Origin of the sequence: Acetobacter fabarum, assembly GCF_011516925.1 — a bacterium.
Classification (GTDB): Bacteria; Pseudomonadota; Alphaproteobacteria; order Acetobacterales; family Acetobacteraceae; genus Acetobacter; species Acetobacter fabarum.
This window is the reverse complement of record NZ_WOTG01000010.1, coordinates 1-56,605: the sequence shown is the minus strand read 5'-3', so window position 1 is coordinate 56,605 and position 56,605 is coordinate 1. Positions and strand designations below refer to the sequence as shown.

The following is a 56,605-nucleotide window of genomic DNA, read 5'->3' as shown; positions in this document are numbered from 1 at the left end:
TTTGAGCGCGCTCATCTGGGCCTTGAACTTTTCAATAAACGCAGCGGCAATGTCCTTGTGCAGCAAAAAGCGGGTGGGGGCGATGCACACCTGCCCGGCATTGCGGAACTTGGCAGCAGCCACACGCTCGGCCGCCTGATCCAGATCCGCATCCCGGCAGACAATCACCGGACCATGGCCACCCAGTTCCATGGTCACCGGCTTCATCTGCCCACCAGCCAGTGCGGCCAGATGCTTGCCCACGGGGGTAGAACCGGTAAAGGAAATCTTGCGCACCACCGGATGGGCGATCAGATACTCCGAAATTTCCGCTGGCGTGCCATAAACCAGAGACACAGCCCCTGCGGGAATACCCGCATCACAAAAACAGCGGATCAGCTCGGCCGGAGAGGCGGGGGTATCCTCCGGAGCTTTAACAATAACACCACACCCGGCCCCAAGTGCTGCCCCCAGCTTGCGGGCAATCTGGTTGATGGGGAAGTTCCACGGCGTAAAGGCAGCGACCACACCAATGGGGCGGTGCAGCACACGCTGTTCAACATCTGGCACGCGCGCGGGCACCAGCTCGTCGTTCAGGCGGCGGCCTTCTTCACCAAAATATTCGATCACACCGGCGGCGGCATTAATTTCGATCACGGCCTGAGCCAGAGGCTTGCCCTGTTCGCGGCTCATGATCCGGCCAATGGCATCCGCACGCTCACGCAGCAGGTCGGCAGCCTTGCGCATGATCGCATAGCGGTCCCATGCGCTCAGGTTGCGCCATGCGTCATAACCCACAGCGGCACCGGCCACCGTTTTATCCAGATCGGCAACAGAGGCATGGGCAACCTTGCCAATAAGCTCGCCACTGGCAGGGTCCAGAATGGGGAGTGTACGGCCATCGGCCGCATCCTGCCACTGTCCTGCGATCAGAAGCTGGGTGTTGATTGGTGTCTCTGACATATGCATCTCTCAGCCAAAATGAACGGGTATGGTGATAACCCGGTTATGCCCACACAAGCGTCAGCCACTCACCATCTTCCGCCCGAGTGCGCAAGAGGTCTGGCTGCATTTTACGCCCTGTGGTGGCGTGCCCGCAAAAAAGCCAGCGCCATAATGGCAGACCACGCGCCACCGGGCAAAGGGCGTTTTACCCTCCGCCTGCCACCGGCCCCTTACCGTAACTTAGGCAGAAGCACCTTCGTTCTTGAGCACCATGGGCAGCCCTGCCGCCACAAACACCACCTTGCCCACACAGGCTGCCAGACGCTGGTGCAAAAGCCCAGCCTCATCCCGGAAGCGCCGCCCCAGCGGGCTTTGGGGCACAATACCCAACCCAACCTCGTTCCCCACCATAACCGTCGGAGCGGTGCGTGCGTGCAAACTGGCAAGCAGGGCGGTGGTGGGGCCTTCCACCTCCCGCCCGTCGAGCAAAAGATTGGTCAGCCACAAGGTCAGGCAGTCCAGCAAAACCGGGGTGCTGGCGTGCTGGTGGAGCACATCGGCCACATTCAGGGCTTCTTCCACCGTCTGCCAGCCTGCACTGGCGCGCTCGCGCTTATGCCGGGCAATACGGTCATGCATTTCATCATCAAATGCGCGGCCCGTGGCCAGGTATATTCTTGGGCCGGGCAGAGCTGTTATGGCATTTTCGGCAAAGCGGCTTTTGCCTGATCTTGCGCCACCCAGCACAAGCAGGCTACCTGCGGCACCTCCCTTGTGGAGATCGAGCCTTACACTGTGCATACGCGCGTCTGCCCCTGTTTCCATTTGCGTGAACCTCCATAACAGCACACAATTACCACCATGCCCTCTTCTTCCATCCCTCCCCAGCCCGGCCCGTTTTCCTCCATGCTTGCACTGGAGGCCTTTTGCGCGGATCTGCCTCCCCCCAGCCTGCAGGCACAGCAGACCATAGCACAAAGGGAGGCGGAGCTGACCAAACCACCCGGCAGCCTTGGCCATCTGGAGGAGATGACACGCTGGCTAGGCGGATGGCAACACAACGCGTCCCCCCGGCTGGAACATGTGCAGGTGCTCATTTTTGCAGGTAATCATGGTGTTATGGCACACCATGTCTCGCCCTGGCCTGTGGAGGTCACGGCCCAGATGGTGCAGAACTTTGAGCAGGGAGGGGCCGCCATTAACCAGCTTGCCCGCGTAGCACAGGCGGAACTGGCGGTAGTCGCACTTAACAACTTGGTTCCCACCGCGGATTTTACCACCAGCCCGGCCATGACGGAGCAGGATTTTCTGGCTGCCGTGCAGGTCGGTTTTAACGCTGTGCCCCGGACATGCGACCTGCTCTGTCTGGGCGAAATGGGCATAGGCAACACAACCGCCGCCTCTGCCCTGTGCGCAGCCCTGACCCGCCAGAGCGGTGCAGACTGGGCCGGTCAGGGCACCGGGCTGGACGCCGCAGGCACGGCACATAAAGCCGGGGTTATAGACACAGCACTCCAGCACCACGCCGCTCATCTGGCACACCCGCTGGAAGTGGCACGCCGTCTGGGCGGGTACGAACTGGCCGCAACACTGGGGGCTACCCTTGCTGCCCGGCTGATGCGTATTCCCGTCATACTCGATGGGTTTGTCTGCACCGCAGCGGTTGCGCCTCTGGCACACCTGCGCCCCAATGCGCTGGAGCATACCGCCCTCTCCCACTGCCCGACCGAAACAGGCCATACCGCCCGACTGGCCCGGCACCTGCATATGCGGCCCATTTTGAGCGGGCTTGGCCTGCGCCTTGGCGAGGGCTCTGGTGCCGCACTGGCTATTCCCATCCTGCGGGCGGCGGTTGCGTGCCATACGGGCATGGCAACCTTTGCCCAAGCTGCTGTTTCTGAAAAAGCATGACATCCGCCCAGCCCGGCCACTGGCTGGACAGGCGCAGGCTGGACCTTGCATGCGGCCTGAGCCTGCTGACACGCCTGCCCTCCATCTGGCTGGCCCCACCTGCGGACAGAGACAGCACCCAACCCTGGCCACTGGCCAGATCAATCTGGTGCTGGCCGGTTATTGCTACCCTGATCGGGGCATTAACCGGCAGTGTGCTCGCTGCACTTCGTATGGCACATGTGCCCCCCCTTGCCGCTGCCGGTCTGGCCCTTGTCTGCCAGAGCATCCTGACAGGCGGCCTGCATGAAGATGGACTGGCAGATATGGCCGATGGTTGTGGTGGCAGCACACCAGAGCGCAGGCTGGCCATCATGAGGGACAGCCATGTGGGCAGTTACGGCGTTATGGCCCTTGGGCTAAGCCTGCTTGTACGTGCGGCCGCTCTGGCGGCACTCCCCATATGGGCGAGCATTGGGGTATGCGCCACAACCGCCTGCCTTGCCAGAATGGCCATGCTGCTGGTGCCTGCCCTTGTGCCCCCAGCCCGTGCCAACGGGCTGGCGCGCATGCTCTCCCCCCTCCCCTTTCCTTCCCTGTGGGGAGCGGTTTTTGTGGCGGTGGGGGTCATGGCCTGTATGAGCATTCTGGCATATGGCCACGCAGGGCTGAGCCTGTGGGCCTTTCTGGCACTTATGGCGGCCCCTGCGGGCATCGGCTGCGCCACGGCAGCACTTGTTGCTTTATGCGCCAGACGTCTGCTTGGTGGTTTTACGGGGGATGTGCTGGGGTGCTGCGCAGTGGTGGCGGAATGCCTGCTGCTGAGTTTTTACGCGGCATTAACCTAAGCCCTGCCGCATACAAGCACCCGCATTTGCGTGCCGCCCTGTTAAAGCGGCACGCAAGGAGCCTTATCAGGCTTTGGGGGCGTCTTCTTCTTCGTCTTCGTCCCAGTCTTCGTCGTCTGCTTCAAAGACCAGTTCTACCGTAATGGTCGCGTCGTCCCCTTCCTGCAGGGCCTTGGCGTCTGCTTCGGCTTCTTCCACCTTTTCGTAGAGCTTGCCTTCGTTGGGGTCTTCCTGCCACTCGTTCCGTGGCTCCCAGAAGGACAGTTCGCCCTCTGCATCTTCACGCTGGATGAGGTAGCCTACGATCACTTCGTCTTGGTCTTGCATGGCGGTATCCTTTTCTGCCTGTTTCCTTCTATGAACCATGCCGCAAAAAAGGGAAGAGGAAAGCGTGACAAACAGTTTGATGAAAATATGACAAGGCAGGATTTCGCAGCCATAAGGCCCTAAAATCCGCCACTCCACGCCCTATTCATCTCTTTTCTACGCCTCCTGCCGGCCCACCTGCCATGCCTTGAGCGCACATGCCAGCCGGGTCCATTCTGCCTCGTTGGCGGGCAGGCCAATCCGCAAGCTATGGGAGCACCCGGCAAAGCGGCGGGTTACAATGCCGTGGCGGCACAGATGCACCCACAACCCATAGGCATGGGGGGTATCAACCAGCGTGAACAGCGTAGCCTGCCCCCGCCATGCAAGGCCTGCGCCATGCAGCATCTCTACCAGCCTTGCATGGGCCAGACGGGCTTTTTGCGCCGCCTGCTGCACCCAGTGCGTATCGGCCAGTGCCTGCGTGCCCGCGGCAAGGGCGACTGCCCCAACCGGCCATGACCCCAGCAGGGACCGCGCCTTTTGTGCCAGTGCCGGAGCCGCCAGCAAAAAGCCCAGCCGCACACCCGGCAGGCCGTAGCTCTTGCCAAACGAACGCAGCACCACAAGTGCCGGGTGCGGCAGCAGGGAAGCCACGCTATGGGTGGCAAAATCCCCGAAGGCCTCATCCACCACAAGCCAGCCCCCCGCCTTTGCGCACTGTTCCGCCAGAGCCGCAAGGTCCTGCATGTTCAGCAGGCGGCCATCGGGGTTATTGGGGTTACAGATCACACAGGCCGTTCCCGCCTGTTGTGCGGCCTGGCGGACCTGCTGCACGTGCTCCACGCCGCTCCATGGCACACCATTGTGCTCCCACGCCTGCCCGTGGCCAGAATAGGTTGGCCCCAGCACACAGGCCCTCCGCGCCCCCAGCAACCGGGGCAGCAGGGCTATAAGGCTCTGGCTGCCAGCCCCGGTTACCACCATGTCGGGCGATGGCACGCCATAGGCACGGGCGGCAACCTCTTGCAAAGCCTGCTCCTCCCCTTCTTCGGGCAGGCGTTGCAGGGTTTTCGGGTCTGGCCAGACCAGCGGGTATGCAACGGGGTTAATCCCTGTGGAGAGGTCTATAAAAGGCTCCGGCGCACCCACAAAATGCCGCATGACAGCCTGCACCTGCCCGCCATGGCTGGGCACCGGCAGTTCTGCAGCACCTGTTGTGGAGGACAAACCGTTAGGCGGTGCTGCATGGTGCATGGTAGCGTCCGTGATCTTTTGTGCCAGCCTAGTGTTCATACCCGCCCCCATGCTGTTCTTCCCCCTCTCCATCACCCTGCCAGTGGCAGCCCTTGCCGCTGGCATGGAAGCCGCCTGGGGTTACCCCGCCCCCCTGCTAAACATGATCGGCCACCCCGTTATGTGGATTGGCGCGCTGATCGACCGGCTCGAACATGTGCTGAACAGGATGGACACATCCGAGCGCACACGGCGGTTACTGGGGTTTGTGGCACTGGCCCTGATTATTGCCATACCCGTTACCTTTACAGCCGGCCTGCTTGGGGTGGGTTATACTCTTTTGCCTGCCCCTGTCATGTTGCTTGTGCAGGCAGGGCTGGCCAGCACGCTTGTGGCACAGCGCTCGCTATGGGTGCATGTGCAGGCTGTGGGCACAGCCCTGCGCCACAATGGCCTGTCTGCTGGCCGCAAAGCCGTAAGCATGATTGTAGGGCGTGACACCAGCGCACTGGATGAAGCCGCAGTTGTGCGCGCGGCATTGGAAAGTCTGGCCGAAAACTTTTCAGACGGGATTGTGGCGCCATTGTTCTGGACCGCCCTGTTTGGCCTGCCGGGGGCGGTTTTTTACAAATGTGTCAACACAGCCGATAGCATGATCGGCCATCTTAACCCCCGTTACAGAGCCTTTGGCATGGCTGCGGCCAAACTGGATGACCTGATCAACCTGCCAGCGTCCCGTCTGGCTGCGCTGTGCCTGATGCTGGCCGCTCCACGGCAGCAATGGCCTCATATCTGGCGGACCATAAAGCGCGATGCGCCCCACCACCGCTCCCCCAATGCAGGCTGGCCGGAAGCCGCCATGGCCGCAGCCCTGAACACCCTGCTGGCAGGCCCGCGCTCCTATGGCGGCAAAATGACCAAAGACCCATGGATTGGCAGCGGCACGTCCGGAGCCGGTGTGGCTGATCTGGAGCGTGGGCTGCGCCTGTACCGGCGTGCATGCGGCGTGCTTATTGCCGGGTTGCTGTGCGCTGCACTTGGCGGCATGATAGGGGCATGAATGCACCCTCCTTTTCCCCCGCTTTTGCAGCCGAACTTGAGCAGCTTTTTACATGGCGGAGGGATGTGCGCCATTTCCGGACAGACCCGCTCCCCGACCGTACTCTGGCACACCTGCTGGAAACCGCCTGCCTGGCCCCCTCCGTGGGGCTGAGCGAGCCGTGGCGCTTTGTAAAAGTGGATAGCCCGACCCGCCGCCATGCGATCCGTGAGAACTTTGCTCACAGCAATGCGCGTGAACTGGCCGGACGAGGCGGGGACGACGCCCAGCGTTACGCATCGCTCAAACTGGCCGGGCTGGACGATGCCCCCCACCATATTGCCGTTTTTTGCGAAACCAACCCCGCGCAAGGCCGCGGGCTAGGCCGGGGCACCATGCCCCAGACCACCACATGGTCCGCCGTTATGGCCATCCATACCTTTTGGCTTGCAGCAACAGCACAGGGCATTGGTGTTGGCTGGGTTTCCATTCTGGACCCAAAAGAGGCCAACAGGGTGCTGGGCATTAACCCGGAATGGCAGTTTCTGGCCTATCTGTGCGTTGGCTATCCGCTGGAACCTGCCAGCTCACCCGAGCTGGAACGCCGTGGCTGGGAACAGCGCAACCCCGCACGCCGCAAATGGATTGCCCGCTAGCCCGTACCGTGCGGGGCATACACCCCTTTGCCATCACGCAGCGTAAACCGGCAGACTGGCCAGGGCCAGAAGAGCGTCTATATCCATATGCCGCTCCAGATGGTCAGCCAGATGGTCCAGTGCGGCATCCACTACACCATCATGCGTGTCCGGCAGGGTCTGCCCGGCCTGCGCCCATATTCCCTCTGGTGCAAACGCAGCACCTGCAGCACGTTCAAGCAAGGCCAGCCGGGCCGCACGATGCGTAAACACGCCATGCAGGTATGTGCCCCAGACCCGGCCATTCCCCGACACGCACCCTTCGGCCTGCCCGTTCAACCACAGGAGAGGGGTAAAGCCCTCCGGCCTGTGGGTGTGCCCCAGATGCATTTCGTACCCCGCAACGGGCTGACCGCCCTGAGCCAGAAAACCCTTGCCGTATTCAAGTTTTTTATCATCCCCCAGAACGGTGTGGATGGGCAGTAGCCCAAGCCCCTGCGCCGTGCAGGGCGGGCCTTCCGTGCCGTGCGGGTCGGCAACGCTATGGCCCAGCATCTGGTAGCCACCGCAAATACCCATAACCACACCGCCTTTTTGTGCATGTTCTACAATACACCCGGCCCAGCCACGCGCGCGCAGGCACGCCAGATCCGCCAGAGTAGCTTTGGAGCCGGGCAGCAGAATAACATCGGCCTGCGGCAGGGCCTCCCCTTCCATAACAGGAATAACCTCGACCCCCGGTTCGGCACAGAGTGGGTCCAGGTCATCAAAATTTGCAATCATGGGTAATATGGGCACAACCACGCGCAAGCGGGGTTCTGGTTGCGTATCCCCCACTCGGCCCTGCAACCGCCTTGCCCGCAGGGTATCCATAAGGTCGGCGGCATCCTCGGCGGGCAGGTCGTGTACATCAGCCAGGTAAGGCACCAACCCAAGCGCCTGCCAGCCGGTTTTTTGGGCAACAAACTGCATACCATCGGCAAACAGGGTCGGGTCCCCACGCATGCGGTTGACCACAAACCCCTTGATCCGCTCTGCATCTTCTGGCTGCAACACAACCTGTGTGCCCACAAGGCTGGCAATCACGCCACCTCGGTCAATATCCCCTACCAGCACAACAGGTGCCTGTACGGCGCGGGCAAAGCCCATATTGGCAATATCATGCCGCCGCAGATTAACTTCAGAGGCAGATCCCGCCCCCTCCACCAGAACAATATCTGCACTGGCCGCCAGATTTTTAAAACTTTGCAGAACCTGCGGCATAAGCTGCTCTTTGCGGCTCTGGTAATGCCGGGCCTCCACCGTATCCACCCGCTGGCCACGCACAACAAGCTGCGACCCGGTCTCGCCCTGTGGTTTTAGCAAAACCGGGTTCATGTCCGCCATGGGCGGCACACCACAGGCTCGGGCCTGTAAGGCCTGTGCCCGCCCGATTTCTGCACCATCCAGTGTAACGGCGGCATTGTTGGACATGTTCTGTGGCTTAAAGGGCAATACCCGCAGCCCCCGCCGCACCAGAGCCCGCGCCAGCCCTGCAACCAGTGTGGATTTGCCAACGCTTGAGCCTGTGCCCTGCACCATAAGAACGCGAGCGCTCAAAACTCCACGCCTTCCTGCGCCTTGATCCCGGCCTTGAAGTGGTGCTTGACCAATGTCATTTCCGTGACCAGATCAGCCGCGTCCAGCATGGGCTGTCTGGCGTTACGGCCTGTTACCACAACATGCTGGCTTTGTGTCCGGGCGTTAATATCCGCCAGAACCCGCTCTATATTCAGATACTCGTAGCGCAGGGCCACATTCAGTTCATCCAGCACCACAAGGGCAACATCCGGCCGGGCCAGTGCCTGCACCGCCACGGCCCATGCACGTTCGCACGCCGCCACATCCCGCGCGCGGTCCTGTGTTTCCCACGTAAACCCTTCGCCCATGCTGTGCCATTCCACCAGATCACCAAAGCGTTCGAGCGCCCGGCGCTCACCCGTATGCCATGCCCCTTTGATAAACTGCACCACCACCACGCGCCGGTCATAGCCCAGCATGCGCAGTGCAAGCCCAAAGGCTGCCGTGGACTTGCCTTTGCCCGGCCCGGTATTAACCAACAGCAGACCTTTTTCCCCGGTTTTGCTGGCGACCTCCTTATCCTGCACTGCCTTGCGTTTGCGCATTTTTTCCTTGTGGCGTTCGGCGTCGTGCTCTGGCGTATTGTGCTGCTCGTTACTCATGGTTTTGGTATTCTCTGTCTATCCAATGCGTGTGTACGGTCGGCTCACCCAACAGGATGCAGGGCCGGGCGGGTCGCGGCCTGCTCCACCATAAACAGCCGGGCAAAACCCTGCGGCATGGAAGGGGCCAGCAGTTCCGGCTGCTCCCCCGCCGCCAGTGCGCTGAGAATACGCAACGGCCCGCCGTGTGAAAGCACACACGCGGCCTCCCCCTTACGGTGCATATCCTGCCAGAAGTCGGTAATACGGTGGCAGAGCGCCAGACCGCTCTCCCCCTCCGGCGGGGCAAAGCTGGATGGATCCCTGGCCCATTCATCCAGTTGCCTGCGCTCGATATCCTGCCAACGCAGCCCTTCCCACCGGCCAAAGTCCAGTTCGGCCAGCCTTGGGTCCACCCGCAGTTCCATACCGGTTGCCAATGCCAGACGTTGCGCCATGTCCCGGCAGCGTTGTGCTGGCGAGCTATACAGCACACGGCAGACCGCCCCCTTGGCCAGAACAGAAAGCCCGGACACGATTTTTTCCCATCCCGGACGCAACGCCACATCCTGCCTGCCGTAACAGACACCTTCGGGCAGCAGCACGGGAGCATGCCTTACCAGCAATACAGGAAAAGACTGCATGGCCTGTCTCCTCTTTTCATCTCTGTCCGTTGTTCACACCGACCAGACGGGCCAGACAAACCGGCCCCGACCTGCCCCAGACACTTTGCCGACAAGCCGGGCACACCACCACCCCCTTAATTCAGGCGCAAGACATGGTGATCGGCTCTGGCACACTGGCCAGCACATGGAAAAAGGAGCCAGACACAAACCCACGCTGGCCACCACACACCCCCAGTTCCTCACCTATGCCAGAGCGCAGGCTGGCCAGTGGGGCATCCTGCCCCCCCTCCAGCACGGTGGCATAATGGAACTCATGCCCGCGCAAACGCGCCCCACGCGCACCCAGAACACCATCGGCTACAAGAGTGGCCTCACGGTAGCCCAGATTCAACTTGCGTCGCGCAAAAGACGTGCTGTGGCCAAGCAAACCTGCCATGCCATGCCGCACGCCCTGTGCATCTTCCAGCCCCTGCCCCAGCACCATAAACCCCCCACATTCACCGTGCACAGGCCGTGTGCGGGCAAAATCCGCCAACCCGGTACGGAAGATGGCAGCCCCTGCCAGCACGCCTGCATGGAGTTCGGGGTAACCACCGGGGAGCCAGCAGGCTGTGCAGGATGGGTCCGGGGCTTCATCCGCCAGAGGGGAAAAAGGCACCAGCTCCGCACCAGCCTGCCGCCAGAACAGGGCCAGATGCCCATACAGGAAGGAAAAAGCCGCATCATCCGCCACGGCAATCCGCTGCCCCGGTGGCGGTAACACGCCGGTCTGGGGTAGTTCTTCCCCCACTCCGCCCTGCAAAGGCCGGGCAGCAGCCAGAATACCATCCAGATCCAGCTCACGCTCGGCCTTGTCTGCCAGATCAGCCAGCCAGCCAGCGAGGTTCCCGTGCTCACGCGCCTGCACAAGCCCCAGATGCCGCTCTGGCAGGGTTTGCCCCATCTGCCGCATCAATGCTCCATACACGGGTAGCTGCGCGGCCTGCACGGCCTCGCGCCCCAGCCGCTCATGCCGGGGGGAGGCCACACGGTTGAGCACAACCCCGCTCACCTGCACATGGGGGGACCACTGCGCAAACCCCCTGGCGATTGGCCCCACAGACTGCCCCTGCCCCGACATGTCGAGCACAAGCAGAACCGGAATACCAAAATGCGCAGCAATATCGGACGGCGCTCCCCGCTGCCCGTCGGGCAGGGATAAGCCATCAAACAGTCCCATGGCCGATTCCACGACCAGAATATCCACATCCTGACAGGCCGCCTGCATAACACGGCCCAGCAGGGCATCGGGCATGCACCAGCTATCCAGATTAAGGCCCGGACGGCCCGTAATGGCGGCATGAAAAGCCGGGTCTATGTAATCCGGCCCGGTTTTGACCGCGCCAACCCGCAAACCCCGCCTGCCAAACGCTGCCAGCAGGGCCAGTGTAAGCGTTGTCTTGCCCCCGCCAGACCGTGGAGCAGCGACCATAATGGCCCGTGTTGTCATGCGTTATTCACCCTCATCCAGCACACAGGCCACGCTGTTACCGCGTGGGTGCCACAGACCACGCTGCATGGCCTCCTTAAAGCGCTGGCGCATGGCCTCCCTTGCCGCAGGGTTGGCCTGGCGCAAAAAATCATCACATTCCGCATTCCCCAGTGTTGCGGCAAACACCAGATCAAACTGCGGGTCAAAGCGCTGGGGCATGGTGGCGGCAAAACCGTGCAGCGCGTCCAGCCCGCGTGCCAGTTCGGCAGCACCGGCATATCCGTGCTGCTGCATGCCTTTTATCCATTGCGGGTTGGCCAGACGGCCCCGCACAATGCGGGCGACCTCATCTGCTGTGCCGCGCAGGCGGGGGGATTGTGGGCGGGAGGTATCTCCGTGCAGAACCGCAGGAGCACCCCCCGCCATGTGACTGGCGGCGGCCAGCCCCCCTTCATGCGCAGCAATATCGGGGCTTTCCAGCAAGTCGGTTTCGGCATTGTCCTGCACATGCAGGACAGTTTCTGCCCGCCCCAGCAGGGTGGACAGGGCAGCCTGATCGCGCGTGCCATCCCGCCCGCCACCATACATCCACGAGGAACCTTCCAGCCATGCGGCCCCCAGTTCTTCACGGTTATGCCATGTGCCGTGGAGCAGATGGTCCTCCACTCCGGTACCGTAACTTCCTGTGGCGGCACCAAAAATACGTGCGGTAGCCCGTTTGCGGGCCTCCCCTTCCAGCCCACGGGCCTGTGCTGCGAGGGGGTTCCAGTCATCAGGTTCACGCCGGGCAGCAACTGCGCTGACCGCCTGATCGAACAGGGCAATCTGCTCGCCAAAGGCGTCCCGGAACAGGCCAGAAATACGGAGCGTGACATCCACCCTAGGCCGGTCCAGCACGGGGAGGGGAATAACCTCAAACCCACATACATGGCCCGTGCTGGCAGTGCGCTGCACCTCCACTCCCATAAGACGCAAGGCCAGAGCCAGATCCTCCCCCCCCGTGCGCAGACTGGCTGAACCCCACATATCCATAACGAGTCTGGTCAGGGGTTCACCGTGTTCCTGCAGGTGGCGGGTCAGCAGGACCTGCTCCATCCGGGTCGCCAGCACCACGGCAGACGGCGTTGGCAGGGCGCACGGGTCCACGGTAAAAAGGTTGCGCCCGGTTGGCAGCACGTCAATACGCCCACGCGTGGGAGCACCGGCTGGCCCGGCCGCTACCGGCTGCCCTGCCAGAGCTGCCAGCAGGGCGTGCATTTCCGCCGTGCCGCACTGCTTTATGCGTTGCGTAACATCGGCCACAAATGTCTGGTCCCCCTGCCGGGCACAGGCCTGAGCAATGGTTTGCACAAGAGCCGTGCAGCGCGGTGCTGTTTTGCCAAAAACATGCAACCCGTCACGGATTTGCAGGTCCTTGACATCGCACAGATACGCATCCAGCCGTGCCAGTGCTTCTGTCTCATCCAGCTCTCCGGGCCTGACACCACTTTCGGCCAGAACACCCGTGCGGGTTGCACGCTCCAGAATATCCGCCCGCAGCAGGGCACCACGGCGGGGGTCCAGCCCATCGGCCTCTGCATATTCATCAATCAGGCGTTCGAGTTCCTGCATTTCACCCGACAGGCTGGCCTGCATGACCGGGGGCGTCATATGCCCGATGGTTACAGCACCCAGACGCCTGCGGGCAGCAGCGGCCTCCCCCGGATTATTGACAATAAAGGGGTAAATAACCGGCATATCCCCCGTAAGCACCGCAGGCGCACAGAGCGGGGAAAGAGCCGTTGCCTTGCCCGGCAGCCATTCCAGCGTGCCGTGTGTGCCCAGATGCACAAGTGCATCCAGTTTTTGGCTGTGGCGGAGCCAGAGGTAAAACGCCACATAGGCATGGCACGGCGGCTGGTCCGGGTCGTGATAAGTGGCTTTACGCTCTGCAGTTTTCCCTCGGTCGGGCTGCACGGCAAGGGTTATGGCACCCCAAGCCACGTAACGCAGGTGGAATGCGCCATCCCTTACCGCTGCATCCTGCTCTGGCGGGCCCCATGCGTCCGCAATGGTGGCCATGAAGTCCGGCGGCAGTTCCGCGCTTAAAGCTTTATAATCTGCCAGAGATAAAACGGCCTGCGGGGGGGATTGAGCCATAAGGCGGGCCAGTTCCTGCGCGACTGGCACCGGCGGCTCCCCCAGTTGGTACCCCTGCTGCTGCATATGCTCCATAATGTTGTGCAGGCTGGCAAAACCGTCCAGACCAACAGCATGGGCCACATGCGCGCTGCCCTGCTCCAACCCTGCGCCGGGGTAGTCGGAGAGTACAATACCAACCCGTTTTTGCTCTACAGGCATATGCCGCAACCGCGCCCATGCCATAGCCCGTGCCGCCACCATGGCAATGCCAGCATCATACGCCACGCGCTGGGCAGGCAGGCCCGGAGCTGCCTCCTGACGGAAGGAAATGGGAAATGTGGCGATTGTTCCATCAAGTTCTGGCAGAACAACCTGCATGGCAAGGTCCGAGCGCCCCAGCCCGCGTGCGCTTTTAGCCCACAAGGCCTGCGTACAGCCCGGCTGGAGCACCTGCAAAACAGGCGCACACGCCGCATCCAGCGGGGAACTCCCCAGCCCCCCACGAGCGGAAAAACAGGTGGCATTCAACACCACATCGGGCTTTGTGCGGCGCAAATACTCAGCAACACCCTGCGCAACGCCATGGTCCTTGAGGGATGTCACAAACAGCACCGCTACGGTGCAGCCCTGCCCGGCCAGCACCGCGGCCAGCCGTTCCACCCCCGCCATGTCCGATGCCTGAAGGTGCGCTCGGTAAAAAACCAGCACGGCCGAACAGACCGCCTGCTCACCGGCTGCCGGATACGTACGATAAACACCCCATGTGAGCAGAGGCTCGGGCTGTGTGCCGTCATCCTCCCCATATCCGGCAAGGGCTGACATAAGCCGCAGGGCTGCGGCCATGTTATCCGGCCCACCTTGGGCAAAAAAGCCATTCAGGCGTTGCCATTGAGCGGCCTGCACACCGTAGGACAGTTCGGCCAGACGGGTATCTTCCACCGTACCGCCTGCTGGCTGCCCAGCCCCACCGCCCCCGGTATGACCGGGCAGAAACACAACGGGCACAGCCTGCTCGCGCGCCCACGCGGCCAGCTCCTCCACCCCATAACGCCAGTAATCCAGCCCACCCAGCAGACGCACCACCACGCATCTGGCACCCTGCAGGGTATTTTCCACATACAGGTCGATCGACATGGGGTGCCGCAGGCGGGCCAGGCTTGTCACCTGAACGGATGGTAAGCGGGCCTGCACCTGCGCGCGCATCTGCTGTGCCGCGTGGCGCAGCCCCAGCAGATCGCTCTCTGTAAAGGATAGAACAACAATATCCGCACCGGGCAGTCCCAGGTCTTCGGCTGTATCCTGTTCATCCAGTGTCCGGTTTTCGCGGACCAGAAGGTGCATGGCCGTAAACTCCCTTACGCGGCCAGATGGCCCGCAAGAGCGGTGGCAATGGCCGTGGCGTCCAGCCCTTTCTGGCCAATGACCACAATACGGCCCGTGCGCTCCTCTCCGGCACCGAGGGGACGGTCGAATTCATGCCGGAAGCGGCTGCCCACCCCCTGCACGGCCAGACGCATAGGCTTGCCTGCAACGCTTGCAAAGCCTTTCATGCGCAGCACGTCAAAGCTGCGGGCCGTGTTTTGCAAGGTGGTCAGGAACTCATCCACACTGTGCTGTTCTGGCACGGCTACCACAAAGCTTTCAAAATCATCATGTTCGTGCTCACCATCTTCCGCATCGTGGTGGGATGGGCGGGCGGCAAGGTCGCTCTCGGCCGCAGCGCCAATACCCAGCAGCACGGCGGGGTCTACCTTGCCTTCCGTTGCCCGCACAATCTGCACAGGGCGGGGGGCGTGGTCCCGAATATGCTGCTCCACTGCTGCCAGTTGGGCTGCATCCAGCAGGTCGGTCTTGTTCAGCACTACCAGATCGGCAGCGTTGATCTGGTCTTCAAACACCTCGGCCAGCGGGTTGTCATGATCCAGCGAGGGGTCTTCGGCCCGCTGTGCTTCCACAGCCTGCGGATCATCCGCAAAGCGTCCGGCGGCTACAGCAGGGGCATCCACTACGGCCACAACGCCATCTACCGTCATGCGGTTACGCACCGTGGGCCAGCCAAACGCCTTGAGCAGGGGCTTGGGCAGGGCCAGCCCTGATGTTTCGATCACCACATGTTCAGGTGGGTCGGCCCGGTCCAGCAGGGCTTCCATGGTGGGCAGGAAGTCATCCGCGACAGTGCAGCACAGGCAGCCATTGGTCAGTTCGACAATGTCTTCCTCGCGGCAGCCTTCCACCCCGCACCCACGCAGGATTTCGCCATCAATACCGAGCGAGCCGAATTCGTTCACCACCACGGCAATACGGTGCCCCTGCGCCCGGCTGAGCAGGTGCCGCAGCAAGGTGGTTTTACCAGCGCCCAGAAAACCGGTGATAATGGTTACGGGCACGCGTGTCTTGGCAGCAGTCATGGTTCTTCCTGTTCGTTATAAAGCGTTGCGGGCACACGCCCCAGCACCATATCGGCCAGCGTTGCAGGGCGGCGCGATGGCATGACAGTCCCTTTGGCGGATGCCGCATACAGGCGGGCATAAGCCAGAATATCCTCAGCCTTTTCTGGCCCAAGGTGGCCCAGCAGCCATGTCCAGCGCTCGGGCATGGCTATGGCCGCCGTACACCCCCGGTCACACGCTGCCAGACAGGCCACCGGGCGCAGCGTGGCGGAAGGGGCTACCCCAGCCAGATGCTCCGCATCCAGCAGAGCCTGCAGCCGCTCGAGCAGTTGTTCACCCGGAGGGCAATCCATGGCAGGCCCGCCCCGCCTGCACGTAACGCAGACATGCAGCACGGGTGGCCCCGCCTGTGCTGAATGAGCAGAAGAGGAAGGCAAAGAGTGTTCGGCGGTCATGCGTCTTTCCAACAGGCCGTTTTTCCACAACGTGGGGTTGTGGCAGGCATGGGGCAGTAACAACCAGCCCTCTGCCACGCATATGGCAAAGAAAACGCACCACCGGGTGCATCCGTGCCTGCCGGGCACCCCGCCAGCAAACAACGCCAGAACGCAACCATTCCCACAGGAACGGCCTTACAGACTTGTGATGGCAGGTCTCCTGGCTTGTACCCTGCCTGCACCAGCCATGAGCTGGCGCAAAGCTCTGTTCCGCTGCCTTCCCGAGTCCTGAAAGAACCAGTGGCAACCCCGAACACGGCCGGGGCGGAACATGATGGGTACTTACAGTTGCGGGGGCAGCGACGGCCTTGCACCGGTCTTCCCTTTTCACCCCCGGTCAGGGGCACCATCAAGTGCGGGCATGATGTGCACAAAAACCCTGCCGATTCAAGGCATGTCGCGCTGTGGCCAAGCATAGCTGCACGGCACGAACAGGCCGTTAAGGACCACCCAGTGCCGTAGAGTGCTGAACATGATTGACCCACAAGGTAGGCTGGCCTAGTTTGCCCATATACTTTTTATCTCAACTATAATGACACTAAGTTAATGAACCGCATGACTGAGCAGCGCCACATGCCAGCACTGGACGAAACGTATTTTCCCGGCATGGCGCTGACCTTCCGGGTCATGCGGCTGGCAACGCTCTGGCGCACGCAACTGGACCGGGCCTTGCGCCCGCATGGCATGTCCCTTGCTGTCATGCGGCCCATGGCCTACCTGCGCATGTTGCCTGAAGGGGCGACCCAGCGTGATCTGGCCCAGACCATGAACATAGACTGCTCCGCACTGGTGCGTGTGCTTGACCTGCTGGAAAAACAAAAGCTGGTCACCCGTAAACCCGATGCGCAGGACCGCCGCGCAAAACGCCTGTTTTTGACAGATGCCGGGCGGGAACAATGCAGGCTGTTCCATACGATTGCCGCTGAACTCGAGCAGACCATACGGCACTCGCTCCCTCCGGCTCAGGCCGATAGCCTGACGCAGACCCTCTCCTCCTTGCTCGAAGCGCATCATGCCCACACGCTCTGACCTGCTCACACTGCCCGGTTCGCTCATGCACTGGGCCAACCAGCGTTTTGCCCCCGCAGTTTTTGCTGATGATGCCCGCTGGAATGGCTTTACCGCCACGGCGGGCTATACCATGCGTGTGTTCCTTTCCATTGGCATTGCGCTTTTTCTGGCCTTTGTTTTTCAGCTCCAGTCCCCGCTCAGTGCGGCCACAACGGTGCTGATTGTCTCCAACCCCACGGTTGGGGCCATGGTTTCCAAAAGTGTGTGGCGTCTTATTGGTACCCTGATCGGGGCCGCGATCAGCGTGGGGGTTATGGCTGTTTTTGTGCAGTCCCCCGTTCTCTACTTTGCGGTCCTGTCCGTTTTTGTCGGCCTTGCCTGTATGGTCGCCACGTTTTTGCGGTTTTTTCGTGCGTATGCGGCGGTGCTGACCGGCTATACGATTGTAATTATTGCAGCCCCTGCCTTTGCCAACCCCGATGGCATTTTTCTGTCCGCCATGAGCCGCCTTTCTGTTGTGGCAACGGGCATTGTGGTTACGGCCTGCGTGTTCATGGTCACATCCGTGCGCAAACCCAGCACCGTGCTGCACAAGCTTGGTCAGGCGTTCCGGGAAACTGTTCTGCACGCCAGAACATTTCATAAAGCTGAAAGTGAACGCACACCCCCCGAAGCGCTTGATGCCACTGTAACCAGCACGCTGGAAAAACAGGAACAGAAAACCCAGAGCACCAACGCGGCTTTTCGTGGGTTCAGCCAGCCGATCTATGACAGCCGCAGCAAACTGCTGGCCAACATGACCGGCCTGACCCCCGCCATAGAATTTGCCGCAGCCGACGACCCGGATATGCAAAACCGCGTGCGCAACCTGCGCCTGTGCTTAAGCCGCCTGACGGGGTTGATTGTCAGCTACCACCCATACTGGCTGACCTTTTCTGCCGGGGTGGAAGAAACCCGCGCCGTACACCTGCTGGTTGCCCAGACACTGGGCCGGATTCTGGAACTGACGGAAAACCCCGACTGGCTGACAAACCCCGCCCCGCTCTCCACCTGCCTGCATGACGCCCTGAAAACACTGGAACAGCTTGCCCGCCAGACCACCAGCACCACCACCCTGGCCGCACTGGACAACACGCGAGACGCACTGGTGCAGATGGACCTTGCCCTGCATGACCTGACCAGCCTGCGCCCCGACCGCACACAGGCCAACATCCAGCCTTATCTGGAATGGCCAACAGCCCTGCGCAACGGCGTGCGCGGGAGTTTTATTGCCCTGCTAGCGGGCATGTTGTGGTATGTTCTGCACTGGAGTTCTGGCCCGCTGCTGATCATATACACCGTTGCGGCATCCAGCCTTTTGTCCACCACGCCCTCAGCGGCCAAGGCCAGCCCCATGATGGCGGCAGGCACTTTTTTGGCCATACCCATGGGGTTTTTATGCCACACGCTGGCCCTGCCACGCATAGATGGTTACCCCCTGCTCTGGCTTAGTCTCTGCCTGTTCCTGCTGCCGGGCGTGTGGTTGCAGTTCCACCCGCGTTACAGCATTGGCGCGTTTGGATATGCCGTGTTTTTTACCATGATGCTCTCGGTCAATAACCCGATTGTGTATGACGACCTGACCCTGACCAACAACTGGATGAGCATGGTGGCAGCATGCGCCCTGCTGGCCATTGTTTTCAGGGTTATTCTGCCTGCCGACCACAGGCTGGATGCCGCACGGCTGGTAACGTCCCTGACGCGCAGTATTCAAAAACTGGCGCGTACCCCTTATGGCCGCACTGAACCATGGGTGGCGTGGGAAGGGCTGCAACTGCAAAAAATCTCACGCCTGATGATGCGCCTTTCCTTTATTACCACCAATCTGGACCGGCAGGGTTATACGGATGCGGCCTTTGCTTCGCTCTCCCTTGGCAGACTGATTGTGCGGCTCAAATGGAACGCGGCCCACGCAACGCTGGACCCGCAGGCACAAACCGCTCTGACAAACGCGTTTAACGCCTTTGCCCAACTGCGCCATAACCCGGCAGAAACAGCCAGTGCACTCAAACAGGCGGCTATGGCCATTCGCACCATTCCAACGCAGGAAGCCGGACTATCCCTAACCCGTGACCGAACCCTGTCCTGCCTGGAGCAGGCAGCCAATATCATTCTCTCCGTGCCCGGTTTTTTCCATGACCACGGCCCCATCCAGCAGGCAGAAGACCTGACGCGACCTGCCATTCCCGTTTCTGTCCACCCGGCTGCGCGCTAGCTTTTTACTACGGACCTGCTGGGGGAATATCCCCAATACTGTAAAAAACAAATTTTAGAGAGCAACGAACTTTATAGTTTGTTTTAATAAATTAGTTTTTACGCTGTTAATATATTTTTTATGGGAACTTAACCTGACAACACCTCTTATAACCGAGCCATTACATTAATCTCCATAAGAAGAAACACCATGGCTCAAACTGATCTTGCACTCCACACCCCCCTGCGGGCCAACCCGGCCCCGCTTGGCCTGATGGGGTTTGGCATGACCACCATTCTGCTCAACCTGCACAATGCAGGGTTTGTACCCATGGGCTCCGCCATTCTGGCCATGGGCCTGCTTTTTGGCGGCATTGCACAAATTATTGCGGGTATTCTGGAATACGGCGCGGGCAACACTTTTGGCATGACAGCCTTTATCTCCTACGGGGCATTCTGGCTGACCCTGGTGGCCCTTATTGCCATGCCACACACGGGCATTGTGCCTGCAAGCTCCCCCGCTCTGGTAGGCAGCTACCTGCTCCTCTGGGGATTGTTCACCTTTGTCCTGTTTTTGGGCACACTGCGGGCTACACGTGCGCATCAGGTTATTTTTGGCACGCTGGTTATTCTGTTTGTATTGCTGGGGCTGGGTGATCTGCTGGCCCAGCCGGGGCTTACGGTTATCGCGGGTTACGAAGGACTGATATGTGGCCTGTCCGCCGTGTATCTGGCTGCGGCCGAAATTCTGGAAGCCCAGTTCAAATGCCCGGTCCTGCCTGTTGGGCCTTATAACCCTACCGCAGCCTGAGGCTGCCACAGCCCCATATTTTCCAAAACAGCACGCTTTTTTAAATAATGTCAGCAACGGCCCTTACCCTACGCCATGACCGGGTAAGGGCTGCTGTGCTTCCTGCCTAACTGGTTAACGCGGCTTCCAGTGCCGCCACATCCACCGCAGCCAGCATTGAAGGCTGCCAGAGCGGGGCGTTATCGCGGTCGATCAGGCGCGCACGCACACCTTCCACAAAATCCGGACGGCCCAGCATGTAACGGACCAGCCGCCCTTCAATCGCAAAAGCCTCCTGTAACGAGGACGCCTTGCGGGCATGTTGCCAGCCATACCATGCCGCAAAAATGGACGTTGGGCAGGCGCGTGAAATGTCCTGCAAATCCGTTTGGGCTACATTCTGGTCCGAACATTCCAGCCCACGCACAATGTGCTCCAGACTGGCCGAGGGGTCGTATTCTTCCAGCGTGCAGGCCTGTGCGGGCAAGGCCAGCGGGCGAATAAGCCCAAACACATCCTCCACCGGGCGCAGGGCCAGTAACCCGCGCAGATTATCCAGACTATCCGATGGCACCATATGGTCCGCAAAGCCCATGGCCACGGCCTCTACCCCATTCATGCGCCCACCGGTCAGGGCAAGCCGCAACCCCGCACCACCGGGAGCGCGTGACAACAGCCACGACCCGCCTGCATCGGGCACAAGCCCTATGGATGTTTCAGGCATGGCAACAATGGAGCGTTCGGTCACAACCCGGTAACGGGCATGGCCACCCAGCCCCACACCGCCACCCATGGCAATACCATCCATGAACGACACAACAGGCTTGGCATACTGCGCTATGTGCAACATGGTCTGGTAAACACGGTCCATCAGCTCAAACGCATGGTCCGGGCCATCCGCCAGCAGCACATCCCGTATGGCCTTGAGGTCTCCGCCTGCGCAGAACGCGCGCGGGGCACTGCTTTGCAGCAACACGACCTGCACGGATGGATCATCCCGCCATGCGGCCAGAGCGCGTTCAATACCGGTTGCCATCTCCAGATCAACGGCATTCAGCCGTTTCGGCTTGTCCAGTATGATACATCCCAGATGCCCCCGCCGGGCCGTTCGCACGCATGCCGTGCCGGAAAGGACGTCCTCGATCATTGCTTTCCTCTTTGTTTCATGCACAAACACGTAGCCATCAACCGTTGTGATGAGGACAGCAGATGTTGGCTCCGGAGACCAGTGCCTATCGTGAAGCCATGGCCAGACTGGGTGCGGCCGTGAATATTGTAACTACAGGAACGCTGGATAACCCGGTCGGATTTACTGCATCTGCCGTTTGCTCCGTGACCGACACGCCCCCCACATTGCTGGTATGCCTGAACCGCAACAGTCGTGCGCGCTCTGCCTTTTATGAGGGAGGGGCCATGTGCGTCAATGTTCTCACGTCCAGCCAGCAGGACCTGTCCAACCATTTTGCAAGCCCGAACACCATGGCAGAGCGCTTTGCCGCCGGCCACTGGCAGACACTGGCCACCGGTGCCCCGGTCCTGCACGAAGCCGCCGCGACCTTTGACTGCGAGATCAGCCAGATTGTGGAAGTGGGCACCCATAGTGTTCTTTTTGGCGTTGTGCAGGGTATTTTATGCCATGCGGGTGCAGAAGGGCTTGTTTATTTTAACCGCAGATACCACTCTCTACCTTATCAGCAGGGTTAACGGCGGCCCAAAGGGCGCTGCACCCCTGTTTACATAAGGAGCATAACTGATGGTCCGTAAACATTCCCAAAGCCGCGCTCTGGCCCTTCCCGCCACACGGAACCAGATGGTACTGGCCCTGTACGCGGCCCTGACCGCTGCCGTTGTTCTGGGCACGGGCCTGAACTGGCTGCTCACCTAAAAATTACCGCACAGCAGGCACCATCTGCCCGGCTTTAACGCCCGCGCAGATGGGCCACCAGATTGGCAGCGGCAAACACAGCACTCCCCAGCAACGCAATCCAGAAGGATGCGGGGCAGTCGCTCAGCCATGACAGGCACAACCCGCCCCATGCTTCAAACAGGGCAAGGGCGAATGCTACAGCCATACCCAGCATTGGGCCAAAACCCAGACGCAGGCTGGCCGCAGCCGGAGCGACCATAAGGGTAAAAACCAGCAGCACGCCGGTAATCTGTGAGCACATGGCCGTGGCAATACCCACCAGCGCCAGAAACAGCACATCCAGCAGGCGCAGGTTAACGCCTTTGGCCTCAGCCACATCAGGCTGGAGAGAGGCGAACAGTAAAGGCCTGCTCATAACGCCAAGGCACACAACACAGCCAATGGCCAGTGCACCCAGCCAGTAAAGGCTGGACGGGGAAATACCCAGAATATCACCAAACAGCAAAGCTGTGGCGGCCCCTGCCGAGCGCGTGAGAAAATGCAGACACAAAGCTCCGGTGCCCATGGCGAGCGACAGTACCAGCCCGATCATGACATCCCGACCGATCACCCGGTCGCTTGCCATGCCCATGCCCATACCGCTGACAACCGCACTCAACCCAAACCCCAGCAGCGCGGGTTGCCCCCACAGCAAAGCAGCACCCGCCCCCGCAAAACCAACATGCGAGAGCGCATGGCTGGCAAAGCTCTGCCCCCGCAGCACCAGAAACCACCCTACGGGACCGCAGACAAAAGCCGCCAGAAAAGCAGCCACAAATGCGGTGCGCATAAACTCGTAGGCAAACATCAGCGCGTATGCTCCGCACAGTCACAACAATGCAGGGTGTCTGCCCCGCCATCGGCCACCACAAACAGGCGATCATCTGCGCGCACCACCTCGACCGGCGCACCGTAGAGCGCACTCAGGGCCGGGGTTGTCATAACCTCATCCACACTCCCCAACAACGCCTTGCCATGCGCCAGATAAAGAACGTGGTCCATAAACCCCATAAGCGGGTTAATATCATGCGTGGAAAACAGAACCGTTAACCCCCGCTCACGCGCCAGATCATAAATCCGGCGCGTAGTCTCACGCATGCGGGCGGGGTCCAGACTGGCCAAGGGTTCATCCAGCAGCAGAATACGCGGGTGGTCCAGCAGGGCCTGCGCCAGCAAAAGCCGCTGCCGCTCCCCACCGGAAAGAGACATGACCGGCCGCATGGCCAGATCCTGCGCGTCCACCGCATCCAATGCGGCGTTCACTTCCGCCCGGGCGCTGGCCGAACACCATGGCAGGCCCCAGGCACGCCCCTGCAAAGCGGCGGCCACCATGTGCCACCCATTAAGCTGCCCGGCAACCATACGCCGCATTTGCGGCATATAGCCCACAGGCATGCGGCCCTTGCCAAAACTCTGCCCTTCCACGCGCACATAGCCCTGCTCTGGCGTGGTAAGCCCCAGAATGGCGCGAAAGAGTGAGGTTTTGCCAGCGCCATTGCCCCCCAGCACAGCCACAAAGCTGCCCGGTGGAATGGCAAAACTGACCTGATCAAGCACACGCCGCCCGCCATACGACACACTGAGCTGCCCGGCTTCGATAGCCGGAGTGCTCACTGCTGCACTCCCAGAAGCTGGCCTGTGCGTGCAAGAATATCATGCACCCAGACCTGCCAGTGCTTGCGCGGTGGCAGCATTTCAGACAGCGGCATGGTGGGCACATTGGACTGCTGCGCCAGTTCCAGCAGATGCCGGACGGATGGCTCTTCCACCTGCTGGTTATAAACCAGCATTTTCAGGCGCTTGTCCTTCAGGTCGCTCTCAAATGTTGCAACGGTGGAAGGGGCTGGCTCCACATCGTTCATGATTGCAAGCTGGTAGGCCTGTTCGTCCATCTGCAAACCCAACAGATCTGCCAGAGGGGTGAACAGCGGTTCGGTTGCAGCCACGTGCATGCCCGCGACATGCTGCTTCAGCAAACCCGCGTAAGCCTGAATGGACTGGATGGCCAACTGCATCTTTTGCGCCCGGCCTGCATACCCATCCGCATGGTCGGGGTCTATGTGGGCGCAGGCTTCGGCAAAATGCTGCACAAAAGCGCTGACCGCATCCATATTGAACCACAGATGCGGGTTGCCCCCTTCCTGCCAGCCTGACCACGAATCGGCCTTAACATACCGCACGGGCAACAGGCCGGAGGCAGCAACCAGCTTGTCTGCCCATGCATCGTACCCTGCGCCGTTGGCCACAACCAGTTCCGCTGCCGCAATCATGCGCGCATCGGTCGGGGTGGCCTGATATTCGTGCGGGTCCACCGTGGGGGAGGACAAAATGGCCACAACCCGCATGTCTGGTGCGGCAATCTGTGCGGCAATATCACCCCACGTATTTTCCGCTGCCACAACAAGCGGCATTTTGGCTGCCTGCGCGCTCCCGGCCACAAACCCGAGCGTGCTGACCACGCCCAACGCGCAAAGAGCTGTTTTTAACCAGAAACTCTGTTTTTTCTTACCCGGAAGAACCATGACGCCGACACCTCAATCAATGATATGTAATAATATTACATTAGTTCTGATCATCCGTCACCTCATCACGCATGTCTGGCCTTCCTCTTCTGGCTCGTTTAGGCTAGAAACAAGAGAGAACGGATGATGAACATGCAGACCAGAACACCAGCCTCCTCCCCCGCAGATAACGGCTACGGTTTTTCGGACCGTATTCAGCGCCAGCTTGAACACGCTGCTCACCTCTGCGCCGGGCAGGGAGGACGCATGACCCCGCAACGGCGTGATGTTCTGGGCCTGATCCTGACTGCCACAACGCCGGTTGGAGCCTACGACCTGCTTGAACAGCTCAAAACATCGGGCCGCAAACCTGCCCCCCCTACCGTTTACCGCGCGCTCGATTTTTTGCTCGAACATGGTCTTATTCACCGCATTGAACGCCTGTCCGCCTTTGTGCCATGCACCCACCTCCAGCATGACCATCCCCACGACCACTCTCATGGACCGGCGGAAACCTGCCTGCATAGCGCGCAATTCCTGATCTGCCGGAGCTGTGGCGGTGTGACCGAAATTGCCGACGCCCCGCGTGTTCTGGACGTATTGAAAAGCATTTGTGGCAAAAAAAACTTTACCATGCAAAGCGCATCGGTCGAAGTGGAAGGTGTGTGTGAGGATTGCGCCCCCGCCACACGCGGCCAGAAGGGGCCTGCCCCAGCCCCCAACTGATGGAACACCCCGCCCCAACCGGCCCTGTTCAGCCAGACCTGCCAACCCTGCCTGCTGGCAAGGTGCGCAAACCCATTCGGGCGGGTAAAAAAACAGCCAGACCCAAAACAGTTTCCACAACACCGGACCTGCAACAGACAGACCTGTTTGCCTTACCCCTGCCCCCACTCCCCCGCTCGCACTTCCTGCCTGACGAAATCCGCCTGAGCCTTGTGCCTGCGCCGGAAAAGCTTCCGCCTGCTGGTGAAGACTGTTTTTTATACATGGTTGTTTCGCAAAACCATGCGCAACACCTTATGGCCGCCGGCCTCCCCTTAAACCGACGCGCGCCTCTTATGCTGACCGAGCGGGCCGGGATTGCCGCATGGCTGGCAAAAACGGCAGAAACCACGGCGTGTGATGCCCATAGCATGCCTGTTGTGCTCAAGCTCAAACGCTCCCTTGTTGCGCAAGCTCTGGAGCTGGAGCCAGACCATACGGCAGAATTTGCCACACCATGCTACCTTCTCAGCGGCAATTAAACATTCTTGATCAACAGGCCCAGTTTTATGACAGATGATGCCCTTCTTGCTCAGACAACCCGCAACGGCATTGTGGAATCCAGCCATTATGGCGCTGCTATTGTGGTGGATGCCCACGGCAAAACCGTTTTTTCCGCCGGGGACTGCACAACACCTGTTTTTCCACGCTCCACGGTCAAGGCGTTACAATCACTCCCCCTGCTGACCGAAGGTGCAGCAGACCGCTTTGCCCTACCGGACAAAGCGTTGGCACTGGCCTGTGCCTCCCATCAGGGGGAGCCTGAACATATTGCTGTTGCCACAGACATGCTTGCCCGCACGGGTCTGGATTACGGTGTGCTCGAATGTGGTACCCACTGGCCGCTGGATACAGCCGCCGCCCGCGGGCTGGCAGCGACGGGCGAGGCACCCTGCGCACTCCATAACTGCTGTTCGGGCAAACATGCGGGCTTTATCTGCCTCTCCTGCGCAACCGGGCAGGACGTGGCACACTACACACGCCCGGAACACCCCGTAATGCAAACAGTTGCCCAAACACTGCAGGAGGTGACCGGAGCCCCCCACACCACGGCCAACAGGGCTGTGGATGGATGCGCCATTCCCACATGGGCTATCCCCCTGTCTGCGCTGGCGCTGGGTTATGCCCGCTTTGCCAGCGGCATTGGCCTTTCCCCCGACCGGGCATTGGCCGCACAACGCCTGCGCAGCGCCATAGCCCAGAACCCGTTCATGATCGCAGGCAGCGGGCAGTTTGACACGCGGATCATGACCGAACTGGCCCCGAAGGTCCTGACAAAAATGGGGGCTGAGGGCGTGATGATTGTCGCCCTACCAGAACAGGGGCTGGGTATGGCCATAAAATGCCGTGATGGCGGCGTGCGCGCGGCAGAAACTGCGGCAGCAGCCCTGATTGCCCGTTTTGCTCGCATAGAGAACGCACCTGTTTTAACACATTTCATGCGCCGCCCGCTTAAAAACTGGAATGGTCAGCTCGTCGGGGAGTTGCGTGCATCCAGCTTGCTGGCGCAGGCTTATCTGCCGCCTGCTCCATAGGCTCAGAACCAGGCATAAAAAAACCGGATAACCCAAACGGTTATCCGGAATAATGGGTCTTTGCACAGTTTACCGGGCAATCCAGTGCGGTAAAGGGAGCAAAAACCCGGCCAAACAATGCAAGCCTGACCAACCTGTATGGTCAGGCTCACACCGTAAAGCTGCTTAACCCTTATGCCTTTGTGGCACGGGGACGCCGCGTTGTGGCTGCTTTGCGCTTGCGTGCAGGTGCGGCTTTTTCTGCTTCTGCCACGGCTTCAGCTGCCAGACGCTCATAGCGCTTGCGGCGGCGGCGTTCCTGCACAATGCGCAGTTTTTCAACTGCGGACAGGTTCTTTGCGCTCTCTGCGGCTTCGGCCTTTTCTGCCCGTTTCCGCGTTGCTTTGGCAGCTGGTTTGGCGGGAGCCGGTGCTTCCACCACAGTCTTGCGGACAGGCTTGCGCGCGCGGGTTGGTGCAGGCTGTGCGACTTCTGCCACAGCCGCAACCTTGGCACGCGTTGCACGGGGCGCTGCCTTGGCAGTTTTTGCCTTGCGGGTTGCCTTGGCCGGAGCCTCGGCCACAACGGCGGCGGCGGCAGTTTTTGTACGGCGGGCAGGCTTGGCCGGGGCTTCCGCCAGAGCGGCGGCTGCAGTGGACTTGCTGGTTTTTCTGGCTGCTGCGGGCTTGGCCACTTTTTCTACTTTGGCCGTTTTACGTGGTGCGGCGCTCTGGCGGGTCTTGCGCGTGGTGGGAGCGGGAGCTTCCACTTCAAAAATTTCTTCTACCACTTCCACTTTTGCACGCGGCGCGCGCTTTTTGGGGGTGGTTACAGCAGCGGCGCGGGCGGGGGCACGTTTACCGGCAACTGCCTTGCGACCTTTTTTGGTTTCACTCATTCCAGCATTCCCTTTTCATCTTCTTTAAAAATATCAAGAAGAGAAAACATTCTTTTCAAAAAACAAAAACAAACCTGTTCGTGGCACATTCCGCAGTATCAGCAAAGCGCGCCCATTTCCCCCTCTACATAACAAAAATGACCGGAAATGCAAAAAAATACTCTCGTCTTTTCAAGAATAGGCTGTTTGGATTCAACCATTACACACTATATGTTCTACACTTGTTCGCAAAACTGTCATGACATGAGGATATTGCCCACATACTCAAACAAACCCTATGATCAGCGAGCGATTTTTATCTTCCGCCATCAGGAACCTTGGCCATGAAAATTAACGGCACACCTTACCGCAGCGTTTGGGTTAATGAAAAAGACGGCTGGTCCGTGCATATTTTTGACCAAACCCGCCTGCCTTTTGCGCTGGATATTCTTCAGCTGACTACACCCGAGCAGGTTGCCCACGCCATTAAAACCATGCAGGTCCGCGGCGCGCCACTTATTGGCGCAGTTGCGGCCTATGGTCTGGCCCTGGCCCTGCGCACGGACAGCTCCGATACCGCACTGGAACAGCAGGCCGCCATGCTGGCCGCCACCCGCCCCACGGCCATAAATCTGGCCTGGGCGATTGAAAGAATGCTGAACCACCTCCGCCCCCTGCCCCCAGCACAACGGGCCGATGCAGCTTATGCCGAAGCAGGCCGGATCTGTGATGAAGATACAGCCCAGAATGAGGCCATTGGCCTGCATGGTCTGGAACTGCTGCGCACACTGGCAGCGCAACGTGGCAAGAATGACAGAATTAACATTCTGACACATTGCAATGCCGGCTGGATTGCCACAGTGGACTGGGGCACGGCACTCGCCCCCATTTACATGGCACACGACGAGGGACTGAACGTGCATGTCTGGGTGGATGAAACACGCCCCCGCAACCAAGGCGCTGCGTTAACGGCGTGGGAACTTGGCAGCCACGGCGTGCCCCACACCGTTATTGCAGACAATGCCGGTGGCCACCTGATGCAGCACGGGCTGGTTGATATGGTTATTGTTGGCACCGACCGCGTCACCCGCAATGCCGATGTTGCCAACAAGATTGGCACCTACCTGAAAGCTCTAGCCGCACGGGACAACAATGTGCCGTTCTGGGTTGCCCTGCCCTCCACCACCATAGACTGGCGCGTGGCCGATGGCATGCGTGAAATCCCCATTGAAGAACGCTCGGAAGCCGAAATTACCCATATCCACGGGCGGGATGACAGCGGGCAGATCAACCGGGTGCAGATTACTCCAGACGGCAGCAAGGCCGCCAACCCCGCGTTTGACGTCACTCCGGCCCGCCTTGTTACCGGCCTGATCACAGAAAAAGGCTGCTGCGCGGCCACACCCGACGGCCTGCTCTCCCTTTTTCCCGAACGAGGCTGAAACCCCGGATCACATTGGAAAAAACGCCTGTTATGCCAAACTCTGATCAAACACCGACAACACTGTTCCTGACCGCCCATGCCGTGCCCTACACCATGCATGATTATGATTACGTGTCCGATCCAGGCAAGATCGGCCTGCATGCTGCGGCTGGCATAGGCATTGACCAGCAAAAGGTTTTTAAAACCCTGATGGTGGAAATCGACAAAAAACAGGTTGTCTGCACTGCCATTCCTGTTCACCTGAAAATGGACCTGAAAAAAGTGGCCGCTCTTTTTGGCGGTCGCAACGCCCGTATGCTTGGCGCTGAAAAAGCTGAAGCACTCACGGGTTTTCAGGTTGGGGGAATCAGCCCCTTTGGCGCACGCACAACCGTACCTGTTGTGTTTGACGAGAGCATTCTCAAGCTGGACAGGCTCTACATCAACGGTGGTGGTCGTGGCCTTGTTGTGGAACTGGCCCCGGCAGACGCCATACGCTGCGTGCAGGCCCAGACTGCCAGCATTACCGTGGATACACCCCCGGCCTGAGCAGACAAAAAAGCACATGGGGGGAGCAAAAGGAGCATAAACCCCCTTCCACCCTCCATAAAGGACGCCTATTCCTTACAACAGGGCTTTGTTCTGCAAGGCGGTGGAACCACTCCGTCCGGCCCCGAACACGGCCCTGTTCTGGTATGGAGACAAGATGCCACGCAAGCTGACTGTGGCCCTTCTGGCACCTTTGTGTCTGGCGGCCTGCACCTCCCAGCCCTCTTCGGGGGGCGGTACGTCCTCCCGTGGCGGCAGTGTATCGGGCGGCTATGGTTTAAACAGCCATGTGCCGGACTTTGCCACGCGCAATTTTGAGCCTTTTAATCCGCAGGATGTCGTAGCCATTGCCATGCGCGAATGGCGCCTGTTTGGCAGCCCGGTTAATGACGATGACCCCGAACAGCGCCCCGAACCACAGGTCGCCGCCATCAAGCCCGAGCGAGCGCCCGGCCTGTGGCAGCGCGTGGGCGAATACTGGTGGATTGGCATGGACCCGAACATGACCGAAGCCTCCTGGAGCGGCAAACACAATGCCGATGGCCAGTTGACGGACTTTGTGCATGACGGCTCTTTTGCATGGTCGGCTGCATTTATCTCCTACGTTATGCGTATTGCCGGGGCGAATGACCGCTTCCCCTACTCGCCCAACCATTCCACCTATATCAACGCCGCGGCATCGGGGTTGTCCCCCATCCTGCGTGCGCATGACCCCGCCGCCTATACCCCCAAGGCAGGCGACCTGATCTGTGTGGCCCGTGGGCGTGGCAGGCAGAGCATCCGTTTTGCAAGCCTGCCGACGTCCTACGGCTTTCCCGCGCATTGCGGCTATGTGGTCGCCACAGGCCAGAATGGCCCGCCTTTTGGCCGCCAGATCAGCATTATTGGCGGTAATATTGATGATGCCGTAGCCCTGACCCACGTTCCCACGGATGAGCAGGGTCGTCTGGCAAGCCCAACCGGGCAGAGCTACGACCCACGCTATCCTTGGTGTGCGGTTTTGGAAGTGCTATATGATGCACAAGAAGAACCGGACGCAGGCCGGTAGGCCGCAGGGGGTACTCCCCAACGCAGACCAGCCCCGATCGCCCAACCTGATCATAGCAAGCAGGGTATACAGATGACCGAAAGCGCAGCGCCCTCCACCACCCGTCCAGGCTGGACCTCACTCTCGCCCGACATGCCCGGTGCGGTAGGTGGAACCCCTCTTATCCTTCTGCGCAAGGCATCTGAAGCAACGGGTTGTCAGATTTACGGCAAGGCGGAGTTCATGAACCCCGGCGGCTCCGTAAAGGACCGCGCGGCCCTTGCCATTATTGATGATGCGGAACGCCGTGGCGTGCTCAAGCCCGGTGGCACTCTGGTGGAAGGCACAGCGGGCAATACCGGCATTGGCCTGACACTGGTCGCCAACGCCCGCGGCTATAAATGCGTTATTGTCATGCCTGAAACACAAAGCCGCGAAAAAATCGGCTTTTTGCGCATGATTGGCGCGGACCTACGCCTTGTGCCCGCCAAACCCTACCGCGACCCGGGCAATTACGTGCATGTCTCCCGCCGTCTGGCGGAAGAAAACGGCTGGGTCTGGGCCAACCAGTTTGACAACACCGCCAACCGCGAAGGCCACCGCGCCACCACGGCGCAGGAAATCTGGCAGCAGATGGATGGCAAGGTGGATGCCTTTACCTGCGCATGCGGCACGGGCGGCACGCTGGCAGGTATAGCCCTTGGCCTGCACGATGCAGCCCGGCGCGACGGTGTAAAGGCCCCGCAGATTGTACTGGCAGACCCCGAAGGCTCCGGCCTGTACGGCTGGGTCAAGAATAACGACCTGTCCGTAGCCGGGTCTTCCATTACCGAGGGCATTGGCCAGTCCCGCGTGACCGGCAACCTTGAAGGCGCTCCCATTGACGATGCAGAGCGTATTCCCGACCCCGAAGCACTGGACGTGATTTACAGCCTGCTGGGGGAAGAAGGCCTGTCTGTTGGGGGGTCATCGGGCATTAATGTCGCGGCCGCCATACGCACCGCACGCAGGCTTGGGCCGGGCCATAGAATTGTGACCATTCTGGCAGATGGTGGCGCACGATATGAATCCAAACTGTTCAACCCGACCTTCCTGCGGGAGAAAAACCTGCCGGTTGCTCCCTGGCTTGATCAGTAAGATTATGCCCCTGCCCCGAGAGAGGCCGCTCAGGCCCGCTCTTGAGGCAGATTTTGCCAGCACTCGGGGTTACGCCTGTTTTCTGGCCCTTATCAAGGAGCACGCCCCCGTTTTTGGCGTGAGGTGTTGATGACAAAACTTGGTCTTCCCGAAAGCTGGCCTGTTGCGGTGTTCTGCTGCCTTGTTAACCTGAGCATTTCCATTGCCGCGTTTTGTATCGGCATTGTTGTCATTCTGGATTTTAATATCTTCCCCGGCCTTCTCTGGCTTTTTGTTTCAGCACTTACCTTGTGGCTGTCAGATGTCTGCATAGATTGGCACAACCGCCCGCCATCGCATGACAGCTAGATTTTTATGGTACAGCCCACTTCATCCACACCACCCGGCAATGAGGGCCTGACCTGTTATGAAAAAAAACAGGCTTTCAACCCGCTGGTTTCTTACCTGCATACTACCCGATACAAGCATTTAATCCGCCTGTTTACCAAGCTGGCCGCCCAAGCTCCATCTCGCACCTTACGGGTGGTGGACATAGGCTGTGCACATGCCAAAGCGTTCCAGGTCCTCAATAGCCGCTTCAACATCACATATATCGGCATAGATCAGGATGAGGCATTAAGCGGCATTGCACGGGCAAGGTATTCGGCCCATCCGAACTTTAAAATCATCACAGGTTCCATTGCCGACCACTATGGCGAGTTCCAGAATACCGATGTTATTCTTGCTCTGGAAACCCTAGAGCATATTCCAGAAAATCTTGTTGTCCGCATTATAGAGCAGGTCGCTCTTGCTCGGCCGGTCGCCTTTATGTGCTCGGTCCCTAACGAGGTCGGGCCGGTTATTCTGGTCAAAAACATTGGCTCCCTGCTCACCGGCTACATGCGGCACAAGGAATACACATGGGCCGAAACCCTGCATGCCGCACTGTTCAATCTGGATAAGGTGGAAACACACGGCACGGGGCACAAAGGCTTTGACTGGCGCTGGCTGGCACAAACCATCCGCCACAACATGCGGATCAGCCAGATTCATACAAATCCGTTTGACTGGCTCCCCAAAACATTCTCGCTTTCCATCATCTTCATTTGCCTGCGCAAACCCTGAAGAATTGAGCAGTTACTCACGCCCGGCATTTTCAACCTTACGCAAAGCTCGCCACCGGCACCTCGTTTTTGGGCAAAAATAGGGCATATCCTTATGGAATGTCAGCTTTTTATCTAACCCCACACCCCAGAACAGATAGACAGTTTAGGGGGGGAGCGGACATGCAATACGGCTCAAAGACCGGGGCTATCGTCATCGAAAGGTAGAGTTCGCGCTACCGATATGGACTGGTTAACCGAAAGAACTTGATGTAACGGTGAGACATGACTCCACGTGCTCACAGTTCAGCTTACCTGCTGGCCTTCTGGCCTCTCGTTTTGCTTGCACTGATTGCACGCCTGACATTTGGCGGAATTGCTTCCCCAACAGCACTGATCGACGATCCCCTCAAAACTTTTACGAAGCTGAGCATTCTTTGCGACGCTCAGAACACATCGTCTGATCCAGACGGACAGAACCATCACTCGACCACCCCCGATGATGACGGCTTTCTTCTGTCCGAAGCATTGGACCTGCTTATTGTAAGCATCGTTTTCTGTCTTTTTGCGGACTTGCGTATTGCTGTCATTCGTCAGTCATGGATGTTCACATCCATCCGGGGGCCGCCAACACCAAAACGGACTTCTCTCTGCCCGCAGGGACCTCCTGCCTGATCTGAATTGAAAGAGCCGCTCACCTACCATGCAGGTGAGCATTTTGTGCTGTCTATTCAGGTTCCTTCACATGTTTCGTACGTCTTGTTTTTCACTCCCGTTTTACGGGACACTTACGGCTGCCGCCATTTTCTCGGCCGCCACTCCGCTCGCTGCCATCGGTGCAGAGAAGCCCCGCTCGCCTTTGAGTCAACATGCTCCTTCTGTGCCCAAAACCCACAAAAACCCCGTCAAAACCGAACAGATTCTTGTAACGGGATTAAGCCGGTCGTCAGCCCTTACGCGTCCGGCAGGCCAGACAACTTATAGTTCTGACAGAAGTAATTTCGCGAACCAGGTTGGCCAGAGCGTTGCCGATATGGTGGTGACCATTCCCGGCGTCAGCTTTACGCAGGGAAATGGCCCCCGCGATACGAATATTTCCATTCGTGGGTCGGGAGATCGTCAATCATGGGGACTTAAAAATATTCAGGTTCTGGAAGATGGGTTCCCCATGACTCAACCAGATGGGACAGCCCGGGCCGATCTGATCGACCCCCATGCTTATCAGGGTGTCGATGTTTTTGAGGGACCTGCCTCAACCCTGTATGGTAATTATGCCATCAACGGCGCCATCAATTTCCGCACCCGGAAGGGAGCAGATATTCCCGGGCTGGAACTGGGCTCCGATTTCGGCAGTTTCGGGATGTTCAACAATTATGCCACCCTCGGCTTTGGCAACAGACACTACGATCTGATGATCTTTGGCAGCGATGTGCGTGGAAACGGCTTCATTGCCAATAGCCGTTATAATACCTCGACAGAAAATATGCGGCTTCGTGTCAATCTGACGTCATCGGATCGTCTTATCCTGAAATTCGTCAACAACGTCACCGATGCTTTTCTGCCAGCAAGATTGTCACTCAACCAGTACCGGACCAATCCTTACCAGCAGGGGTGCACCAATGCGTCCAGTGCTGTGGCCGGTTGTGCGTCTGTCAATCTGCTGGTCAATGGCCGCTATGGCACGAAGGTTGCCATGAGCCCTGAAGAGGCAGGGCTGGGGCGCTTTGACCGGCGCACGGTGGTTGGCCTGCGCTGGGAGCATGATTTCAACAGCCACACAATCTGGCGAAACCAGTTTACATACGATCAGCGCCATATCGACCAACCAACGTCACCTATGGCGTATGTCGGTCCTTATAATTCCTATAATGTAAGCAGCGACATAACCAACCATGCGCAACTGGCTGGCAGAGCGTTGGAAACATTTGCTGGCGTGAATTTTGATTATCTCGATTTTGGTTCACAGACTTACAACATCATGCCCCTAGGCGGTGCAACACGAGGGGCCATGAATTCGGAAAGTTATGGGCGCCAATGGAATCTTGGTGCGCGCTTTCAGGAAGACTGGCATTTTGCGCCTGACTGGCACATCGTCGCCGGTCTTGGCGGCACATATTCCGACATTGGTGCAACCGAAATACTTTATGGCTACTCCGCCACAGCCAGTACCCAGCGGGCCATCACAGCCAATCGTTTCTATTTCAATCTCGCACCAGAAGGAGCGTTAATTTACACGCCATCAAAAGACTGGACGCTTCATACCCGTGTTGGCACAGCCTATGGCACGCCATCTTCTTCCAATCTTTTCATTACCCCGCAGGGGGAATACGGGAACAATACACAACTGAAAAGCCAGACAAGTGTCGGCATTGATCTGGGCGCTGACTGGCATCCCTCTTCGACGATCAGCATTCAGGCAACAGGTTTTTACGAGTTTTATAAGAACGAACTGGTCAGCCAGTCTGCCGGTGTTAACACCGTTGGCTCCTACACTTTTAACGCACCCGCGTCCGAACATCGTGGTGTTGTTCTGGGTGTGGAGTGGAAACCGTTGCCCAAAATGCTTCCCGGCGGTCGGGTTAAACTGAGCTACACCTACGATAATCAGATTTATACCAATTATACCGAGGTTCTTTCCAATAGCACGCTCTCACGCAGCTTCAGCCGTAAAGGGCATTATATCCCCGGGGTCATTCCCAATTTTCTTAATGCCCGCTTTCTTTACGACCAGCCTGACGGTTTACTGGAGGGACTGGGCGGATACGCGGAAGTCACGTGGCGTGATTCTTATTGGCTAGATAACGCCAATCGCCTGAAAGCGCCGGGGTATGCGCTGCTTAATCTTGAAATACATTATGATCCCCCCGCCCGGTTTGGCTGGGCACATCGTTTGCACTGGTATTTTGAGGTACAGAACGTCGCCAACCAGACCTATATCGCAGGGGCTACAAACATCAGCGATAAACTGCAGGCCAATGGTCAGCAGGCCGGTGCCACGACACTCATGAACAGCACAGGCTCCATCTACGCGGGTTCGCCCCGTGCGTATTTTGGCGGCATGCGGATCAGGTTTTGAGGGATAGTGCCATGACCATACACATTGCCACTCTCTGGCCAGACCGCCGCACGCTCTGGCGCTGGCATTTCTTCGCAGGGCTGTTCTGCCTGCCTTTTGTGGCTTTTCTCTCTCTGACCGGAGCGGTTTATCTCTTCAAACCTCAGATTGATGACTGGATTGACTGGCGATATGACCATCTGCCCACAGTTCAGTCGCCCTCTCCCAAACGTGACGTTCAGGCGGCTTTATCAGCAGTGCCGCAGGGGGCTTTCCTGGCTTATGAACTTCCGCGGACTTCGCAAAGTGCCGCACGTGTTCTGGTCAGCAGGCCAGACGGAGAAGCCGTGCGGGTCTATGTGGACAGGAACACCCACACTGTTGTGAAAACTGTTCTGGAAGAAAGCAGATTTGAGCGGCTGGTTTTCCGGCTGCATGGGCAGTTGCTGTTGGGTAATGTGGGTTCTGTCATTATGGAAATGGTCGCATCATGGACCATTGTGCTCATTGTGACAGGCCTGCTGCTCTGGTGGCCACGCGGTCAGAAGGGACTGGCAGGCGTTGTTTATCCACGCCTTGGCACAAAGGGACGAACCCGGTGGCGGGATCTCCATGCTGTTACTGGAGTGTGGGCATCAGTGTTTCTGGTGCTGTTTCTGGTATCCGGTCTACCGTGGTCCTTTGTCTGGGGGCATGCCCTGCAATCGGTCGAAAACACGTTTGGTCGCCTGACCTCTGTCAAGGACTGGGAAATCGGCGCGGTTCCAGCCGCCACGGTCATTGCCGGGCACCCGGTCGTGCAATCACAGAAGCAGCCTGCAACAGGCAGCATGGATATGCCCGGTATGGACATGCCAACCGTCTCCACCTCTTTTCCCAAAGAGGACTTGGTAAGCTGTCTGAATACTGTTGTGCAGACTGCGAGCACTCTCTCCCTGCCCGCTCCGGTCATCATTACGCCATCTGGTTCTATGTGGACTGTGCGTTCCGACACGCAAAACCGACCTTTGCGAGAAAGTGTGACGGTAACACCAGATGGCCATGTGCTGGCACATACAACCTTCGCCCAGAAAGGCCTTATGGATCGGATCATTGGCTACGGCGTTGCGGCACATGACGGCCAGCTTTTTGGAGGGATAAATCAGGTCATCAACCTGTTGGTGGCAATGGGCTTACTGGCGATGAGTAGTGCTGCAACTGTATTGTGGCTTAAACGCAAACCTGCGGGATCCCTGGGTGCTCCGCCCGCCATGCACTCTCAGCAATATGGAATTATCGGCATTGTAATGCTCGTCACTCTAGGGTTGCTTCTACCAGAGCTGGGGGCCGCATTACTTGTTCTGGCCATTGCAAACCGGATATTTGCGAAATTCCGTCCGACCTGACATCACGATGGCGGTAAAAGCCGCCTGAGTTCGCTTGCAATCTGGTGGGCACTGGCATCCACGGGGATCATGCCGACCAGATGGTTTTGCCCATCCATGAAGTAAAGAAGCGAACTATGATCAATAAGATAGCCTGAACCATTGGGGGCCTGACGCCGTGCGGAAACATGAAAAGCCTTCACAACCGACTGAAGCTGAGTTTCCGACCCAGTCAGGCCAACAATACGAGGGGAAAACCGTTCAACGTAATCCTGTAAAACTTTAGGGGTATCCCGTTCGGGATCAACTGAAATAAACACGGGAATAATGCTTTCTCCCCGCTTACCAAGCTCATCAAGAGCGGCTGATACAGTCGCAAGTGTCAACGGGCAGATGTCTACACAGTGCGTATAGCCAAAATACAGAAGCGTATAATGCCCCTCAAAAGCCGCCTGAGTGACGATCTGCCCCTGACCATTAACCAGAGTGTAAGGCCCGCCTATTTGCGTATGCTTCTGCGATGTCAGAAATATTCTCAGGCATGCAGCGCCAGAAAACAGAAGCAAGATGATACCAAGCAGAGGAAATATTTTTTTCCACTCCTGCCATCTGGAAAGGGGCATTGGCTTGGTTAATGCAATCTTTGTGGGCTTTTTGCGATTCATCGTGCCATCATAGCAAACAGTCTGCCGAACGACAGCAAGACATCCCTTTTCAATTTCAAAGGCTGCTTTTTATTACACGCAAACATAAGGCCGAGCTTCCATTATCGCCCCATTGCCGACATAAGCGCAGCAGACATCAGCTCTTAAAATCCACCCCAAATGCGCTTATCGTTTTTATCATTAATCAGTAGATATTTCCGGCCTGAGTGAAAAATTAACCACATTAAATGGATTCATAACTCACTGATCAACGGGCTCTTGGCCAGCATCGCTCCATGCCGCTTACAAGTTTCCCAACTTGGTATCGGTTTTAATCATGGCATCAGACTCGGTCTGTGCCACGCACTATGCCGTAAAAAATTGCTGCTTGGCGATACCGTCCGGTGCCGGACAATGCCCGAGCAAAAAAACAAAAAAAGCCCGCATTTCTGCGGGCTTTAAGGCACTTTCATGCCGGGTGATGCCACCCTATGCCAGACGCGGGATTATTCCCACTCAATTATCGATAAATTAAAATTTTCCATATAAATCAATCAGATAACAAATACTTCATTCAAGAAACCATGAAAAATACCATTTCTAAAATACGCATAATCCGCACTCAGTGTTTAGATTGAGACCGAAGTTATAATCTTACGCATCTGAAAATTTATTCCTGTGTCGGCAGCCGAGCATGTTTCAAGAAAGCGCTAGATTAATGGCCTTCTCCACCAGTTGCGGCGTCGCCCTAAACCACTCTAGCGCCCTGAAAGACCTGCCATCCGGCCCTATCACTTTTAAAGCCGTGTGGTAGGCACGAAGCGCTCGGTGAATACGGCGTTCGGCTTCCTTTGCCGAATGCCCTCTTAACTCGTAGGACTCCAAAATTTCCACCGGTGCAAACAAGAACGCTGATTGAGTCTCAGCACCAGCGATGCGATCCTCGACTGTTCCCGCTGTGGTCCCAACCTTAAGCAAACCTTGGACTTCAGGTTTGTCCGATCGGGAACGCAGGACGTATACGAAGCCTGTTCGAGCCCCCTCAAATAAAGGACCAACGTCTGTCGCACCAATCCTTCGGGCGTCTTTATCCTCGTAAAGCCTCCGCACCAGTGATGACATCAACAGATTCGATTCCGTCCCATTATCGAAAATGACACGTAAACGAGCATCAGGCTTACCGTTGCGGCGGTGCTCGTCGCGAATGTCCGCAACATGGACGAGCTGCCCCTTCAGAACGAAGAACTCACCCAATTCGACACGTTCCTGTCGAAAGGGTTGAGGGGCTCTTATCCCTTCCTCAACAGCTTTACGAACAGACGCCAGTAGCGGCTCGAAGCGGTCGAAGTCGGCGCATGGTCGTCGATCAGCGATGAAATCAGGCCGCGCCATTGGCTTCAGTTCATCTCGGACCTCGAAGATATCGATATTACCGGAAAGCAGGGGATCATCGAGAGGATCGACGACACTCGTTCCACCGAACACGAGGTAGCGCGAATCGTAGGATGCGAGCCCGTCAAGTTCTGTCTTCGATGCCCGCAGTCCAGCTAACTCATTTGCAAGCATGCGTTCTCGCACACTACGCCCCGGCTCAGAGACCGGCTCATCACCAGTCTCATCAACGAAAGCGTTAATACGCTCAAGCACCTCAATCGCACGATCAAGAAGAGGCGTTCGTGCGGTTTTCGGTTTCTCCTCAGGTGTAAGTAGAAGCTCATCGTTGAAATAGTCGATTATTTCAGACATCAACTTCTCCTACATCTGCGCCCGCCATGGCAGCGCGTTTCTCTCGCGAAAGTTTACGCAGGAATGCCAAGGCTTCTGCGAGCCTTACCTCGCGGCCGTTAGGGGAATTGAGATTGGGTTCCCGGCGTTCACGCTTGATAAACTCTTTAATGCGCGAATAAAGCTTTTCGGCTTCTTCTCGCGTCATGCTGACTTTAAGCGCACGGACCTCGCCATGGAGCCGCGCAAGTAACTCTTCGGAAAGTTCTTTCGATAATAGCTCATAAGCATCATCGAAATCACGGCGGCCGCCTAAAAGATCAACCTGCAACTCTTGGACATTAATAAACCTTCTAGCCTGCTGCACGAAACGATCACCAGCATTCGGGCCGGTCGCCACATCGCCCTCTGGCGGCTCCGCAAAAAGAGTCTGTTCTTCATCGGATAGGCTTGGTGTCTGAATAATGCTCGGGTCTTTGGCAACTTCACGACCCAGACCAGCACGCACCCCAAAGAGCCCCACCGTATCTTGGATCTGCTCCTCAGAAAATCCAGGGTAAGCGCCGTTGCCGTGTCTACGGCAACCTATCTTGCTTTCAGAGATTATGCAATTTTGTGCAATTATATGCAAAAATAACAGAACAATAGGTTATTGCTTATGTTCGCATATAATTGCATTTAATTGCCTGTATTAGCTTATTTTCGCTTCATGATAGCCTCAGACCGATGCGTTTAAACACATCGACGGAAGAGAGGCATTCTTTTGGAAAGGAAGAGACGTTTCAATGACGCCAAGCAAAAAAGGTATGGCGCGGGTCAGATTTATCGCCCTGAAGGACGTCATCACCAAAGAGTTGGAACAAGGCTACAACAGAACGGATATTTTCCAAAAGCATCATGATGCTCTGCTAATGAGCTACAGCCAGTTCACTCGGCATATCCAGAAGTTCATCGTGCAGCCCTCTGTGGCGCGTTCAACCAATGTTCAGCCGATACCTAACCTCGTCGCAACTCCTCGCTCGACAGTTGAAGAACAACCCTCTCCCAAACGTCATTCCTTTACGGCTCGTCCCGTCCACTTTGATCCGGATCCAGATCCCGATAAAATCAGACACTGGCTCAGCCCTGCGCCGAAAGATTGAGCTTTTCTCTGCTCCGGTGCACGTACGAGATGCCTCATGGACGTTCGGGAGGCCAATGCCACATCCGCACAGAAACCCTCATCCCATTTTGGCAGCTTCAGGCACTTACTGGTCGACGAGTTATCCACACCCAAGGGGGGTTTTAAGAGTTTTATATAGTTTTAAAGTTTTAGTCGCGAAAAACGCATTTTTATTCAATTATATCAAATAGTTATAAGTTTGTCCGGTGTGCGATAGACGGCATCTGGTGTGTAATAGACGGTAAACGGTGTGCGATAGACGGTGATCAGTGTGTAATAGACGGCCTATCCACAGGTCTGATCACTTATCGCCCCACCCAAAACCGTCCTATCGACTACCTCATTGGCACCAGCCAGAAGTTCATCGAAAGCTGCTTTTCGATGAAGCATTATCAGTTGAGGCCCCCTCTGCCCCACCTCTTCTCGCAAGACGTAATCAGGCAGGTCATTGGCCGCGATAATCTTACGGAGGATACGGCTGAACTCTTTTAATGAACTGACGCTACCGCTGCGTTCGTAAATTGTCTGGAAGCTCCATCTTGCCTGCTCCTTACCGGCAGCTTGACGTGCCAATCGGTAGATAAAACGTCCAATACCCGTGGAAATCAGAAAATAGGCAGGATCGACTGTCAGGACGTCCGGCCGCTTACCGTCAGTAACTTCCTTGTAAATCCATTTCGGAACTTCAATCTCGACACAGGCTACTCTCCCAGTGTCAGTGCGCGATATAACGGCATACGAACTGATTAGCCCCTCAGATTCAACTGTGCGTAACACACGCCCATCGAAACGCGACGTTTCTCGCACACTCTTTATGATCGTTCCCTGAAGACGGTCGAGCGCCGCCTCAACCTCAGCAAACTGCCGCGAACCATTGCTCTTGCGACAAAACCTAAGAATGTCGCCGATCCGAGGCCGAAACACACGCCCCGGCTTCTTTCCCTTGCCGTCTCGATAGCGATTCATTGCTTCCGTCAGGTGGGAAACAAGCATTAAAACAATATCATAATCCCAGACCGATGCCATTCCGTCAGGGCCAGCTTTGACCTCCACGTAGCCATTCGGCAAATTATAATGGATCATCCCGCCTGCCCGCTTCTTGCCTTTAGATACGCGAAACAAAGCCACGTCCATCAGGCTACGGCTATCTCTGGTGCCAACGTCGACCAAGGATGGCACCAAAAAATCGAATTGCGCATCATCCCCTTCTGAAGACCGACTACCATCAGTGGAAAGCAATGATGCCGTTTCGCGAGAACGGCTGCCCTGGCCCGGTTGTCCAGTATGTCGATATGCCCCTCGTCGTTGAGACTGATCTTCGTGGATGACACAATTGGCTGTCGGTTTTTTATCCACGAGATCAGGGGACTCAGTGCTCACCTGCATCAATCGCTACAGTTTGGGTTGTCATACCGGCCCAGGACGAGAGGCTACGACACCAGACACCTTGCGTGCCTCGATCCACTCCTCAATTTCAGCCAGGTCCCAAGCGACGTTTCGACTGGTAAGAGCAATACGGCGAGGAAAATCTCCTCTCTGCTCCATGTTAAAAATAGTGCGCTCGGCCAACGGTATCATTGCATGAAGCTTTTTCCGGTCGATAAGCGTTTTGCTTTTTACTTTTCCCTCCATGGTCACTTTCCTTTGATATCGTGCAGATGCTTGACGATACCGGCCAGTGCCCGCAGGAACCTGAAAAATAGTTAGAATCTAGTTGTCATTCAGGATATAGTGGCATGATGAAAAAGAGCATGAAGATGCAGGACGCTTTTGATCCGTATCTTGAACGTATGGTTTCACAGTCTGAAACTTCCTCAGGTCGCATCAAAGCCAAGCTCAGTGACAGTTATTCATGGTGTTTCTGCGAACTCTGCGAAAAACCTACTGAATATTCAGCGATTTTAGAGGCACCAAAGGTCGTTAAACGCCTCCAAAGAGGAAATGCCAAAGTTGTATCGCGGAGAGAGACTATATATGCCGCAGCTCAGGAAAGAGCTGATGCATTAGCCTTGCGTTATGAGCAGGCATGCGAAGGCAAATTTGGCCCCTATGAGGCAGCCCGCATGTTGATGCACTACTGCGATATTCCTGAAATGCAGGGAGATCGATCTGTAGATGGCTTTCGAGAACAAATTGAAAGAAAAATGCTATTTGCAGAATGGGCTCGGCATGGTGAGCCCGTTTGGACCACTAGACTACCGGGGCAGACAGACGGAGATGCAAAACCCAGCAAGCTCTATTGCGAAACACATAATCCAAGACGCAGCGATGATGCCCGTCGCGCTTACCAGCGAGATAGACGCTTCATATTAGAGTATCATGATTTTATTGAGAAAATCTGGAGCCAAGTCATTAACGCCGGTTCTCACCCAACATGGGATATTGAAAGCCATGCTCACGTCAGGAGAGAAGCTCGCCGCCAACTTCAGGTCCTTAAATCGCCCACTAGCAGGATCGGCGATTTTCTAACTCAAGGGACTATGAATCAGGCTGAAATAGCGCGTCACCTTGGCGTATCTCGCCAGGCAGTTTCAGCAGCTATCAGACGACGCGCCAAGAAATCAGCTGAATAACGCTAATGTCACCGCTGCCTGAGTGTCCATTCATCAATCATGTCAGCCCAATCCTGTAACATTGCTGTTCGCTGCTCGCGGTATTCCGCTTTATTATAGACTGCTCTTACGCCTTTCTGTTCATGGGCAAGGCACTTTTCGATCCAGTCAGTATTGTAACCTGCCTCATGCAGCAGAGTGCTTGCCGTCCTTCGCAAATCATGAGGACCAAATTTTGCAAGCGGCTTTCCTTCTTTCTGAGCGAGCCTGTAGGTCAGCGTGAGTACCTGATTGAGCGTGGCACTACTCATCGGCTGATCGGTGTCGTAGCGGGACGGCAATATATAATCTGAGCCCCCGGAAAACGTCTTCAGGGCAATGAAAATATCGAGCGCCTGTCGCGACAGAAATACCAAATGGGGATTACGCCGCTTCATCCGCTCTTTAGGGATCGTCCAAAGCGCCTGACTAAAATTGACCTCGCTCCACGTTGCGTTGGTCAACTCGCTCTTTCGGACCATCGTCAGCAAAAGCAGCTTGGCTGCGGCCCGGATCGAGGGGGTCGTGCCAATGCGCTCGATGTACTGATACATCATGCCGATCTCTTCAGGCGTCAGAGCACGATCCCTCGGCTCAAATTTTGCTATGCTGGTCGGACGAACCAGTTCAGCCGGATTTTCGACCTTCTGCCCTCGTTCGATAGCCCACCGGTAGACCTGGAACATCACCTCTCTTGCGTGGACCGCAGTCGCCGGAGCGCCACGTTCGACGATGGCGTCAGTCAGCGCCCGCAGGTCTTCATGGGTAATCTCCACAAGCTTCTGACTGGCGAATTTAGGCTTCAGTTCACGCTCGTAGACGGATTTGCGCATGTCACGAGTTGAGTCCGCCATCTGATATCCGCGCAGCCACTTCTCGGCCCACGCTCCGAACGTCTCCACGCCCTTGATACGCGCCTTTTCGCGAGCTTTTTCCTTCGCAGGTGACTTACCTGCTGCAATCAGCTTTTTAGCCTCTCCTAATTGCTCACGGGCTTCGGCCAAAGTGATGCCTCCAACTCCGTACCGCCCGAAAGTCAAAGTCTCCTGCCTGCCGTGGATCGCGTAGTTGTAGCGAAACGAAATGCTCCCCGCAGGCGTAACCGCAACGTACAACCCATCGCGGTCATTCACCTTGTAAAGCTTATCCATCGGCTTGAGGTTGCGCAGTTTGGTATCGGTCAGCATCGGTTCGTGGCACCCACATAACGATACCATGATCAAAAACTGCCAGAATAATCAGAAAAATATCTTTTTATCCAATCAGTTATGGTAAATTAATACCATGACACCCACAAAGTGTCCGACATGGTATCAACAAAAATCATGGCATCAGACTCAGTCAGTGCCACGCACTATGCCATAAAAAATAACTGCTTGGCGATACCGTTCGGTGCCAGACAATGCCGGACCAAAAAACAAAAAAGCCCGCATTTCTGCGGGCTTTAAGGCACTTTCATACCAGGTGATGCCACCCTATGCCAGATGCGGGATCATTCCCACTCAATCGTGCCCGGGGGTTTGGAGGTGATGTCATATGTCACACGGTTAATGCCGCGGACCTCGTTAACAATCCGCCCGGCCACTTTGGTCAGGAAGCTCATGTCAAACGGGTAAACATCTGCTGTCATGCCGTCTGTGCTGGTTACGGCACGCAGGGCACAGGCCTGATCATACGTCCGGCCATCCCCCATAACGCCCACGGTGCGCACGGGCAGAAGCACGGCAAAAGCCTGCCAGATGGCATCGTACAGACCGGCTGCGCGGATTTCTTCCAGAAAAACGGTATCCACCTTGCGCAGCAGATCCAGCTTTTCACGCGTGATGTTCCCGGGAATACGAATGGCAAGCCCCGGACCGGGGAACGGATGCCGCCCGACAATAACTTCCGGAATCCCGAGTTCACGCCCCAGATCGCGCACTTCGTCCTTGAACAGTTCACGCAGCGGTTCCACCAACTGCATGTTCATGCGTTCGGGCAGACCACCAACGTTATGATGGGACTTGATGGTAACAGACGGGCCACCCGTAAAGCTCACGCTCTCGATCACATCGGGGTAGAGTGTGCCCTGAGCAAGGAACTGCGCGCCGCCAAGTTTGGTCGCTTCTTCCTCGAACACTTCCACAAACAAACGGCCGATGGTCTTGCGCTTGATTTCCGGGTCTGTCACGCCGTCGAGCGCGCTCAGGAAGATGTCAGACGCATCCCGGTGAATAAGCTGGATGTTGAACTGGCCACGGAAGGTTTTGATAACGTCATCCGCCTCCCCTGCACGCAGCATGCCGTGATCGACAAAAATGCAGGTAAGCTGTTCGCCAATGGCTTCGTGGATCAGCACGGCAGCAACGGAGGAATCCACACCACCGGACAGGCCGCAGATTACCTTGCCGGTCCCCACCTGAGCGCGGATACGGGCAATTTCCATTTCGCGGAAACCCGCCATGGTCCATGACCCAGAGCAGCCTGCCACGTTGTGCGTAAAGTTTTCCAGCAGTGCTGCACCGTGCGGTGTATGCACAACTTCGGGGTGGAACTGCACACCGTAAAGGCGACGCCCTTCATCTGCGATCACCGCAAACGGTGCCCCCTGGCTGACCGCCACCGTACGGAACCCCGGCGGCAATGCCACCACCCGGTCCCCATGGCTCATCCAGACCTGTTCACGCCCACCACGTGCCCATGCCCCACGGAACAGGGCGCAATCTTCTACAATATCAACAAAGGCGCGGCCGAACTCGCGGTGTTCCCCGCTTTCCACTTCCCCGCCCAGCTGCTTGCACATGGCCTGCTGACCATAGCAGATACCCAGAACGGGCACTGCCATCTCAAACACCACATCCGGAATTCTGGGGGCGTCAGGCCCATTTACGCTGGCCGGGCCGCCGGACAGAATAATGCCACGCGGAGCAAAAAAACGTATTTTTTCAGCATCTGTCGTAAAGGGCCAGATTTCGCAATACACGCCGCTTTCACGCACACGGCGGGCAATCAGCTGCGTAACCTGACTGCCAAAATCCAGAATCAGAATACGGTCATGGTGCAAGGCTTCATCCAGCACAACAGGTGAAACGGGTTGAGCGGCATCGGACATGGGTCATGGTTCTTTCTGGTCTGCGTCAGGGTTGGCTTTCTTGTGCAGTGGCGACAAACACGCTCAAGGCCCACCACTAAGTAAGTATGACAGCGGATATAAAGCCATGCGGCGGCCTCGTCACCCTATAAAAGCCAGAATAACGAGCAAATCTGTTTTCCACCCGGGCTTGCCACAACCTGCTTATCACCCCAGATTCAGGCTGACAGCACAGGAGAGCACCAAACATGAACGCCAGACACTTGCAGTTATGCGGATACGCTGCCCTGCTGGGCATGGGGTTGGCAGCCTTGAGCCCCGCACAGGCCGCCACCTCCGCTGCCAATGACCCATATGGGGACTGGACAGGCATGCTGGTAACAGACAAAGGCCGCGACTGCCCGACCGAAGGGCTATCCTATATGCAGATCCAGCCCAAGCGCATGATTTTTGTGCCCCAGATGGGCAACCTGGTCCTGCATGGTGTCCCCAACAAGGAGCGCCAGCACTACCACGCCCAGCTTATTCTGACCGATGCCCGCAAGCAGCCCCTACCCATTGTTTTTGAGGCCCACCCGATAGACGACACGTTTGAAGGTGTTTACGGCACCCCCACCTGCCGCGCGCACATCATACTCCGCCGCCCGGAAAACCACCCGCTGGATAACTTTTTGAACCGAAATTAGAAAAAAAATCAAAAATATCATTTTTAGGGGTTGCCGAGGTCCGGATGCTCGGCTAAACACCCCCTCACGGCGCACCCGTAGCTCAACTGGATAGAGCACCAGACTACGAATCTGGGGGTTAGAGGTTCGAGTCCTCTCGGGTGCACCACACTTTCCTTAAAATAGAAAATTCCTGAAACAGACAACAGTTTTGCTGTTTCTGTTCACACCGGAACAACGCTGCCAATTCAGGCCTGCACTGTTCTGGCTTTGTGGCCACAAGCGGGTTCCAAGGGCGTTACACCGTGGCATGCACCTGCACCACCTGAAATCCCCGCTCATATTCTGGATAAACCGGAACACTGCGTAATGTTCCGGTTTATGCCTGCTGTTTACATAACCTTACTGCGCAACGGGCGTGCATACCGCCTGAACGGGCTGGCCGCTCATAACCGCTGCTGTAAAGGCCGCGGAATCCACCATGGATGCCAGAACAGCCTGAGAATGGTCCTGCCCCTTATACAGATGAGCCTGCACAACTGTGCCCGCCTTGCAGGCATCCTTGACCAGCATAAGCTGCCCCTGGGGTGCTACGTCCCTGTCTGTCATGCCAATGCCAACGAACAATGGCACATCAAGCTTGAGCGTAGGGAACAGCATGCCTTTAAACGCCGGTGCCAAAGCCTGTGGCAGAGTTGGCTCAAACGCATTGGCCCGCGTCAGCCCTTCGGTTTTTATGCGCTCCATCAACGGACGAGCGCATATTTCCGATGCAGCATGGAATGCGGGCATGGCGCGCGGCGTAAAGGCCTGCTCCGGATTGAACGCAGGGTTAAGCCCGGCCTCGGATGCGCCAATCAGCAAGGCATAAGCAACAACCGGGTCTATGCCGCTGGCACTGTTCTGCGGCTTGGCATGCAGCACGGCCTTGATAACCTCGGGCGACATGTAGGGAATACCCGTGGCCACCACCCCACGCACATGCAATGCCGGAGCGTATGCCGGGGCATACGCCGCGGAGGCAAAAGCCGCCCCCGCCCCCTGCGACTGCCCCACAATCATGATATTGTTGCTCAGGTCGGGCAGACCGGCCAGTGCAGCCTTTACCCCATCAAGCACACTGTAAGCTTCTGTCCGAGCGTTCAGGTACGGGTGTGTGCCATCGCTCCCCAAGCCCTGATAATCGGTTGCGACAATAGCAAACCCACGGCGCAGCCACTCACTCAGATATGTCTGGTCCCGTGTGGAGCGGGGGTTGAGAGAGGGCGCGCAACTATTGGCAACCCCCACCGTACCGTGTGCCCATGCCACAACAGGCCAGCCACCCTGTGGGGCCGGGCCCGCAGGGTAAATAACAACCCCCGTAACCGGCACCAGCCCAACACCTGACACCCCATTGGTGGACAGATACTTAATGCTAAAAGCCGGACCACTCCCCGTAACCCCCAACGCGGGAGCTAGCGGCTGGTGCTGCGTTAATGCACCACTAACCGGCACAGGTGGGGCCGGAACCTGCGGTGCTGGCGTCTGGCATGCCGCCAGAGCAAGCAGGGAAACAGCAGCAACAAGACGTGGGACGGATTTCATAAAAGACCCCTTATACGGGGCTTAAGCGCCCCACATTGCAAAAAACGGCGGAAATACAAACATTCCGCCAATTTCATGCCTGCAGAGTTTCATTATCCCGCCCCGGACGCAAGGACACAAAAAACCAAACACGCCCCCCGCCCTGAACTACTCAGGGCGCTTCGGTCACGCGCCAGATGGTATTCCCCACATCATCGGCAACAAGGAGCGCGCCATTCTGGTCAATGGCCACGCCCACAGGCCGCCCATGCACATGTTCCTGATCAGGGGTGAGGAAGCCTGTCAGCACTTCCTGTGCAGCGCCATCGGGTTTGCCCGCGTTAAAGGGAACATAAATGACCCTGTAACCACTTTTGGGCCGCCGGTTCCAAGACCCGTGCTGCCCAACCATAACCCCCTGACGCATGGCTTCAGGCAAAAGCCGTGCGGTATCTGTAAATGTCAGGCCGAGGGATGCGGTATGCGGGCCGAGCGCATAATCAGGCACCAATGCGGTAGCGACCAGATCGGGGCGTGGTGGGCTCACCCGCACATCTACATGCTGGCCGTAATAACTATAGGGCCAGCCGTAAAACCCTCCCTCCTGCACCGATGTCATGTAATCCGGCACAAGGTCACTGCCAATTTCATCACGTTCATTGACTGCCACCCATAAGGCACCGGTTTTGGGCTCCCACCCCATGCCATTCGGGTTACGCAAACCTGTTGCATATGGCTCCAGCTTTCCGGTTTGTAGGTCCAGCCTGTCAATCCGTGCGCGGCCTTCCTCCACCGCCATGCCGTGTTCGGCCACATTACTGTTGGAGCCGACGGTCACATATAAAAAACGCCCATCCGGGCTGGCCAGAATGTTTTTGGTCCAGTGGTGGTTATACCCTGCGGGCAGATCAGCCACTTTTACAGGTTCGGCCGTAATATGCGTATCCCCCGGATGGTAGGGGAATTTTACAATGGCATTGGCGTTTGCCACGTAAAGGTCATTCCCGACCAGCGCCATGCCAAATGGGGAGTAGAGATGGTCCAGCAGGACCGTTTGCAGTGTTGCTCTCCCCTGCCCTTTTTCATCACGCAGGAGCATAATCCTGTTGGGGCTGGGTTCCCCCGCGCCAACAGCCCCCATAACAAAACTGGCAATACGGTTCTTGAATGTTTGTATATCCGTTCCCGGAGAGTTGCTCTGGGCGACCAATACATCCCCATTGGGCAGGACATAGAGCCAACGCGGATGATCCAGCCCCGATGCAAAAGCCGCAACATCAAGCCCGGGGGCAGGGGTTGGGTGTTCCCCCTTGTCCCAGCCTATGGGGTTGGCAATGTTAACCGTAGGCAACAGCCTTGGCGCAGGTGCGGGCAATTCGGGGGCAGGCCCCATACCCTGCTCCACAGCCAGCCTTGCCCGCTCTGTGCGGGAATACTGAACACCCCCACCAACCACGGCAGCCAACGCAACCAGCGCACCGCCCGCCACCCATATTCTTCGTGACCCCATAACTCCGCCCTCCGTACAACGCACAACACTTAATCCATGTTAACCCGAACGCAGCATGTGGCCGCGGGTTTGCACGGCAAAAACCGCACTCGCAGGCGGCTCGCAGGAACACCGTGCATGATATAACACGAAATTTTATTGCATCTTCACACAGGAGCACGCGTTACTTCAAACGCTCTCTCCATCACGAGAGAGGTACAACGCCTTGTTTGAGAACAATCATGTTCATACAGCCTCTTGCTCCTGTGGGTCACAGCCTGCTGCTTTCCTTTATTGTTGCAGCCTGCCCCATTCTTGTTACCCTGTTCCTTATGGGGGTTTTGCGCCGTCCCGCCTGGCAATCCTCCCTTGGGGGGCTGGCCGTGGGGCTGGTTATTGCCATTGGCCTATGGGGCCTGCCCCCTGCACTGGCTGTGGCCAGCATAACCAACGGCATGGTTTTTTCGCTGCTGCCGGTCATGTGGATCGCGCTGTGCGCCCTGCTGCTGTTTAACGTTGCCGTACATAACGGCCGGTTTGATGCGTTCAGGGGCTGGATTATCCGGCATGTCCCCAATGACCGCCGCATAATCCTGATCGTGCTTGGGTTCTGCTTCAGCGCAGCGCTGGAAGGGGTTGCCGGGTTTGGCACACCCGTTGCCATTACAAGTGCGTTGCTGATCATGCTGGGTTTTCCCGCACTGGATGCGCTAACCTATGTGCTCATCTTCAATTCAGCACCCGTGGCTTTTGGGGGCCTGGGCATCCCCGTAACCGTGCTGGGCTCCATTACCGGGCTGCCGCCAGATGTGCTTGGTGCAACCATTGGCCGCCAGCTGACCCCCTTTGCTTGCCTTATTCCGTTTTATGTTATGGCGCTTTACGGTGGGTGGCGCTCCATACGGCAGACATGGCCCATTCTGCTTGTAGCTGGTGGAAGCTTTGCCCTGACCCTGCTCGTCATTTCCGGCGCGGGGCTGTACAGCCTGAGCAATGTGCTGTCTTCCAGCGTATCTCTTGTGGCCAGCATTGTGTTCCTGCGCTTCTGGCAGCCTGCGCCGGACCCGGCATATGCCATAGACCTTAGCCGGATAAATGCGGAAAAACCCGCCAACGCAGCCCCCGTGCCGCTCTGGCAGGGCTGGATTCCGTGGGTTACGGTTATTGCCGTTGTTATCGCGTGGGACGCACTGCACGTTGCCCGTATTGGCGCGTTGCCCATACACTGGCCGGGGCTGGACAATGCTGTTTTCATATCGCTGTACAAATCCGTTTATGCTGCGGTCTGGAAGTTTGAACCCCTTGGCACGGGCACGGCCATTCTGGTTTCCGCCATTCTGAGCGCCCTGCTCACCCGCACTACCTTGCGCCAGTTTGGTGCGGCCATTGTCACCACCGTGCGGCAGGCATGGCTGGCGGTTGTAACCGTAGCACTGACCATTGGTCTGGCGTTTTTGATGAACTATTCGGGCATGACCTACACGCTGGGCTATGCGGTATCTTCCACCGGCATGTTCTTCCCGCTTGTTTCGGTCTTTCTGGGCTGGGTGGCTGTCTTCCTGACCGGGAGCGACACATCGGGCAATGCGCTCTTTGGCAACCTTCAGGTGGCTGCCGCCCACCAGCTCTCGCTTGACCCGGTTCTGTTTGCCTCGGCCAATTCCTCTGGCGGGGTCATGGGCAAGATGATCTCACCCCAGAACATTACTACCGGTGTATCCGTAACCTCACTCAAAGGGCAGGAGGGTGTTGTGCTGGCGCGCACATTCAAGCACAGCCTGTTCCTGACCTTCTGCATGGGAGTGCTGGTGGTTATCCAGCAGTTTGTCCTGCGTTAGTCACAACCCCCGCGCTCCCTTTTGCCGGGGAGCGCGGGGGCTTTTTGGCTTCAGGCGACAGGTTGCAGAATATGCACCTGCAAGGGCGCTTCCAGCTTGCCTTCCAGTGCGGCAGCCAGTTGTTTGAAGTGCGGTGTTTCCATATGGTCAGCCAGAGCCTGCCGGCTGGCCCAGCGTTCAATAAAAATCAGTGTCTGCGGGTCATCCAGATCCCGGTTGGGAACATACTGGCGGTTTGTAGCCTCCGCGCGCGACGCGGGTGCACAGGCCGCCATGGCTTTTGCAACCGCATCCTCACAGCCCACTTTGGTCTTGAGAACGGCAACGACCGTAATTTCATCGCTCATGGGTAAAAACCTTCTGTCTTCTCAAAAAGGGATAATAGCGGGCATGATAGAAAACTGACACCGCCCTGACTACCAGCTTATTGCCCTGTTTTTGCGCGTTCAAATACGCTGCCGCGCATTTGCTGGGTTGGAGGGAACAGGCACGCCCTTTATAGTCCCGCCTAAGCCCCACCCCTTGGTGGGCCGGTTCCTGCTCTGGTCCACCCAAGCGCAGGCCGCCCCGACCTCTGGCCCCTCACGCACCGGATTGACCTTTCCATGCTTCCTGTTCTGATGTTTCCACAGTTCGACCCGGTGCTGGTGCATTTCGGGCCATTGGCCGTTCGCTGGTATGCGCTGTCTTATATTCTGGGCATTGTGCTGGGCATCATGCTGCTCCGTAAGCTGCTGGCCCTGCGCCCGCGGGCTGGCACAACAGAACTGGCGGACGACTTTTTAACATGGGTCACCATTGGCGTGCTTGTGGGCGGGCGGCTTGGTTACGTGCTGTTCTACCAGCCCAGCTATTACCTCAGCCATCCGCTTTCCATACTGGAAGTGTGGCATGGGGGCATGTCCTTCCATGGGGGCGCGCTCGGGGTCATTACCGCCATGGTGCTGTTTACGTGGCGGTATAAGCTAAACTTTCTGGCTTTTGCAGACCGCGTGACCGTGGCTGTTCCCATCGGGCTGGGGCTGGGGCGTCTGGCCAACTTCATTAACGGGGAACTCTGGGGCCGCGAGGCCCCGGCAAGCCTGCCCTGGGCCATGATTTTCCCTACCGGGGGGCCAATCCCGCGCCATCCTTCCCAGCTTTATGAATCCCTGACCGAAGGGCTTTTGCTGTTTTTAATCCTGTTTACCGCCTCCCGCCGTCTGTCGGTACGGGAACATCCCGGTTTTCTGGCTGGCATGTTTCTGGCAGGATATGGCTGTGCACGATCCTTTTGCGAGTTCTTTCGCGAGCCGGATTCCTTTCTCGGCTACCTGCCCGGCGGCATTACCATGGGGCAGCTGCTCTGCCTGCCCATGCTGGTCGCAGGCATTGGCCTGATGCTGTACGCCCGCCGCCAGCCCATTTACGTCGGCCTGCCCGACCCGCAAGATCAACCCGCTGAAAAAAACTGAACGGACCTATGGCACCACACATCTACCACGCAGAGCGACTTGACCACTTTATGGCACGGGTAAACGCCCAGTATTACGCCGAGACACCGTTCCTGTCGGACTTTATTACCGCGCCAGAAATTTCTCAGGTTTTTGGCGAACTGCTGGGGGCGTGGGCCATTACGGTGTGGCAGGGCATGGGCAGCCCCGCCAAGATCATTCTGGCCGAAGCAGGTCCAGGGCGGGGCACACTCATGGCCGATGCCCTGCGTGTCATCACCCGTCAGGCCCCTGCCATGGCGCAGGCGCTCAGTGTGCATCTGGTCGAAACATCCCCCCGGCTGCGGCAGGTGCAGGCAGAAATACTGCAGCCTTACACGCAGCCCGTGTGGCACAAACACGTCGAGGACATACCCGCCAGCCCCATGATCCTGCTGGCCAACGAGTTTCTGGACGCCCTGCCCGTGCGGCAGTTCATCCAGACCAGCACGGGCTGGCATGAGCATTATGTGGCCAACAAGACGCTGGAGCTGATCGCCTGCCCCCCGCCTACCCTGCCGGACAGCCGTGTGCTCGAACCCAATACGGTTGTGGAAGTCTGCGAACAGGCCCAGCATATTGTGCGTGGCCTTGCCCACAGGTTTACCCATTCCCCCGGTGTGGCGCTGTTTATTGACTATGGGCACAACACAAGCTCCACCGGGGATTCGCTTCAGGCGCTGCGCCATGCCCGCCCGACCCATCCGCTTCAGGCGGAGGAAGGTGAGGCAGACCTGACCACCCATGTCGATTTTACAGCCCTGCTGGCCGTAGCCCGCAAAGGCGAGGCCGCCACTTACGGGACCGAAGATCAGGGTGATTTTTTGCAGCATCTGGGCATTATGGAACGCACCGAGCAACTGGCACGCAACGCCGCACCACAGGATGCAGCCATGCTGCGTTCGGCCGCAAACCGGCTGGTCGCACCAGATAAAATGGGGCATCTGTTCAAGGTCATGGCGCTGGCCAGCCCCTCCCTGCCTACGCCTCCCGGCTTTACGAAAGGTCCGGTTGCATGAGCTGCTCCTCCACCGCCCCCACTGGTCTGGCACCCCTGACCAGCCCCCTGCTGGGGCAAGCCCGGCATGGCTTTTTTACGCGTGAAGGCGGTGTGTCCAGCGGCCCGTATGCCAGCCTGAACTGCTCCACCCGATCAGGGGACAGCGCAGAAAATCTGGCACGCAACCGCCAGCTTGTTGCCAGCCATATGGGTGTGCAGGCAGACTGCCTGCTGGGTGTAACACAGGTGCATGGCCCAGTCGTTGTGACGGCTACCAGCCCGTGGCCTGCGGGCACCGGCGCTGAGGCAGATGCACTGGTAACCAGCAACCCCGCACTGGCCATAGGGGTGATTACGGCAGACTGTGCCCCGGTCCTGTTCAGCACTGCACAGGGCACCGTTGTTGGCGCGGCCCATGCAGGCTGGCGCGGTGCATTAAGTGGTGTGCTGGAAGCAACAATAGAGGCCATGCTCCCCCTTGGTGCCGTGCGGGAAGATATACGCGCCGTAGTTGGCCCCTGCATTGCGCAGGAAAGCTATGAAACAGCCGAGGACATGCACACCGCCATTACAAGCGCTGACAAACAGGCTGCCCGTTTTTTTGCCCCCGGCAAACAGGCAGGCCATTACCAGTTTGATCTGGCCGGATGGTGTGTTTTTCGCCTGCAACGTGCAGGGCTCAAACATGTAGCCGCTCTGGGCGTGGACACACTGAGTGACGAGACACGTTTTTTCAGCCACCGGCGGCGCACGCTGGCGGGGGGCGGCCCCATTGGACACCAGATTTCTGTTATCGCCACGGGAACCCGTAACGGATGAAACGCCGCCAGCAGCCTTTACGCCTAGCCTTTTCCTGTTCCGCCCTGCTTTTGCTGGGCGGCTGCCTTGATGTGCCACACCCGTTTGCACATTCAGGCAAAAACGGGCCGGGACTGGCTACCAATGCGCCCCCTGCACGGCTGGATGTACCCACCCCACCCAATGCCCTACTCTCCGACGCCAATGCCAGCCTGTGGGCCAAGGATGTCGCACAGGCACTTCTCCAGCAGACCATTCCAGCCATTGCCCAGCCCACACGCAAGGGGGATTGGTGGCTGAACATGCGGGCCGAGCTGCGCAACGGGCAGGTTGTACCCATTTATACGGTCATGACCCCCAAAAACACGGTTCGCGCCACGCAGGAGGGCCAGCCGGTTCCAGTGGAGCAATGGTCTGCGGGGAACGGGCCATTCTTCACGCTGGTTGCGCAGGATGCGGCAAGCCGCATTGCCGCGGTGCTGACGGGTATTCAGGCTGATGATATGGACAAGGACCCACACAGCCTTAAGCACCGGGCCGCGCGGGTGTATTTTACAGGCGTTACCGGCGCTCCGGGCGATGGCAACACATCACTGGCGCAAGCCTTTGCCGCCTCGTTCCGGGATAGTGAAGATACAATCCAGAACTCGGCCAAAAATGCCGACTTTATTGTAAGCACCACCGTAAAGCTCACGCCCGGCCCAGCTGGCACTACGGGGCACCCTCAGGAACATATCGAAATTGTCTGGCATGTTGTGGATGCAAACGGCAAGGAAGCCGGAGCCGCCACGCAACTACATGACATAGACGCCCATTCGCTCGACCAGTATTGGGGGGATGTGGCCGTAGCAGCAGCGCAGGAAGCCGCCGCCGCCACAAAGCAGATTATTGACCGCTATTCCGGCCGGGATAATGCCCCTCTTGCGGCCCCCGGCACATCCAAACCAGCCCCGGCAGCGCCTGCCACCACGCCCGCTCCGGCGGGCTGAGCATGGCAAGGTAACCCCGGCAGGTATAGTGCCTCAACCCACGCAGGCTGGAGGGCCAGAAGCACCTGCCTAGCACTACAGTTGCATTTTGTATTGAGTTCTGACTCTATGGGTAACCATGATTCAGGATATGATGACCGGTGGTGCCTCTGTTGAAGAGACACTGGAATTATGGGCGC

The 56,605-nt window shown here is 57.9% G+C and carries 55 protein-coding genes, 1 tRNA gene and 1 riboswitch (1 of these 57 cut by a window edge); of the genes, 30 read left to right on the top strand and 26 right to left on the bottom strand.

The annotated features are described in order from the left end of the window. Together GOB83_RS11135 and cobU are read right to left on the bottom strand one after the other, a co-directional pair. Positions 1 to 942 carry the 5' portion of an NAD-dependent succinate-semialdehyde dehydrogenase gene (locus tag GOB83_RS11135; RefSeq protein ID WP_095349606.1) on the bottom strand. It extends 513 nt beyond the left edge of the window, so the window shows 942 of its 1,455 coding nt (coding positions 1–942); its start codon is at positions 940 to 942; the stop codon falls past the left edge of the window. A gap of 222 nt (positions 943 to 1,164) precedes the next feature. Continuing rightward, positions 1,165 to 1,725, bottom strand: coding sequence for a bifunctional adenosylcobinamide kinase/adenosylcobinamide-phosphate guanylyltransferase (gene cobU, locus GOB83_RS11130; RefSeq protein WP_086646249.1), 561 nt, complete (start codon positions 1,723 to 1,725; stop codon positions 1,165 to 1,167). A gap of 60 nt (positions 1,726 to 1,785) precedes the next feature. On the opposite strand from cobU, the gene cobT reads away from it, so the two are divergent. Further along, positions 1,786 to 2,835, top strand: a complete 1,050-nt coding sequence (cobT, locus tag GOB83_RS11125; protein WP_165926095.1) for a nicotinate-nucleotide--dimethylbenzimidazole phosphoribosyltransferase — start codon at positions 1,786 to 1,788, stop codon at positions 2,833 to 2,835. Then, positions 2,832 to 3,662, top strand: a complete 831-nt coding sequence (locus GOB83_RS11120) for an adenosylcobinamide-GDP ribazoletransferase (protein WP_165926094.1) — start codon at positions 2,832 to 2,834, stop codon at positions 3,660 to 3,662. The genes cobT and GOB83_RS11120 overlap by 4 nt, the downstream gene beginning before the upstream one ends. 66 nt (positions 3,663 to 3,728) lie before the next feature. On the opposite strand, the gene GOB83_RS11115 is transcribed toward GOB83_RS11120, so the two are convergent. Further along, positions 3,729 to 3,989, bottom strand: a complete 261-nt coding sequence (locus GOB83_RS11115) for a hypothetical protein (protein ID WP_086646250.1) — start codon at positions 3,987 to 3,989, stop codon at positions 3,729 to 3,731. A 156-nt stretch (positions 3,990 to 4,145) separates the two neighbouring features. Then, positions 4,146 to 5,225: a threonine-phosphate decarboxylase CobD gene (cobD, locus tag GOB83_RS11110; RefSeq protein ID WP_165926117.1), complete on the bottom strand. Its 1,080-nt coding sequence runs from the start codon at positions 5,223 to 5,225 to the stop codon at positions 4,146 to 4,148. A 49-nt stretch (positions 5,226 to 5,274) separates the two neighbouring features. Between cobD and cbiB the strand changes: the two genes are divergently transcribed. Both cbiB and bluB read left to right on the top strand, forming a co-directional pair. Beyond that, on the top strand, positions 5,275 to 6,264 hold the full coding sequence (gene cbiB, locus GOB83_RS11105; RefSeq protein WP_165926116.1) for an adenosylcobinamide-phosphate synthase CbiB: 990 nt from the start codon (positions 5,275 to 5,277) through the stop codon (positions 6,262 to 6,264). Then, positions 6,261 to 6,899, top strand: coding sequence for a 5,6-dimethylbenzimidazole synthase (gene bluB / locus GOB83_RS11100; RefSeq protein ID WP_165926093.1), 639 nt, complete (start codon positions 6,261 to 6,263; stop codon positions 6,897 to 6,899). Before cbiB ends, bluB begins: the two co-directional genes overlap by 4 nt. 33 nt (positions 6,900 to 6,932) lie before the next feature. On the opposite strand, the gene GOB83_RS11095 is transcribed toward bluB, so the two are convergent. The 7 genes from GOB83_RS11095 to GOB83_RS11065 all read right to left on the bottom strand — a co-directional run bounded on the left by GOB83_RS11095 (position 6,933) and on the right by GOB83_RS11065 (position 16,142). Beyond that, entirely contained in the window at positions 6,933 to 8,459 is a 1,527-nt protein-coding gene (locus tag GOB83_RS11095) for a cobyric acid synthase (RefSeq protein ID WP_165926115.1), read from the bottom strand. 14 nt (positions 8,460 to 8,473) lie between these two features. Continuing rightward, positions 8,474 to 9,100: a cob(I)yrinic acid a,c-diamide adenosyltransferase gene (gene cobO, locus GOB83_RS11090; protein ID WP_165926092.1), complete on the bottom strand. Its 627-nt coding sequence runs from the start codon at positions 9,098 to 9,100 to the stop codon at positions 8,474 to 8,476. Positions 9,101 to 9,144: 44 nt separating this feature from the next. Further along, entirely contained in the window at positions 9,145 to 9,723 is a 579-nt protein-coding gene (locus GOB83_RS11085) for a histidine phosphatase family protein (RefSeq protein WP_086646197.1), read from the bottom strand. Positions 9,724 to 9,844: 121 nt separating this feature from the next. After that, positions 9,845 to 11,194 carry a cobyrinate a,c-diamide synthase gene (locus GOB83_RS11080; RefSeq protein WP_194301379.1) on the bottom strand — a complete coding sequence of 450 codons (1,350 nt, stop codon included), beginning with the start codon at positions 11,192 to 11,194 and terminating at the stop codon, positions 9,845 to 9,847. A 3-nt stretch (positions 11,195 to 11,197) separates the two neighbouring features. After that, entirely contained in the window at positions 11,198 to 14,638 is a 3,441-nt protein-coding gene (gene cobN, locus GOB83_RS11075) for a cobaltochelatase subunit CobN (protein ID WP_165926091.1), read from the bottom strand. A gap of 14 nt (positions 14,639 to 14,652) precedes the next feature. Further along, the gene (gene cobW, locus GOB83_RS11070) at positions 14,653 to 15,705 is read right to left on the bottom strand and encodes a cobalamin biosynthesis protein CobW (protein ID WP_165926090.1); all 1,053 of its coding nucleotides are present in this window, start codon (positions 15,703 to 15,705) and stop codon (positions 14,653 to 14,655) included. Continuing rightward, positions 15,702 to 16,142, bottom strand: a complete 441-nt coding sequence (locus GOB83_RS11065) for a DUF1636 family protein (RefSeq protein WP_165926089.1) — start codon at positions 16,140 to 16,142, stop codon at positions 15,702 to 15,704. Before GOB83_RS11065 ends, cobW begins: the two co-directional genes overlap by 4 nt. A gap of 175 nt (positions 16,143 to 16,317) precedes the next feature. Further along, positions 16,318 to 16,550, bottom strand: a riboswitch (cobalamin riboswitch). A 180-nt stretch (positions 16,551 to 16,730) separates the two neighbouring features. Here GOB83_RS11065 and GOB83_RS11060 point away from each other — a divergent pair. The 3 genes from GOB83_RS11060 (at position 16,731) to GOB83_RS11050 (ending at position 20,238) form a co-directional block, all read left to right on the top strand. Then, on the top strand, positions 16,731 to 17,213 hold the full coding sequence (locus GOB83_RS11060) for a MarR family winged helix-turn-helix transcriptional regulator (protein ID WP_306309863.1): 483 nt from the start codon (positions 16,731 to 16,733) through the stop codon (positions 17,211 to 17,213). A gap of 25 nt (positions 17,214 to 17,238) precedes the next feature. After that, entirely contained in the window at positions 17,239 to 19,449 is a 2,211-nt protein-coding gene (locus tag GOB83_RS11055; protein WP_242005839.1) for an FUSC family protein, read from the top strand. Positions 19,450 to 19,638: 189 nt separating this feature from the next. Continuing rightward, positions 19,639 to 20,238: an acetate uptake transporter gene (locus GOB83_RS11050; RefSeq protein WP_165926087.1), complete on the top strand. Its 600-nt coding sequence runs from the start codon at positions 19,639 to 19,641 to the stop codon at positions 20,236 to 20,238. Positions 20,239 to 20,344: 106 nt separating this feature from the next. Here GOB83_RS11050 and GOB83_RS11045 read toward each other — a convergent pair whose 3' ends face one another. Then, positions 20,345 to 21,364 carry an enoyl-CoA hydratase/isomerase family protein gene (locus GOB83_RS11045; protein ID WP_165926086.1) on the bottom strand — a complete coding sequence of 340 codons (1,020 nt, stop codon included), beginning with the start codon at positions 21,362 to 21,364 and terminating at the stop codon, positions 20,345 to 20,347. Positions 21,365 to 21,426: 62 nt separating this feature from the next. Between GOB83_RS11045 and GOB83_RS11040 the strand changes: the two genes are divergently transcribed. Together GOB83_RS11040 and GOB83_RS15110 are read left to right on the top strand one after the other, a co-directional pair. Continuing rightward, complete coding sequence (locus GOB83_RS11040) at positions 21,427 to 21,921, top strand: flavin reductase (protein ID WP_165926085.1); 495 nt, start codon at positions 21,427 to 21,429, stop codon at positions 21,919 to 21,921. Between the two features lie 49 nt (positions 21,922 to 21,970). Next, entirely contained in the window at positions 21,971 to 22,102 is a 132-nt protein-coding gene (locus tag GOB83_RS15110; RefSeq protein ID WP_255375217.1) for a hypothetical protein, read from the top strand. Between the two features lie 34 nt (positions 22,103 to 22,136). Here the strand turns inward: GOB83_RS15110 and GOB83_RS11035 are convergent, their stop codons facing one another. From GOB83_RS11035 to GOB83_RS11025, 3 genes are read right to left on the bottom strand one after another with little or no spacing between them, the layout of a single operon-like run. After that, positions 22,137 to 22,931 (bottom strand): metal ABC transporter permease, encoded by a 795-nt coding sequence (locus GOB83_RS11035; protein WP_165926084.1) that lies wholly within the window; start codon positions 22,929 to 22,931, stop codon positions 22,137 to 22,139. Next, positions 22,931 to 23,737: a metal ABC transporter ATP-binding protein gene (locus GOB83_RS11030; protein ID WP_165926083.1), complete on the bottom strand. Its 807-nt coding sequence runs from the start codon at positions 23,735 to 23,737 to the stop codon at positions 22,931 to 22,933. The genes GOB83_RS11035 and GOB83_RS11030 overlap by 1 nt, the downstream gene beginning before the upstream one ends. Continuing rightward, positions 23,734 to 24,645, bottom strand: a complete 912-nt coding sequence (locus GOB83_RS11025) for a metal ABC transporter solute-binding protein, Zn/Mn family (RefSeq protein WP_086646207.1) — start codon at positions 24,643 to 24,645, stop codon at positions 23,734 to 23,736. The genes GOB83_RS11030 and GOB83_RS11025 overlap by 4 nt, the downstream gene beginning before the upstream one ends. A 123-nt stretch (positions 24,646 to 24,768) precedes the next feature. Between GOB83_RS11025 and GOB83_RS11020 the strand changes: the two genes are divergently transcribed. The 3 genes from GOB83_RS11020 to GOB83_RS11010 are packed head-to-tail and all read left to right on the top strand — an operon-like array spanning position 24,769 to position 26,924. After that, positions 24,769 to 25,350, top strand: a complete 582-nt coding sequence (locus GOB83_RS11020) for a Fur family transcriptional regulator (protein ID WP_086646208.1) — start codon at positions 24,769 to 24,771, stop codon at positions 25,348 to 25,350. Then, positions 25,350 to 25,871, top strand: a complete 522-nt coding sequence (locus tag GOB83_RS11015; protein ID WP_242005834.1) for a hypothetical protein — start codon at positions 25,350 to 25,352, stop codon at positions 25,869 to 25,871. Before GOB83_RS11020 ends, GOB83_RS11015 begins: the two co-directional genes overlap by 1 nt. A 27-nt stretch (positions 25,872 to 25,898) precedes the next feature. Continuing rightward, complete coding sequence (locus GOB83_RS11010) at positions 25,899 to 26,924, top strand: asparaginase (RefSeq protein WP_165926082.1); 1,026 nt, start codon at positions 25,899 to 25,901, stop codon at positions 26,922 to 26,924. Positions 26,925 to 27,096: 172 nt separating this feature from the next. Here the strand turns inward: GOB83_RS11010 and GOB83_RS11005 are convergent, their stop codons facing one another. Then, positions 27,097 to 27,801, bottom strand: a complete 705-nt coding sequence (locus GOB83_RS11005; protein ID WP_165926081.1) for a histone — start codon at positions 27,799 to 27,801, stop codon at positions 27,097 to 27,099. A gap of 323 nt (positions 27,802 to 28,124) precedes the next feature. Between GOB83_RS11005 and mtnA the strand changes: the two genes are divergently transcribed. The 9 genes from mtnA (at position 28,125) to GOB83_RS10960 (ending at position 37,438) form a co-directional block, all read left to right on the top strand. Continuing rightward, on the top strand, positions 28,125 to 29,222 hold the full coding sequence (mtnA, locus tag GOB83_RS11000) for an S-methyl-5-thioribose-1-phosphate isomerase (protein WP_165926080.1): 1,098 nt from the start codon (positions 28,125 to 28,127) through the stop codon (positions 29,220 to 29,222). Positions 29,223 to 29,254: 32 nt separating this feature from the next. Then, positions 29,255 to 29,752, top strand: a complete 498-nt coding sequence (locus GOB83_RS10995) for an aminoacyl-tRNA deacylase (protein ID WP_095349552.1) — start codon at positions 29,255 to 29,257, stop codon at positions 29,750 to 29,752. A 157-nt stretch (positions 29,753 to 29,909) separates the two neighbouring features. After that, positions 29,910 to 30,800: a DUF2272 domain-containing protein gene (locus tag GOB83_RS10990; RefSeq protein ID WP_095349611.1), complete on the top strand. Its 891-nt coding sequence runs from the start codon at positions 29,910 to 29,912 to the stop codon at positions 30,798 to 30,800. Between the two features lie 72 nt (positions 30,801 to 30,872). Continuing rightward, positions 30,873 to 31,916 carry a cysteine synthase A gene (locus GOB83_RS10985; protein ID WP_086646213.1) on the top strand — a complete coding sequence of 348 codons (1,044 nt, stop codon included), beginning with the start codon at positions 30,873 to 30,875 and terminating at the stop codon, positions 31,914 to 31,916. A gap of 129 nt (positions 31,917 to 32,045) precedes the next feature. After that, positions 32,046 to 32,264, top strand: coding sequence for a hypothetical protein (locus tag GOB83_RS10980; RefSeq protein ID WP_086646214.1), 219 nt, complete (start codon positions 32,046 to 32,048; stop codon positions 32,262 to 32,264). 6 nt (positions 32,265 to 32,270) lie between these two features. Continuing rightward, the gene (locus GOB83_RS10975) at positions 32,271 to 33,020 is read left to right on the top strand and encodes a class I SAM-dependent methyltransferase (RefSeq protein WP_165926079.1); all 750 of its coding nucleotides are present in this window, start codon (positions 32,271 to 32,273) and stop codon (positions 33,018 to 33,020) included. A gap of 263 nt (positions 33,021 to 33,283) precedes the next feature. Further along, positions 33,284 to 33,673, top strand: coding sequence for a hypothetical protein (locus tag GOB83_RS10970; RefSeq protein ID WP_165926078.1), 390 nt, complete (start codon positions 33,284 to 33,286; stop codon positions 33,671 to 33,673). Positions 33,674 to 33,743: 70 nt separating this feature from the next. Continuing rightward, complete coding sequence (locus GOB83_RS10965; RefSeq protein ID WP_194301378.1) at positions 33,744 to 36,074, top strand: TonB-dependent receptor family protein; 2,331 nt, start codon at positions 33,744 to 33,746, stop codon at positions 36,072 to 36,074. An 11-nt stretch (positions 36,075 to 36,085) separates the two neighbouring features. Then, entirely contained in the window at positions 36,086 to 37,438 is a 1,353-nt protein-coding gene (locus tag GOB83_RS10960; protein WP_165926077.1) for a PepSY-associated TM helix domain-containing protein, read from the top strand. A gap of 2 nt (positions 37,439 to 37,440) precedes the next feature. On the opposite strand, the gene GOB83_RS10955 is transcribed toward GOB83_RS10960, so the two are convergent. The 3 genes from GOB83_RS10955 to GOB83_RS10945 form a co-directional block, all read right to left on the bottom strand. Beyond that, positions 37,441 to 38,082, bottom strand: coding sequence for an SCO family protein (locus GOB83_RS10955; protein WP_165926076.1), 642 nt, complete (start codon positions 38,080 to 38,082; stop codon positions 37,441 to 37,443). A gap of 678 nt (positions 38,083 to 38,760) precedes the next feature. Then, positions 38,761 to 39,807, bottom strand: a complete 1,047-nt coding sequence (locus GOB83_RS10950) for a GIY-YIG nuclease family protein (protein WP_165926075.1) — start codon at positions 39,805 to 39,807, stop codon at positions 38,761 to 38,763. Beyond that, the gene (locus GOB83_RS10945; RefSeq protein ID WP_165926074.1) at positions 39,800 to 40,294 is read right to left on the bottom strand and encodes a hypothetical protein; all 495 of its coding nucleotides are present in this window, start codon (positions 40,292 to 40,294) and stop codon (positions 39,800 to 39,802) included. The genes GOB83_RS10950 and GOB83_RS10945 overlap by 8 nt, the downstream gene beginning before the upstream one ends. Before the next feature lie 277 nt (positions 40,295 to 40,571). Between GOB83_RS10945 and GOB83_RS10940 the strand changes: the two genes are divergently transcribed. Then, positions 40,572 to 40,928, top strand: a complete 357-nt coding sequence (locus tag GOB83_RS10940; RefSeq protein WP_165926073.1) for a TraK family protein — start codon at positions 40,572 to 40,574, stop codon at positions 40,926 to 40,928. Positions 40,929 to 41,233: 305 nt separating this feature from the next. Here the strand turns inward: GOB83_RS10940 and GOB83_RS10935 are convergent, their stop codons facing one another. Together GOB83_RS10935 and GOB83_RS10930 are read right to left on the bottom strand one after the other, a co-directional pair. After that, positions 41,234 to 42,328: a replication initiator protein A gene (locus GOB83_RS10935; protein ID WP_338420631.1), complete on the bottom strand. Its 1,095-nt coding sequence runs from the start codon at positions 42,326 to 42,328 to the stop codon at positions 41,234 to 41,236. Between the two features lie 27 nt (positions 42,329 to 42,355). Then, entirely contained in the window at positions 42,356 to 42,580 is a 225-nt protein-coding gene (locus GOB83_RS10930; RefSeq protein WP_165926071.1) for a helix-turn-helix transcriptional regulator, read from the bottom strand. A gap of 104 nt (positions 42,581 to 42,684) precedes the next feature. Between GOB83_RS10930 and GOB83_RS10925 the strand changes: the two genes are divergently transcribed. Continuing rightward, a complete protein-coding gene (locus GOB83_RS10925) occupies positions 42,685 to 43,521 on the top strand; it encodes a MarR family transcriptional regulator (RefSeq protein ID WP_198912003.1) in 837 nt (278 codons plus the stop codon). 8 nt (positions 43,522 to 43,529) lie between these two features. Here the strand turns inward: GOB83_RS10925 and GOB83_RS10920 are convergent, their stop codons facing one another. After that, on the bottom strand, positions 43,530 to 44,726 hold the full coding sequence (locus GOB83_RS10920) for a tyrosine-type recombinase/integrase (RefSeq protein WP_165926070.1): 1,197 nt from the start codon (positions 44,724 to 44,726) through the stop codon (positions 43,530 to 43,532). Positions 44,727 to 45,031: 305 nt separating this feature from the next. Beyond that, a complete protein-coding gene (gene guaA, locus GOB83_RS10915; RefSeq protein ID WP_165926069.1) occupies positions 45,032 to 46,630 on the bottom strand; it encodes a glutamine-hydrolyzing GMP synthase in 1,599 nt (532 codons plus the stop codon). 227 nt (positions 46,631 to 46,857) lie between these two features. Here guaA and GOB83_RS10910 point away from each other — a divergent pair, with 227 nt between their 5' ends. Next, on the top strand, positions 46,858 to 47,295 hold the full coding sequence (locus GOB83_RS10910; RefSeq protein WP_165926068.1) for a hypothetical protein: 438 nt from the start codon (positions 46,858 to 46,860) through the stop codon (positions 47,293 to 47,295). Positions 47,296 to 47,366: 71 nt separating this feature from the next. Continuing rightward, a tRNA-Arg gene (locus GOB83_RS10905) sits at positions 47,367 to 47,443 on the top strand. 233 nt (positions 47,444 to 47,676) lie between these two features. Here GOB83_RS10905 and GOB83_RS10900 read toward each other — a convergent pair. Continuing rightward, positions 47,677 to 48,861, bottom strand: coding sequence for a lipase family protein (locus GOB83_RS10900; protein WP_086646222.1), 1,185 nt, complete (start codon positions 48,859 to 48,861; stop codon positions 47,677 to 47,679). A 151-nt stretch (positions 48,862 to 49,012) separates the two neighbouring features. Next, positions 49,013 to 50,350 (bottom strand): PQQ-dependent sugar dehydrogenase, encoded by a 1,338-nt coding sequence (locus GOB83_RS10895; protein ID WP_165926067.1) that lies wholly within the window; start codon positions 50,348 to 50,350, stop codon positions 49,013 to 49,015. A 221-nt stretch (positions 50,351 to 50,571) separates the two neighbouring features. On the opposite strand from GOB83_RS10895, the gene GOB83_RS10890 reads away from it, so the two are divergent. Continuing rightward, positions 50,572 to 52,167 (top strand): L-lactate permease, encoded by a 1,596-nt coding sequence (locus GOB83_RS10890; protein ID WP_165926066.1) that lies wholly within the window; start codon positions 50,572 to 50,574, stop codon positions 52,165 to 52,167. 50 nt (positions 52,168 to 52,217) lie between these two features. Here GOB83_RS10890 and GOB83_RS10885 read toward each other — a convergent pair whose 3' ends face one another. Beyond that, the gene (locus GOB83_RS10885) at positions 52,218 to 52,514 is read right to left on the bottom strand and encodes a putative quinol monooxygenase (protein WP_165926065.1); all 297 of its coding nucleotides are present in this window, start codon (positions 52,512 to 52,514) and stop codon (positions 52,218 to 52,220) included. 258 nt (positions 52,515 to 52,772) lie between these two features. Here GOB83_RS10885 and lgt point away from each other — a divergent pair, with 258 nt between their 5' ends. Genes lgt through GOB83_RS10865 form a run of 4 tightly spaced genes read left to right on the top strand, consistent with a single transcriptional unit; the run spans position 52,773 to position 56,426 of the window. Beyond that, entirely contained in the window at positions 52,773 to 53,621 is an 849-nt protein-coding gene (lgt, locus tag GOB83_RS10880; protein WP_086646226.1) for a prolipoprotein diacylglyceryl transferase, read from the top strand. An 8-nt stretch (positions 53,622 to 53,629) separates the two neighbouring features. Then, the gene (locus GOB83_RS10875; RefSeq protein ID WP_086646227.1) at positions 53,630 to 54,658 is read left to right on the top strand and encodes a class I SAM-dependent methyltransferase; all 1,029 of its coding nucleotides are present in this window, start codon (positions 53,630 to 53,632) and stop codon (positions 54,656 to 54,658) included. Next, on the top strand, positions 54,655 to 55,458 hold the full coding sequence (pgeF, locus tag GOB83_RS10870; protein WP_095349573.1) for a peptidoglycan editing factor PgeF: 804 nt from the start codon (positions 54,655 to 54,657) through the stop codon (positions 55,456 to 55,458). The genes GOB83_RS10875 and pgeF overlap by 4 nt, the downstream gene beginning before the upstream one ends. Then, a complete protein-coding gene (locus tag GOB83_RS10865) occupies positions 55,455 to 56,426 on the top strand; it encodes a hypothetical protein (RefSeq protein ID WP_165926064.1) in 972 nt (323 codons plus the stop codon). The genes pgeF and GOB83_RS10865 overlap by 4 nt, the downstream gene beginning before the upstream one ends. The last annotated feature ends 179 nt before the right edge of the window (positions 56,427 to 56,605 follow it).

Coding starts and splice junctions, on each gene's coding strand:
- cobU (WP_086646249.1), bottom strand. CDS start 1,725: ATGCACAGTGTAAGGCTCGATCTCCACAAGGGAGGTGCCGCAGGTAGC.
- cobT (WP_165926095.1), top strand. CDS start 1,786: ATGCCCTCTTCTTCCATCCCTCCCCAGCCCGGCCCGTTTTCCTCCATG.
- GOB83_RS11120 (WP_165926094.1), top strand. CDS start 2,832: ATGACATCCGCCCAGCCCGGCCACTGGCTGGACAGGCGCAGGCTGGAC.
- GOB83_RS11115 (WP_086646250.1), bottom strand. CDS start 3,989: ATGCAAGACCAAGACGAAGTGATCGTAGGCTACCTCATCCAGCGTGAA.
- cobD (WP_165926117.1), bottom strand. CDS start 5,225: ATGCACCATGCAGCACCGCCTAACGGTTTGTCCTCCACAACAGGTGCT.
- cbiB (WP_165926116.1), top strand. CDS start 5,275: ATGCTGTTCTTCCCCCTCTCCATCACCCTGCCAGTGGCAGCCCTTGCC.
- bluB (WP_165926093.1), top strand. CDS start 6,261: ATGAATGCACCCTCCTTTTCCCCCGCTTTTGCAGCCGAACTTGAGCAG.
- GOB83_RS11095 (WP_165926115.1), bottom strand. CDS start 8,459: ATGGTGCAGGGCACAGGCTCAAGCGTTGGCAAATCCACACTGGTTGCA.
- cobO (WP_165926092.1), bottom strand. CDS start 9,100: ATGAGTAACGAGCAGCACAATACGCCAGAGCACGACGCCGAACGCCAC.
- GOB83_RS11085 (WP_086646197.1), bottom strand. CDS start 9,723: ATGCAGTCTTTTCCTGTATTGCTGGTAAGGCATGCTCCCGTGCTGCTG.
- GOB83_RS11080 (WP_194301379.1), bottom strand. CDS start 11,194: ATGACAACACGGGCCATTATGGTCGCTGCTCCACGGTCTGGCGGGGGC.
- cobN (WP_165926091.1), bottom strand. CDS start 14,638: ATGCACCTTCTGGTCCGCGAAAACCGGACACTGGATGAACAGGATACA.
- cobW (WP_165926090.1), bottom strand. CDS start 15,705: ATGACTGCTGCCAAGACACGCGTGCCCGTAACCATTATCACCGGTTTT.
- GOB83_RS11065 (WP_165926089.1), bottom strand. CDS start 16,142: ATGACCGCCGAACACTCTTTGCCTTCCTCTTCTGCTCATTCAGCACAG.
- GOB83_RS11060 (WP_306309863.1), top strand. CDS start 16,731: ATGAACCGCATGACTGAGCAGCGCCACATGCCAGCACTGGACGAAACG.
- GOB83_RS11055 (WP_242005839.1), top strand. CDS start 17,239: ATGCACTGGGCCAACCAGCGTTTTGCCCCCGCAGTTTTTGCTGATGAT.
- GOB83_RS11050 (WP_165926087.1), top strand. CDS start 19,639: ATGGCTCAAACTGATCTTGCACTCCACACCCCCCTGCGGGCCAACCCG.
- GOB83_RS11045 (WP_165926086.1), bottom strand. CDS start 21,364: ATGATCGAGGACGTCCTTTCCGGCACGGCATGCGTGCGAACGGCCCGG.
- GOB83_RS11040 (WP_165926085.1), top strand. CDS start 21,427: ATGTTGGCTCCGGAGACCAGTGCCTATCGTGAAGCCATGGCCAGACTG.
- GOB83_RS15110 (WP_255375217.1), top strand. CDS start 21,971: ATGGTCCGTAAACATTCCCAAAGCCGCGCTCTGGCCCTTCCCGCCACA.
- GOB83_RS11035 (WP_165926084.1), bottom strand. CDS start 22,931: ATGTTTGCCTACGAGTTTATGCGCACCGCATTTGTGGCTGCTTTTCTG.
- GOB83_RS11025 (WP_086646207.1), bottom strand. CDS start 24,645: ATGGTTCTTCCGGGTAAGAAAAAACAGAGTTTCTGGTTAAAAACAGCT.
- GOB83_RS11020 (WP_086646208.1), top strand. CDS start 24,769: ATGATGAACATGCAGACCAGAACACCAGCCTCCTCCCCCGCAGATAAC.
- GOB83_RS11015 (WP_242005834.1), top strand. CDS start 25,350: ATGGAACACCCCGCCCCAACCGGCCCTGTTCAGCCAGACCTGCCAACC.
- GOB83_RS11010 (WP_165926082.1), top strand. CDS start 25,899: ATGACAGATGATGCCCTTCTTGCTCAGACAACCCGCAACGGCATTGTG.
- GOB83_RS11005 (WP_165926081.1), bottom strand. CDS start 27,801: ATGAGTGAAACCAAAAAAGGTCGCAAGGCAGTTGCCGGTAAACGTGCC.
- mtnA (WP_165926080.1), top strand. CDS start 28,125: ATGAAAATTAACGGCACACCTTACCGCAGCGTTTGGGTTAATGAAAAA.
- GOB83_RS10995 (WP_095349552.1), top strand. CDS start 29,255: ATGCCAAACTCTGATCAAACACCGACAACACTGTTCCTGACCGCCCAT.
- GOB83_RS10990 (WP_095349611.1), top strand. CDS start 29,910: ATGCCACGCAAGCTGACTGTGGCCCTTCTGGCACCTTTGTGTCTGGCG.
- GOB83_RS10985 (WP_086646213.1), top strand. CDS start 30,873: ATGACCGAAAGCGCAGCGCCCTCCACCACCCGTCCAGGCTGGACCTCA.
- GOB83_RS10980 (WP_086646214.1), top strand. CDS start 32,046: ATGACAAAACTTGGTCTTCCCGAAAGCTGGCCTGTTGCGGTGTTCTGC.
- GOB83_RS10975 (WP_165926079.1), top strand. CDS start 32,271: ATGGTACAGCCCACTTCATCCACACCACCCGGCAATGAGGGCCTGACC.
- GOB83_RS10970 (WP_165926078.1), top strand. CDS start 33,284: ATGACTCCACGTGCTCACAGTTCAGCTTACCTGCTGGCCTTCTGGCCT.
- GOB83_RS10965 (WP_194301378.1), top strand. CDS start 33,744: ATGTTTCGTACGTCTTGTTTTTCACTCCCGTTTTACGGGACACTTACG.
- GOB83_RS10960 (WP_165926077.1), top strand. CDS start 36,086: ATGACCATACACATTGCCACTCTCTGGCCAGACCGCCGCACGCTCTGG.
- GOB83_RS10955 (WP_165926076.1), bottom strand. CDS start 38,082: ATGAATCGCAAAAAGCCCACAAAGATTGCATTAACCAAGCCAATGCCC.
- GOB83_RS10950 (WP_165926075.1), bottom strand. CDS start 39,807: ATGTCTGAAATAATCGACTATTTCAACGATGAGCTTCTACTTACACCT.
- GOB83_RS10940 (WP_165926073.1), top strand. CDS start 40,572: ATGACGCCAAGCAAAAAAGGTATGGCGCGGGTCAGATTTATCGCCCTG.
- GOB83_RS10930 (WP_165926071.1), bottom strand. CDS start 42,580: ATGGAGGGAAAAGTAAAAAGCAAAACGCTTATCGACCGGAAAAAGCTT.
- GOB83_RS10925 (WP_198912003.1), top strand. CDS start 42,685: ATGATGAAAAAGAGCATGAAGATGCAGGACGCTTTTGATCCGTATCTT.
- GOB83_RS10920 (WP_165926070.1), bottom strand. CDS start 44,726: ATGCTGACCGATACCAAACTGCGCAACCTCAAGCCGATGGATAAGCTT.
- guaA (WP_165926069.1), bottom strand. CDS start 46,630: ATGTCCGATGCCGCTCAACCCGTTTCACCTGTTGTGCTGGATGAAGCC.
- GOB83_RS10910 (WP_165926068.1), top strand. CDS start 46,858: ATGAACGCCAGACACTTGCAGTTATGCGGATACGCTGCCCTGCTGGGC.
- GOB83_RS10900 (WP_086646222.1), bottom strand. CDS start 48,861: ATGAAATCCGTCCCACGTCTTGTTGCTGCTGTTTCCCTGCTTGCTCTG.
- GOB83_RS10895 (WP_165926067.1), bottom strand. CDS start 50,350: ATGGGGTCACGAAGAATATGGGTGGCGGGCGGTGCGCTGGTTGCGTTG.
- GOB83_RS10890 (WP_165926066.1), top strand. CDS start 50,572: ATGTTCATACAGCCTCTTGCTCCTGTGGGTCACAGCCTGCTGCTTTCC.
- GOB83_RS10885 (WP_165926065.1), bottom strand. CDS start 52,514: ATGAGCGATGAAATTACGGTCGTTGCCGTTCTCAAGACCAAAGTGGGC.
- lgt (WP_086646226.1), top strand. CDS start 52,773: ATGCTTCCTGTTCTGATGTTTCCACAGTTCGACCCGGTGCTGGTGCAT.
- GOB83_RS10875 (WP_086646227.1), top strand. CDS start 53,630: ATGGCACCACACATCTACCACGCAGAGCGACTTGACCACTTTATGGCA.
- pgeF (WP_095349573.1), top strand. CDS start 54,655: ATGAGCTGCTCCTCCACCGCCCCCACTGGTCTGGCACCCCTGACCAGC.
- GOB83_RS10865 (WP_165926064.1), top strand. CDS start 55,455: ATGAAACGCCGCCAGCAGCCTTTACGCCTAGCCTTTTCCTGTTCCGCC.